The following is a 49239-nucleotide window of genomic DNA, read 5'->3' on the forward strand; positions in this document are numbered from 1 at the left end:
AAGTAAAGCACGGTAGCCGAAAGTGTACAAAAAGAGTGTCTTGGAATACCCGATATTTAAACCTTGTCGAGAAAAACTTGACACATACTACAGCCCGGCACGGATTGACATTTTTTCAATTCTGTATATAATAGAATAGTGATGTTTGTCACGAATTCAATGATATGCCGGTGTGGCGGAATTGGCAGACGCGCACGACTCAAAATCGTGTTCCTTCGGGAGTGTCGGTTCGACCCCGACCACCGGTATCGTGTAAAAATCAGGGTTCTCACATTGTGGGAGCCCTTTTTTATTCGTTCTGCGTGCCGGGTTGAAAAAATGAGGCCCGCGATCCGTGTGCAGTTTTGGGGGAAAAGGAAGAGTGAAAGAAAAGAAGTTACAGCCCATAAAATGAGACCCCCTCCTTCGATCGTGTGAAGGAGGGGACCGGGGTGCCGGAAAAGAATACCATCCCGGTTTACTACCTGCCTGTTTTAACAGAACAGGGTGTTACCGCCTTAAACGAAGCTGGAATTACTGCTGGTACAAAATCGTCTGGGCCACGCCTATAAAGTACTCTGATTCTATAATAATATGGTTCAACACCACTTTAGCTGTCGGGTTGGTGCTGATCGGTTCACTTGCTTCCATAAGCGTGCGGCAAAACCGGATAAATTGTTCACTCTGCTGTAAGCAAAATTGGGTGAGTTGCAAAATATCCTGGTAGAGTGCCTGAGAAACTTGTCCGTTTGAACGATTCACCGTCTCAATATACCTTATTACGCGATGATGTGCCTCTGAAAAAGCTTTTTCCCATCCCTGTAATGCCTCCACATATTTTTGCTCAAGATTTCTGACAAGCTCCCGGATCACAATCGTATGTTCTTCTTCCTGGTGTTTCTAAAACTCAGCCTCATCCAGTACACGAAGAGTCATTTGATTCCCATAATAATACTGCATAGCCGCATCCTCCATCCTATTGGTCACTTCATACATATTCAAAGGATGGGGCAGTAGAACAAGACAAGGGGTTGTGTACTGGTACGAAAACCGTTGGACTATCTTCCTGTTGCTTATTTTAAGAGCCATCGTGTGCAAGGCCGCTTTTTGCCGGAAAGGCAGCCGCGGGCACTTTCTTTGATGATTTGCACCGGGATAACGGCAGAACCCGGAAAAAAACCGGCCTAAAAAGAAGAGCGCGCGATTTTAAAAAGTCCGCTTCCTTTGCTATCCTTTAAGTTACAAACAGAAAAGAAAGGAATAGCGAAATGAAGAAGCATTTAATTTCTGCCATCTCCATTGTTTCCGCCGTGTCAGCACTGTTGTTTCTGGCCGGCCTGTGGATGGTTTTTGAAGACCAGCAGGCGAATACCGGCGTAAAGACGGAAAATACCGGAACTGGCAAAAACACGAAAAAAGCGGGCAATACAAACGAGATCACGATTACAGCAATCGGCGACTCGCTGACAAGGGGGACGGGGGATACAGCCGGAAAGGGGTATGCCGGTTATACTGCGGATGAGGTAAAGAAAAAAACAAAGAAGGCTGTTCTGTTGCAAAACAATGGGATCAAAGGGCTTACATCAAGCGGGCTGCTGGAACAGATCAAACAGCCGCAAATCAAACGTGAACTCCGGAGTGCGGATATCATTTTGCTGACGATCGGCGGTAATGATTTGTTTGCAGGCGGGGAGGCGCTTGGCCATTTGGATAACGCTTATATCGAAAAGTTGGAAAAGCCTTATTTGGTCCATTTAAAACAGATCTATGCAGGGATCCGGGCGGTAAACAAAACGGCAACCGTCTATCACGTCGGGCTGTATAATCCTTTTATTGATCTGTCTCAGGCGAAAACCACCTCTGCGATCGTCCGGAAATGGAATTTTGATTCGGCTTCCGTCGCAGCTGATTTTCCAAAGGTGGTCTATGTGCCGACATTTGACCTTTTTGAACTGAATGTGAACGACTATTTGTACAGTGACAAATTCCATCCGAATATGGCCGGTTATCAACTGATCGGAGAGCGTGTTGCTTCCCTGATCCATTTCCGGGAGGAGAAAGCGAAATGACGGCTATTCCCGCACTTAAGGTGCTCAATGTAAGGAAAAAAATTGGCAGGAAAGAAATCATCAAAGGCATCAGTTTTGAAGTAATGCCGGGAGAGGTGTTCGGGTTTCTCGGTCCGAACGGGGCAGGGAAGACAACAACGATCCGGATGCTGACAGGCCTGATCCGCCCGACTTCGGGAAAAATTTTCATTGGCGGAAAAAACGTCCGGACCGAGTTTACGGAAGCAATGAAAAATCTCGGCTGCATTGTCGAAAATCCGGAGATGTACCCGTTTTTGACCGGCTATGAAAACCTTGCCTATTTTGCGCGGATGGATCCGTCCATTCCGAAAAACAGGCTGGATGAAGTGGCAGCGCTCGTTGGCTTAAGCAGCCGGATCCATGATAAAGTGAAAACATACTCTCTCGGCATGCGGCAAAGGCTTGGCATTGCCCAGGCGCTCCTTGGGAACCCGAAGCTTTTGATTCTTGATGAACCGACAAACGGGCTTGACCCGGCAGGCATCCGGGAAATGCGCGAGTTTATCCGGTCGCTTGCTGAAAAAGAGCATTTAAGCGTCCTCGTTTCTTCGCATTTGTTAAGCGAGGTGCAGCTGATGTGCGACAAGGTGGCCATTATCCATAACGGCCGGGTGGTCCGCACCGGGAATGTACATGAGCTGCTTTCCGAAAAAGCGCGCACCTTTTGGAAAGCAGTCCCGGCAGAAAAAGCGCGCACCTTGCTTCAGGCGGAAACACAGGTGGCAGAGGGGGAAGACGGCCTCCTTATCACCCCATATGATGAAGAAAAAAATGCTTTATGGAACGAGATGCTCGTGCAAAACGGGGTCCGGGTAAAAGAAATAAAAGCCGTGCTGCCGGCGCTGGAAGATTTGTTTTTGGAACTGACAGGGGGCAGGAAAAAATGATCCGACTCATATACAATGAACAGCTGAAGCTTTGGAAGAAAAAGCGGATTCTTGTTATTATCCTGATTATCGCCTGCCTTGTTCCCATTTTTACCTACGCGCAGTACAAAGAATCAAAAGCGCTGCAGGAAAAAATCGGGACAAGCGACTGGCGGGTGCAGCTCCAGAAACAAATTGTCGATACGCAAAACCGGCTTGGATCGGCAAGCCTTTCCGATGATTTCAAAAAATATTTGCGTATGACATTGAGCCAGGAACAATATTATCTCAACCATAACATCAATCCGAACGCGCCGGGCGCCCCGACGTTTATGCGGGTATTTATTGAAAATGCGATCGGGATGCTTTTGCCGCTGTTCGTCATGGTGGCGGCGAGCGATATCGTGTCTGCCGAGGCGGGCAGCGGGACAATCAAATTATTGCTGACGCGCCCCGTGAAAAGATGGCGCATCCTGCTTAGCAAATACATTGCCATGCTGCTGTCCGTTTCGTTTATTTTGCTGTGCACAGCCGTTTTTACCTATGCCATTTCCGGAATAGTATTCGGCTACCGCGGCTGGAACATGCCAATGCTTACCGGTTTTACGATAAAAGGGGACGAGCTCCTTACTGCACATGTGCATGCTGTCCCGCAATGGAAATATTTGCTCATGGCGTTCGGCCTTGCCTGGTTTGTCTGCGTCGTTTCAGGCAGCCTCACGTTTATGCTTTCTGTCCTGTTGCGCAGCACGGCCGCCGTAATGGGGATTATGTTATCCTCATTGATTGCCGGCGCGATTTTGACCAACATGGTATCGGCCTGGCCAAGCGCAAAATATTTGTTTATGGTGAATTTGCAGCTGACGAATTATCTCAACGGCACAAGCCCGCCTGTTGAAGGCATGACGCTCGGATTTTCGGTTGCTGTGCTGCTTGTATGGCTTTTTCTTTCGCTTATGGTGTCTTTTGTTGTGTTTACGCAACGGGATGTTTATTAAGAAAAACGGAATTCCGCCAATTTCCGGTAAAATTTTTTCGCTGCATTAATACAATGATAAAGCAGGATTTTTTACGGGACAGCGCGAATTTCGTATGATAAGCAAAGGGGGAGATGCTGTGTTTCAACGGTTTATCGTTGGGATGGGGATTGCTGTGTTTATGTTTATTGCAGGTGTCACGTATTTTTACTTTAACAAAGGAGAAGCAATTGCAACGGAGGCAGCACCTTCGAAAAAACCGGCTGCAGAGGAAGAGACGGCTGCAAAAGCGGTTATACAGGCAAGTTTCCGCCAGAAGACGCCTGAGCGCAAACTTTCGGCATACAAAAGCATGAACGAAGAAGAATTGGTGCAGGAAGTACATAATATGACGCATCAAAAAGTGGCGGCAAATGAAAAATGGGGAGCTTCCGAAATCACAGAAGAAAAGGTGGACGCCCTGTATTCGGCGATCAGCAATCAAACTTTTGCGGATACAGAACTGCAGGATATGCTGCTCGGTATATTAAAACCGTGGAAAAAAGGCGATTTCAGCAATGCGGTGAAGGCCCATAATGAGATTTGGGCTTACCAGAAAGGCAACATCGGAAAAGCGGAGCGGCGGTTGACGCCTTCTGAAGAAGCGGCATATATTAAGGAAAATTTCAAATGACATCAGGAAGTGGAAACGGTGAAAATTTTAGGTATATCCGGCTCGCTTACCGGTGAGAAGACCTCCATTGGTGTATATGAGGTGCTTATGGCAATTAAAGCGGAAGATTCGGAAGCGGAAACTGAACTGCTCGATTTAAAAGATTATGAAGTGGAGTTTGCAAGAGGGTTTCCACTTTCTTATTACAATGATGATACGATTGCGGCCGTTAATAAAATGCTGGAAGCGGATATCCTTGTTTTTGGCTCGCCGGTATACCAGGTGTCCATTACAGGCGCTTTGAAAAATCTGCTCGACCATTTGCACCGCGATGCTTTTCAGTCCAAAGTATGCGGTATTGTGATGAACGGCGGCTCGGACAAACATTTTCTTGTTGCTGAATACCAGCTGAAACCGGTATTAACCTTTTTAAAGGCCACCTGTGCGGTCCGCAATGTTTTTATTCACAATGATGATTTTAATGAGGACAATGAAATCATCAATACCGATATCCAGGCACGCATCCGAAAGCTTGCGCATGAACTGTTGCAATTGGGAAAAGCTTTCTCCAGAGGCAATCCTGGAAATTTGGGATGATGCACTTTTGCAGCATGGTGCTGCAGCCGTTGCGCGCGGGCGGTAGCGTATCATCAGCGAAGCTTAGCGCAGGCGTGCTTAAAGCGAAGGAAGGCGCCGGATATTTTTGCCGCTATCTTGCCGCATGCATGCAGCACCAGCAGAAGGATGAAAAATTCGGGCAATTTTTTAGGATAGACAGAAGGCGAACACTTTTCCACGCTTTCTGAACGTTGTATCGTTCTTTAGGAAGAATAAAAAAAAGCGCCGGCGGGCAGCCGGCACTTTTTTACTGCAATTCCCTTTTCAAAATCTGTTCTGCATGTGCAACTTGTTCTTTTGTCGGCGGTTCGACACCTTTGAGGGGGTAGTCAATGCCGAGCGCCTCATATTTGTAGACACCTAACTTATGGTACGGAAGGATTTCGATTTTTTCAACGTTTGGCAGGGAATGGATAAAATCAGATGTTTTTTGCAAATCTTCTTCAGAATCGAAGCCGGGAACGAGCACATGGCGGATCCAGACCGGAATATGCTTGTCAGCGAGATACCCGGCGAAATCGAGAATATGCTCATTTGACATGCCGGTGAGCCATTTATGCTTTTCCGGGTCAATATGCTTGATGTCCAGCAATACAAGATTTGTATATTCCATCAATTCATCCAGTTTTTCCATAAACCGCGGGCTGCGCGAGAAACATCCGCCTGCTGTGTCAATGGCAGTATGGACGCCAATTTCTTTGCACGCTTTAAACAATTCGATCAGAAAATCGAGGTGCAAAAGCGGTTCGCCGCCGCTCACTGTAATGCCGCCGTGGGAAGCTTCAATAAAAGGCAGGTAATCGCGCACATCACTCATAATCTCTTCGACGCTCATTTCATTGCCTTCATTGATTTTCCACGTATCCGGGTTATGGCAAAATTTGCAGCGCAGCGGGCAGCCTTGCGTAAATACGACATAGCGGATGCCGGGCCCGTCAACCGTGCCAAATGATTCAGTGGAATGAATGCGCGTTGTCATGTTCATCTCAATCAAATCCTTCTATATAGATTCCCCATAAGTTAAGTGTTAAATAGGGGGGAGGGGGCATGCCGCCCGAATCAGTTTACATCATTTCATGGAACGTCCGGTTAATGACTTCAAGCTGTTGTTCCCTTGTCAATTTGATGAAGTTTACCGCATATCCCGATACACGGATCGTCAATTGCGGATATTTTTCCGGATGATCCATCGCATCCAGCAATGTTTCGCGATGCAGGACGTTGACGTTTAAGTGGTGCGCTTTTTTCGCCATATAGCCATCCAGCATGCCGTCCAGGTTGGAGACCTGTGTTTCTTCTTCGTGTCCGAGCGCTTCCGGGACAATCGAGAAAGTGTTGGAAATGCCGTCAAGCGAATATTTATAAGGCAGTTTCGCAACAGATGTCAACGATGCGACTGCGCCGTGCGAATCGCGGCCGTGCATCGGGTTTGCGCCAGGGGCGAACGGTTCGCCTGCTTTCCGGCCGTCCGGTGTGCTTCCTGTTTTCTTGCCGTATACGACGTTCGATGTAATCGTCAGGATCGAAGAAGTATGGACAGCGTTCCGGTAAGTCGGATATTTTTGCAGTTTTTGCATAAACGATTTGACGAGATTGACGGCAATTTGGTCGACGCGGTCATCATTGTTGCCGTATTTCGGATAATCGCCTTCGACTTCATAGTCAACGGCAAGGCCATCTTCGTCACGGATGACTTTTACTTTCGCATATTTGATGGCGCTTAGAGAGTCGGCCGCAACAGACAAGCCGGCAACGCCGCAAGCCATCGTGCGCAGTACATTGCGGTCATGCAATGCCATTTCAAGCCGTTCGTAGCTGTATTTGTCATGCATATAATGGATGATGTTTAAAGCATTGATATAAACGCCTGCAAGCCAGTCAAGCATCCGGTCGTATTTTTCCATTACTTCATCGTAATTGAGATATTCCGAAGTGATCGGCTGGAACGGAGGTGCGACTTGCATTTTATACCGTTCATCAACGCCGCCGTTAATCGCATATAGCAAAGCTTTTGCCAGGTTGGCGCGGGCGCCGAAGAATTGCATTTGTTTGCCGATCCGCATCGCCGATACACAGCAGGCAATGCCGTAATCATCGCCGTATTCTTCACGCATTAAGTCGTCGTTTTCGTACTGGATGGCGCTCGTCTTGATCGACATTTTCGCGCAATATTGTTTCCATTTATCCGGCAGTTTCGTCGACCAGAGCACGGTCAGGTTCGGTTCCGGCGCAGGGCCGAGGTTGTCGAGCGTGTTCAGGAAGCGGAACGAGTTTTTCGTAACGAGCGTACGGCCGTCCAAAGCCATACCGCCGATCGATTCTGTTACCCATGTCGGGTCGCCGCTGAACAGTTCATTATATTCTTCCGTCCGTGCAAATTTGACGAGGCGGAGTTTCATGACAAAGTGGTCGACGAGTTCTTGTGCTTCCCGTTCAGTCAAGACGCCGTTTTTCAAATCTCTTTCAATATAAATGTCAAGGAAAGAGGATGTGCGCCCAAGGCTCATGGCCGCGCCGTTTTGTTCCTTAATGGCAGCCAGATACGCGAAATACAGCCATTGGAAAGCTTCTCGTGCGTTTGAAGCCGGTTCGGAAATATCGAATCCGTAGCTTTGTGCCATTTGTTTCAATTCCTGCAATGCGCGGATTTGTTCCGAATGTTCTTCGCGTTCGCGGATGACTTCTTCTGTCATCAAGCCGCAGCCGATTAAGTCAAGATCTTTTTTCTTTTGTTCAATTAAATAATCTACCCCGTAAAGTGCAACGCGCCGGTAGTCGCCGATAATGCGGCCGCGACCGTAAGCATCCGGAAGGCCGGTTACAATGCCTGCATGCCGTGCAGCTTTGATTTCCGGCGTGTAGGCATCGAATACACCCTGGTTATGGGTTTTCCGCCATTCTGTAAAAATATGTTTGATTTCCGGATCAATTTCATAGCCGTAAGATTTTAAGGCGCTTTCTGCCATCCGGATTCCGCCAAACGGCATCATCGAACGTTTGAACGGTTTATCGGTTTGGAAACCGACAATTTTTTCAAGTTCTTTGTTTAAATACCCCGGGCCATGCGATGTAATGGTGGATACAATTTTCGTATCCATATCCAGGACGCCACCTTTTTCGCGTTCCTGTTTCGATAGTTCCATGACCTGGTCCCATAATTTTAAAGTGGCTTCAGTCGGACCGGCAAGGAAGCTTTCATCGCCTTCGTAAGGGGTTACATTTTTCAAAATAAAGTCCCTTACGTCGATTTCTTTTTGCCAGTTTCCTCCTTTAAAGCCTTCCCATTGTTTTTTAGAGAGCGGTGCTTTTGTCAGCAATTGTTCAGTCATTTTAAATTGGCCTCCTTTAAGCCTATTAATGAGCTGCCTTCAGAATTGGATGTTTGTTTGTTAAATAGTGAACATTTCTTATTACGCCTTCATTTTAGCACGGGCAATTTTAAAAAGATAGTGATAGCGTTCACATTTTAGGGCCGGAAAATGCAGTTGTCAAAGAATGTTCAAAACATTTGGCCGTAGATATATAATAGAAAAATGCGATGAAAGCGTGTTATAACACAAATTGATCAGTTTTTCACATGATTATTTTTCTTGGAAGGAGTTTGTAATTTGGTAACATGATCAATATTTCACAAAATAGACACAGCCAGATGAAAGCGGTTGCGGTATATTTTTCGTGTAAGCTTGAATTTTTTGCTTACATTTAAAAGCTGGATCATGGTATTCCCCCCTATATGACATCCATTTTTTTAATTTTAAGCGCTGATGCAATTAGAATGGCAACTTCTAAAACGAGTAAAATAAATATACTGTAATGAATATTTAAAATATTTGTAATATAAGCTATTCGCTTTGCCTAAATTTTGTTTGAAACCCATTCCGTAATTACTAAGGGATAAATAATAAATATACTTTGGCAGCCCTTTTTCACTAATTGAAATGCAGGAAAAAACGATATAAATATTGACGATCAGAAACGCAATGCAGGAATTTAAAAACATTTCCAAAAGAGACTGGAGGCTGATGATAACATAGATCATCAAAAAATAACTGAATAGCAATATTCCCATTCCATTATTTACATTCACTTGCCCCCAAAAAACCCTGATCAAATTGATAAGGCACTGGCAGCCAATGAACACCAGTAATGATGGCTGTCAAAAGCCCCTTCCTTTGTAATCGCTTCATAAACGTTCAAAATATATACAAACACAAACAGGGAAAAAGGGGATATGATAGAAAGGCAGTTATTTGTGATATAGTTCACAATTAAATATTTTTTCATGTTGGAGATGGTGTTTATGTACGAGGCCGTTGAATCTGTTGTTCAAATGGCATTAAATAAGAAAAAATATCTGGAAGAATCCTTGCTTCGTTATGTGACAAAAGCAGTGTTGGCAAGTATGTTTATCGGTTTTGCCATTATTATTTGTTACCGTCTTGCCGAGCCATTTTTTGATGCGAAGTCTCCGGTTACTTCCTTTATGGCTTCCATATTTTTCGGTGCAGCGCTCGTGCTTATTATGTTTGGCGGCGGCGAGCTATTTACCGGCAATACGATGATGATGACGATGAGCACGGTAAAAAAAGCGACAACTTGGAAAGATGCGCTCACAAACTGGGTGGCAACGTATGCCGGAAATTTGATGGGGGCGGCGATTTTCGCACTGTTTATCCATTACAGCGGACTCTATGCAGATTCGGATAACAGCCAGTTTTTAATGTCGGTTGTGGGCGGGAAAATCAGCCTGACAACAGCCCAAATGTTTTTCCGTTCGATCCTTTGTAACTGGCTTGTTTGTTTAGGGTTCTGGGTTCCGATAAACGTAAAGGGGGACGGGGCTAAAATCGCTTCGATGATGCTGCTCGTGTTTGGCTTCGTCATTTCGGGCTACGAACACAGCATTGCCAATATGGTGCTGTTCGCGCTCGCACTTGCTGCCCCGCACCCGGATACGATTACACTCGTTGGCATTTTGCACAACCTCGGCGTGGTAACGCTCGGAAATATGATTGGCGGCGGCGTCTTTGTCGGTGCCATGTACGCCTTCTTAACGTCAAAGAAAAAAGAAAAGGTGCCGGTTGCTGTTGTGGACACACACACCGTATCCCCTTTTTCTGTTGAAAAAATCAAGTAATATTAAAAAGAGCTGCCTTTTATTCAGGCAGCTCTTTTTAATATGGGATTAACCGCTCCGGCCCGTCAGCTTTGGATCAGCTGCAGGAATTGCTTGGTCCGTGCGTTTTTTGGATGATGGAACACTTCTTCCGGTTTGCCTTGCTCCAGGATGACGCCGCCATCCATAAATATCACCTTGTCCGCAACTTCGCGGGCAAACCGCATTTCGTGTGTCACAACGGCCATTGTCATGCCTTCTTCAGCAAGCTCTCACATTCAGCACGCCGCTTACAAGTTCCGGATCCAGTGCGGATGTCGGTTCGTCAAACAGCATCACTTCCGGCTCCATTGCAAGCGCCCTCGCAATCCCGGCGCGCTGCTGCTGGCCGCCGGAAAGGCTTGCTGGATACGCCTCTTTTTTATCAAGCAGGCCACCTTTTCCAGCAGCATTTCCGCTTTTTTTGCTGCATCCTGGCGGTTTTCCTTTTTTACAATGACCGGTCCCTCAATCACGTTTTCGAGAACCGTTTTATGCGGGAAAAGATTGTACTGTTGGAAAACCATGCCGGATTTTTGCCGCAAAGCTGCGAGTTCTTTTTTACCGGGATGCTGGGAAAAGTCAACGGATACATCATCGATCTGTATCCTGCCTTGATTTGGAATTTCAAGGGCATTCATACAGCGGAGCAGCGTGGTTTTGCCGGAACCGGACGGGCCGATGATGACGATCACTTTCCCTTTTTCAATGGTTAAGTCAATGCCTTTCAGCACTTCAAGGTTGCCGAATTGTTTATGTAACCCTTCTATTCGAATCATACAGGTCCCTCCTTACTTGCTGATGTATTTATCAAAACGGCCTTCCAATTTTTGCTGGATCATCGAGAGAATCAAACAAATCACCCAGTACAAAAAGGCGGCTTCGACATACAGCAGCATAAATTGATAAGTGGTGGAGGCAATTTCCTGGGCTTTACGGAACAGATCGGCCACCAAAATCAAGGAAGCAAGAGATGTATCTTTTACAAGGCTGATAAACGTATTGGAAAGTGGCGGCACCGATACGCGGACAGCCTGCGGGAACACAATTCTTCTTAAAGCCTGCGCATAGTTCATCCCGATCGAATAGGCTGCTTCCCATTGTCCCTTTGGAATCGACAAAATCGCTGCCCTGATCACTTCTGATGCATACGCGCCGACATTGAGCGAAAAGCCGATAATGGCGGCTGGAAAAGAACCAATGGTAATGTGCACAGACGGCAGCCCGTAAAAAATGATAAATAATTGCACAAGCAACGGGGTTCCGCGGATTGCTGAGACATAGATTCGGGCAATCCATTCCAGTATTTTAATGCCGGAAATACGTGCCAGCGCCGTAGCGAGTGCCAGCACAAGACCGATACAGAAAGTGATGATCGTTAATGGAATCGTATAATGCAAAGCTCCTTTCAGCATCGACAGAAGGGAACTTTGCACCAAATGCAGCTGGTCGCTGCTGATAAACGCAAGGTTATTGGGAAACATCTTCACCAAACCATTTCTTTGAAATTTTTGTTAACGTGCCGTCTTTTTTCATATCTTTCAAAGCATCATTTACTTTGTCTGTCAGTTTCCCTGAATGTTTCCGGAACAAAAAAGCGGATTTGCTTGCCTCGTTTGCTGTAGCGGCAACTTTAATGGCAGCATTCGGTTTTTGCTTTTTGTAGTCCAGATAGGTCAGGGAATCATTGACGGTGGCATCCACACGGTTTGAAGTCAAAAGCTGGACCGCTTGGTTAAATCCTTCCACACTTACAATATTGGCGCCATTTTTCTTGGCAATATCAGCATAGTTACTTGTAAGCGATTGGGCTGATTTTTTGCCTTTTAAATCAGCAAAGGACTTGATGTTCGTATTGTCTTTGCGGACAAGGACAACGGCTTTTGAAATCGTATAGGGTGTTGATAAATCATATTTTTTCTGGCGGTCTGCGCGAATCCCGACTTGGTTTGCGATCATATCAAACCGTTTGGAATTGAGCCCGGCAAACATGGCATCCCACTGTGTTTCTTTAAATTCGGCTTTTAATCCGAGCCGTTTTGCAACTTCTTTCGCAACATCAATATCGTAGCCTGTTAATTTCCCGTTTTTATGGAAAGAAAATGGCGGGTACGTTCCTTCTGTTCCGATCAAAAGGACGCCTTTTGATTTGATCTGGTCGTATAAGTCATTGGATTTTGAAGCGTTCTGGTTGTCCGTATTTTTTCCGCATGCCGTTAAAGCAAACAGCAAGCTGAACACGGCCAGCCATTTGATGTATTTTCTCATGTTGCCAACTCCCTTTCATGATTTTTGCAGTCTATGCCTATGCTTTAAACAGCATTTTGTATTGTAAACAAAGGGGTAAAAATATCCAGAAAAAAGGCTTTGTATCGTAAAATGGGTTAGCGGCAGAAAGGGGGGATAAAGCGGAACCGGCTTGAAAAAAAGCCGGCAGTTTTTCAAGATGTTTGAGCGCACGGTCAGCGGATATTGATGAGCAGATAAAGAAACCAGACGGCGTGATGCTGTTCGTCTTTTGCCGCTTCAAGAAACGCCTGCTTCATGGCAGGGCTATTTGCGGAACGCGCCAATTCTCTGTAAAAATCGACCGTGTTTTGTTCGTCTTTCACGGCAAATTCAAGCCCTCCTTTGTAAGTGGAAGGGCAGGCTTCGCTGATTTGCGGCTGCGGCCTTCTGCCTGTGAGGTTCGTGTAAAACTGCGAAAATGTGTGGAAATGGCGAATTTCATCATCACGGATTTCCATAATGATGTTCCGGGCTTCAGCCGACGGGGCTCTTCTTGCGATTTGCTCGTAGCAGGCGATGGCGCTGTATTCGCCGTTTATTGCCCGGATCAGATGGGCGAGCCATACTGCCTGCTGATTTCCGGCGTCAGGCTGTGTGTTTCTCAAACCGGCATGATTATCAAACGGATGGACAAACATTGGATTCCCTCCTCACTTTCAACCGGTATATCGTATGACGGGCAAAAGCGGATCGTTACGATTTTTTCTCATCCATCCGGCGGACAATGTTTAAAAATTTTCCCGAAATGTTTTATAATAGAAATGTCTATGCCAGATTTCCGTCATATTTTTTAAGAAAAGGAGCAAAGAAATGGAAAAGGTACTTGTTTTCGGCCATAAAAACCCGGATACGGATGCGATTTGTTCAGCGATTGCGTATGCAGAGTTAAAAACAAAATTAGGTGTTGATGCGGAGGCGGTCCGGTTAGGAGAATTGAGCAATGAAACGAAATTCGTATTGGAAACATTCCACAGGGAAGCCCCGCGCCTTGTCCAAACGGTTGCAAACGAAGTGGAAAATGTCATTCTCGTAGACCATAATGAACGCCAGCAAAGCGCGGACGACATTGGCAGCGTGCGTATCCTTGAAGTCATTGACCACCATCGCATCGCCAATTTTGAAACGAGCGACCCGCTCTATTACCGTGCGGAACCGGTCGGCTGCACAGCAACCATTCTAAAGAAACTTTACAAAGAGAACGGTGTGGAAATCAGCAAAGAAACAGCCGGATTAATGCTTTCTGCGATCATCTCCGACTCGCTTTTGTTCAAATCCCCGACTTGCACGGAAGAAGATGTGAAGGCGGCGAAAGAACTGGCTGAAATTGCCGGTGTGGATGCAGATACATACGGCCTTGAAATGCTGAAAGCCGGCGCGGATTTAAGTGACAAAACGGTGGAACAGCTGATTACCCTTGACTCCAAAGAATTTGATATGGCCGGCCATAAAGTGATGATCGCCCAGGTAAATGCCGTTGATACAAATGACGTGCTCGTGAAACAGGCGGAGATTGAACAGGCGATCCAGGCGCAGATTGCAGACAGAGGGCTTGATTTGTTCCTGTTTGTTGTAACAGATATTTTAACAAACGATTCCGCCGCGCTTGCACTCGGCAAATCGGCGGATATTGTGGAAAAAGCCTATCATGTCAAGCTGGAAAACCACACGGCCACTTTAAAAGGCGTTGTATCGCGGAAAAAACAAATTGTTCCGGTCTTAACCAAAGCCTTTCAGGGCTGAAAAAAGCCGATGCCGGCACATGGCACCGGCTTTTTTTAACCCGGAGGAAAGGAACGGGGCTTTCAGATCCCCGTATGTTCCTGGGAATTATGCTGTATTTTTAAATCCTTGCTTGCGGAATACCTGCTGTTTCCGAATATGGTACCGGTTTTTTCAACCTATGGGAAAGGAACTGGATTTTAACGGCTTTCCGAAAGAAGTCTCCCATCCTCAAGGAATGTGAAGGTGCGAATAGCACCAATGAGTAGGTGGGAGATGAATTTCGGTTGGCTTTAGCCAAAGTTATTTTTCCAATCCTTTTCTCAACAATTCTAAGATTGCGGCTGTTCTAGTTGGAATCCCATTTTCTTTTTTTTCGTTGGCTAGTAAAAGCAACGATAAGTCGAGAAGCCCCCACTTCAATCAAACCGTAAGGTTGATAAGTGGTGGGTAGTTCACAATACCCGTTTGTATGGATATTGTGCCGTGTATTTCAAATTTCCATGGACCAGATTTTTTACCACCCGGGACCGGAACAGGGCTTTCGGATATCCGTATGTTCCGCATAAGGAAGCGGACTGTTTTACAGCTTCGGGAACAGGCCGTGGATGCCGCTTGCGATCATTTGAACCGCCATGACGGCTAGAATCAGCCCCATCAGCCTCGTTATAATGTTAAGGCCGCTTTGCCCGAGTTTGGAAATAATCGAAGATGAATAATAAAACAATACAAAGGTTAAAGCAAGCACAATCGTATAGCCGACTAAAACACTTGCCAAATTTGGCAGGGAATGGGAAGACGTTTGCGCCATGACAGTTGCGATCGTCCCGGGCCCGGCCAGGATCGGAAGGGCAAGCGGTGTAACGGAAATGTCATCTCGCGCTTCGACTTCTTTCCGCTCATTCGGATGCGGGCTTTGCGATCTTGCATTTTTAGCGTGCAGCAGGCTGTAGGCAATCCCGAAGATTAATATCCCCCCTGCAACGCGAAACGCATGAATCGTAATCCCGAAGACCTCGAACAATAATTTTCCAATCAAAAGAAAAACCGTTAATATGATAAAAGAAACAATGACCGCTTTGCGGGCGGTTTTCCGTTTATCCTTTAAGGAATATCCGCCAGTTAATGAAATGAAGATCGGAATATTCCCGATCGGATTCATCACTGCAAAAAAACCGAGCGTAAGTTTTATGATTTCGCCGAACAATTTCCACCCCCCTTTCCGTTTACTTTCTATAGCATTACCCTGTTGGCGGAAAATGTAACAAGGGCCAACGGTTTTTAGATCGGATCCCGCGTTTGAACGGGCGCCTTTACAGAAGCGGATGTCTTTAATATAATGTTCATATCGTTTTGATGTATGCAAGAAAGAGCGCAGTGTTTCACCCGGAAAGCGGGGGAGGATACCTGCGTTTTTGTTGTGGCCATCATTTTTACATTTGCATGATGGCGCTTTTTACAATGGGCAACAAGCAGCAATACTTATTTGTTTTTTATATAGATTGTTTGTTTTTTGGGAGGTGAATTATGGATACGGCCGAATTGAAAAAAGAAATCATTGCCTTCAGCAAAAAGATCGGGATCGATAAAATCGGTTTTGCCTCTCCGGATCCGTTTACAGAGCTGAAGCAGCGCCTTATCCGCCAGCAGGAACTCGGCTACCAGTCCGGTTTTGAGGAAAAAGATATTGAAAAAAGGGTGAATCCTTCTTTGATTTTTGATTCGCCCCAGTCGATTATTGCCGTTGCGCTCGCCTATCCGTCAAAAATCAAAGATCCGCCGAAAGGGAAAAAAGGCGCACGCCGTGGGATCTTTTGCCGGGCTTCATGGGGGGAGGACTATCACACCATTTTAAGGGACAAGCTTTCGAAACTGGAAGATTTTCTTAAAGAAAAAGTGGAAGGGGCCCGCTGCAAATCAATGGTCGATACAGGGGAACTCTCCGACCGGGCGGTAGCTGAGAGGGCCGGCATAGGCTGGAGCGGAAAAAATTGTTCGATCATCACACCGGAATTTGGTTCCTATGTGTACTTAGGCGAAATGATTACCAATATTCCGTTTGAACCGGATACGCCTGTCGAGGACCAGTGCGGGGACTGCCGGAAATGCCTGGACGTCTGCCCGACCGGCGCGCTTGTTTCTGCCGGGCAGCTCAATGCGAAACGGTGCATCAGCTTTTTAACGCAGACAAAAGATTACCTGCCGGATGAGTTTAAAGGGAAGATCGGCAACCGCGTGTACGGTTGTGATTCGTGCCAGACCATCTGTCCGAAAAACAAAGGGATGGATTTTCATTTTCATGAGGAAATGGAGCCGGAACCGGAAACGGCCAAACCTCTTCTGGAACCGATTCTCCGCCTCAGCAACCGCGCGTTTAAAGAACGGTTCGGCCATATGGCAGGATCGTGGCGCGGGAAAAAGCCGATCCAGCGAAATGCGATGATCGCGCTCGCCCATTTTAAGGAAGAAAGCGCGGTACCGGAACTGATCCGGATTTTGCAGGAAGATCCGCGCCCGGTTATTCGCGGGACGGCTGGCTGGGCGCTTGGGAAAATCGGCGGGGAAGAAGCAAAAGCGGCACTTCTTTCCGCACGCGAACAGGAAGAAGATCCGGATGCCCGCAATGAAATCGAAAAAGGCCTTGCCTTTTTCGAATAGCCCATGCCGCGGTGAACGCGGCACCAGCAGGAGAATGAAAACCAGCCGGCGCATATTTTTAGGATAGACAGGGATGCTGTTTCTTTTGGTGGATGCGGGTGAAAATCCGTTGCTGCGTTAAGAAAGCCCGGGGACCGTTCCTTCGGCTGCCGCTTTTTATGTGCCAAAAGCAGAGCCAACGCAAATTTTCAGCAAAACAAAAGAGCCATTGCGCTTTCACACTGATTTCCCCCGTTTTTTCATCATATAGTGATGAAGAGAGGGGGGTTTCTGATTGAAAGAACAAATCCAGGCACATCTTGAAAACAGGCTTGCCCACTTTACCGGGCGTGGAACAGAGCGGGAATTTGAAGACATTGAACGAAAAAAGACGGGGCTTTCAAATCGGGATGCCCGGATTGTAAAGGTGAAAGCGGAAGCAAAAGTAACCCGGGCTGACCAGGAGGGAAGCCACAACTTTCTTTATTATACGGTGCACATGCAATATATGATCAAACAAAAAGCGGCTTTTTACATCGAAGAAGCAGTGGAGGAAAGAAAAGCATCTTTTTATGATGGAAGGCTTTATGAAGATGAAGAACTTGTGCCGGATATTCCGGAATGGCGCGGCCCTCAGCCGGATGATAAAGAGCAGAAAGCTGTTTCATCCGGCGGCGAACGGATCGCATATGTGTATGACCGCATGAAAGCTGTCCAGTATGCGGAAAAGTGGTGGAACCGTTTTAATCCGGCTTACAAATCGTTCACGGATGACTGCACGAACTTTATCTCGCAATGCCTTCACGCCGGCGGGGCACCGATGCGCGGATACCCGGACAGGGCAAAGGGCTGGTGGATGATGCACAATAATTGGAGTTACAGCTGGACGGTTGCGCACTCGTTTAAGACATACCTGCAGTATTCTAAAACCGGTTTGCGCGCAAAGGAAGTTTCGTCCCCGCAGGAGCTGAAGTACGGCGACGTTATTTGTATCGATTTCCAGGGGGACGGCCGGTTTGACCATACGCTCATTGTCACGGGCTATGATTATTACGGCATGCCGCTTGTGAATGCCCATACGACCAATAGCCGCAAACGGTACTGGACATATGAAGACTCTTCCGCCTATACGCCGAATATCCGGTACAAGTTTTTTACCATTGAAGATGACAGTTGAGAAACGTGTTATAATAAGTCCCGAGGTGACAAATGTTGAGCTTGCATGTTGTATTGTACCAGCCGGAAATTCCCGCCAACACAGGTAATATTGCACGCACTTGCGCGGGGACCGGGACAACGCTCCATCTGATCCGCCCGCTCGGCTTTTCAACGGATGATAAAATGCTGAAAAGAGCCGGGCTGGATTATTGGAAGCATGTGAATATTGTCTATTATGATTCACTGGAAGAATTTTTTGAAAAAAATGCGGACGGCGAGATTTACTACATTGAGACGTTTGGCGAAAAGCCGTTTACGGATTTTGACTTCAGCGATCCGGACAAAAATTTATATTTCATGTTCGGCCGGGAAACCTCGGGGCTGCCGAATGACTTGATTGAAAAAAATAAGGACCGCTGCCTGCGTATCCCGATGACAGACAAAGTGCGGTCGCTTAACCTTTCCAATACTGCCGCCATCCTTGTGTATGAAGCATTGCGGCAGCAGCATTATCCGGGATTAAAATGACAAAGGGCCGGGCTGGTTTATCTCCCGGCCTTTCGTTTGCGGAAAAGCTCCAATGCCGAAAATGGTTCGGGAACATCCTCCCTTTTGCCCATGGAAGATGCCCGATACAAAAAAATCTTTCGAACGTTAAGCTTGCACTTAATACTCCGGTTCTTGCTCGCGAAAGTTTTCCCCTTTTTCTTCGTATCCGGCCGTAAAAATGGCAGACAGGAATGAAATCGCTACCAATATAATAAGGAACGTTTTCAATTGGACATTCCCCCTGTTTTTCCTTCTTTGAACCCATTATAGCCCATTTCACTGAAAGATGCACCTATTTTCAATTTTTGAACGTATCGGCTTCATCAGGATCCACCGGCTCTAAACCAAGTTTTCCCATCTCTGTCTTTCGCCGCCATCCGATGTCCTCCCGCTCCGAATGAGGTTGTCTCTTTTTATCATGTTCCCTCGCTTGGGGGCATAGATTATATAAACGTCTCTTCAAAAAGACTAAGGGGAGGTACGAAATGGATATTCTGAGGAAACTCACAAACTACCGTGAAGAAGAGGAAAAACTGAGATGGGAAGGAACGTTCAGGGATTATCTTGACTTGCTGAAAGAAAAGCCATGGGTTGCACAATCCGCTCATTCCCGAGTTTACAATATGATTAAGGATGCCGGTGTGGAGGAAGTAGACGGAGTAAAAAAATACCGTTTTTTCAGCCATCAATTATTCGGTTTGGAAGAGGCGCTTGAAAAATTGGTGGAAGAATATTTCCACCCGGCTGCGAAAAGGCTGGATGTCAGAAAACGGATTTTATTATTGATGGGACCTGTAAGCGGCGGGAAATCCACGCTTGTGACGATGTTAAAACGGGGCCTTGAAGCGTATTCGCGGACTGAACAGGGTGCTGTTTTTGCCATCAAAGGCTGCCCGATGCATGAAGATCCGCTCCACTTGATTCCGCAACATTTGCGGGCGGATTTTTACGGGGAATACGGCATCCGGATTGAAGGTAATTTGTCCCCTTTGAATATGCTGCGGCTAGAGGAAGAGTATGGCGGAAGGATTGAAGACGTGCTCGTTGAAAGGGTCTTTTTTTCCGAAGACAAGCGCACGGGGATCGGCACATTCAGCCCGTCGGATCCGAAATCGCAGGATATCGCGGATCTGACCGGCAGCATTGATTTTTCGACCATTGCTGAGTACGGTTCCGAATCGGATCCGCGCGCTTACCGCTTCGACGGCGAACTGAACAAGGCCAACCGCGGCATTATGGAATTTCAGGAAATGCTCAAATGCGATGAGAAATTTCTCTGGCACTTGTTGTCGCTGACGCAGGAAGGAAATTTCAAAGCAGGCCGGTTTGCGCTGATTTCTGCCGATGAATTGATCATCGCGCACACGAATGAGACTGAATACCGCTCTTTTATTGCCAATAAGAAAAACGAAGCTCTGCACTCGCGGATTATTGTCATGCCGGTTCCGTATAACTTGCGGGTAACCGAGGAAGAGAAAATTTATGAAAAAATGATCCGGGAAAGCGACGTGGCGGATATTCATATTGCTCCGCATACGCTGAAAGTTGCGGCCATGTTCACTATTTTAACAAGGCTGCGCGAACCGAAGCGGGCGGATATCGATTTGCTCAAGAAAATGCGCTTGTATGACGGGATGGCAGTAGAGGGGTACAATTCACAGGATGTAAAGGAACTGAAAAATGAATATCAGGATGAAGGCATGTTCGGGATTGATCCGCGCTATGTCATCAACCGTATTTCCTCTACGATCATCAAAAAAGAAATGAAATCCATCAATGCCCTCGATGTGCTTCTGTCTTTGAAGGAAGGGCTTGACCAGCATCCGTCGATTACCCCGGAATTGAAAGAGAAGTATTTAAATTTCATTTCTTTAGCGCGGAAAGAATACGATGAAATTGCCAAAAAAGAAGTGCAGAAAGCATTTGTATATTCGTATGAAGAGTCGGCGAAAACGCTGATGGACAATTATCTCGACAATGTAGAAGCATTCTGCAACAAAGTGAAGCTGCATGATCCTTTGACAGGAGAAGAAATTAACCCGGATGAAAAACTGATGCGGTCGATCGAAGAACAGATCGGCATTTCGGAAAATGCAAAGAAAGCGTTCCGGGAGGAAATTCTCATCCGCATTTCGGCTTATGCGAGGAAAGGGAAACGGTTTGATTATAATTCACACGACCGTCTCCGTGAAGCGATCCAGAAAAAATTGTTTGCGGATTTAAAAGACGTTGTCAAGATTACAACATCTACAAAAACGCCGGATGAACAACAGTTGAAGAAAATCAATGAAGTGGTGGCACGTTTAATTGATGATTACGGCTATAACTCCACATCGGCCAATGAACTGCTGCGCTATGTCGGGAGCTTGCTGAACCGGTAATCCGGCAGCCGGGCGATATCAGCCCGGTTTTTTCTTACCCGGTAGTGGTCTGTTTTTCAAAGAAAAATGTCAAATATTCTGCTTTATTGCATAAGATAATGTAATCTTAAATGTTATAATCCAATCTGGTTTTTAAACGCCAAAATAGCATATGAATTGATTTCCGGTATGGTGACGGCGCAAGCATTTTCAAAAAAGGGAGGATGAGCATGGATAAACAGGATCAGAAGCATTTTGTTCTTTCACAGGAAGACTGGTCGCTCCACCGCAAAGGGCATGATGACCAGGTCCGCCATCAGGAAAAGGTCCAGGAAGCCATCCGCAACAATCTGCCCGACTTAATTACAGAAGAAAGCATTATCATGTCAGACGGCCGGGATGTTGTCAAAATACCGATCCGGTCATTGGACGAATATAAAATCCGCTATAATTATGATAAAAATAAACATGTCGGCCAGGGGCAGGGCGATTCCAAAGTCGGGGATATCATTGCACGCGACGGTTCCCCGCAGGAAGGCCCGGGCAAAGGCCAGGGAGCAGGAGACCAGCCGGGAGAAGACTATTATGAAGCGGAAGTAACTCTGATGGAGATCGAGGAAGCATTGTTCAGCCAATTGGAACTGCCGAATCTCCAAAGGAAAGAGCAGGATGAGAACACAGTTGAAGCGATTGAATTTAACGATATCCGAAAGACGGGGCTGATGGGCAATATCGATAAAAAACGGACGATGATGTCGGCGTTTAAAAGAAATGCGATGAATGGCAAACCGGCCTTTCACCCGATCGTGCCGGAAGATCTCAAATTCCGCACATGGAATGAAGTGGAAAAACCGGAATCAAAAGCGGTTGTCCTTGCGATGATGGATACAAGTGGAAGTATGGGGATATGGGAAAAGTATATGGCGCGCAGCTTTTTCTTCTGGATGACGCGTTTTTTGCGGACGAAATACGAGACCGTGGAAATTGAATTTATCGCCCACCATACAGAGGCAAAAGTCGTATCGGAGGAAGATTTCTTTTCAAAAGGGGAGTCCGGCGGCACCATCTGTTCATCGGCTTACCGGAAAGCACTCAGCCTGATCAATGAAAAATATGACCCGTACCGCTTTAATATTTATCCTTTCCATTTCTCGGACGGCGACAACCTGACATCAGACAATGCGCGCTGCGTGAAACTTGTCCAGCAAATCATGAAAGTCTCGAATATGTTCTACTACGGGGAAGTGAACCAGTACAACCGCCACAGCACGCTCATGTCGGCCTATAAAAATATTAAAGATGAAAAATTTAAATATTACGTGCTGAAGCAAAAAGCGGATGTATTCCATGCGATGAAAAGCTTTTTTTCAAAGAAAGCGGACAAAGCTTTGGCATAAGAAAAAAGGGGCTGCACAACGGCTGGTGCGGGCCCCTTTTTTTGCGGGTGCTGAAACATGGATGATTCGCCTGAGTCGGTATGCGCCGCGCGCTGTGAGCTCATAAGTTTTCTACCCATATCTTATATTTAAGGATGCCATCTTCCCGAAATTCTTCTGTATGAACAAGGTATGTTACATCTGGTAATCCACATAAAGCATAGGTAAGAACACTAGCAACTTTCAAATCAGGAGTAATAAATCCCCTTCCTTCTCCCATGTCACTAACGCTGGAGAACCCCACTTCTTCAGCCTCCCGAAATGTATCATAAATTCGATCATCTATCGTCCATTCCATGGGGATATCTCCTTTCCTTTATTCTATGGACGCTAAAAATGTTCCTCTCTTAAAATGGAATAGATTTTGATATCCCAATGTTTTCCTTTTGCATAAACGGCTTTGCGCAAAGTGCCTTCATAGGTCATGCCGGATTTTTCCATGACGCGGGCGGAAGCAATATTTTCTGCAAAACAGCGGGCCTGGATGCGGATCAGATACATGCGTTCAAAACCGAAGGCGATTAGCTTTTTAGCGGCTTCTGTCATGATGCCTTTTCCCCAGTACTCAGGAGAAAGGGCATAGCCAATCTCGGCTGTTCCTTCTTCCGGCTTCCACCATACAAAATCGACCGTCCCGATCAGCTTCCGTGTCTTTTTGTCTTCAATTCCCCAGGGGGCAATCCTGTGTTCGCGGTACTGGCCGAGCACAAAATTAATGAAATTTTTCGAATCGCGGACAGACCGGTGTGCATCCCATGTCACGTATTTTGATACTTCACTTCTTGATGCATAGGAAAATAAATCGAGCACGTCATCCCGCTTCAGCTTTCTTAAAACAAGCCGGTCCGTTTCAAGCAGCGGCAAGTTCCGGTATATGTCTTCGATTCTCACGTCTATCCCCCGCAGTTCTGATTGGTTTATTAAAAATGTATCATAAAATGGAAATTCTTCAATTGTTTATGTAAATTTCTTTCGTATAAAAAAAGAGCACGCTGAACGCTGCTCTTTTTTTAACCCCGTTTTACCAAAAAAGGCTTACAATATGATAAATCGCACCGGACAAAACGGCTGAAATTGGAAGGGTAATGACCCAAGTGATCACCATTCTTTTTGCAGTATCCCACTTGACCCCTTTAATCCGGTGGGCCGAACCAACCCCGAGAATGGAGGAAGAAATGACATGGGTGGTGCTGACCGGCAAGTGGATAAATGTCGCGCCAAAAATGATGAAAGCTGAACTCAGGTCGGCTGCAACCCCGTTAATCGGCCGGATCTTCATAATATTGCCGCCAACCGTTTTAATGATCCGCCAGCCGCCCATCGCAGTGCCAAGCCCCATTGCCGCCGCACAACCGACCTGGACCCAGAACGGAATATGGTTATCAGCGATATAATGGTTGGCAATCAAAGCCATTGTGATAATCCCCATCGATTTCTGGGCATCGTTTGTCCCATGGGAGAAAGACTGGAGGGCGGCGGTGAAAATTTGAATCAGCCGGAAGTGCCGGTTTGTTTTTGCAAGATTAAAATTCTGGAATGCAACTTTAAAAATGCTGTAAACCGTAAAACCGATCGTAAAAGCGAGGATCGGGGATAAAAGTAAGGCTTCGATAATGCTGATAAAACCACGGTATTCGATCACATGAAATCCTGACGAGGCGATCGCCGCGCCGGCAATGGATCCGATAATCGCATGGGAAGAACTGCTTGGAATGCCGAAATACCATGTAATCAAATTCCAAATAATCGCTGAAATCAATGAGGACAAAATGACAATCTGCCCGTTTGCAAGGGTGAACGGGTTCACAATACTTTCTGTAATCGTCTCCGCAACACCTGTAAATGAAATGGCGCCGAGAAAATTCATAAGCGCGGCCATTATAATCGCATGCCGGGGTTTTAATGCTTTTGTCGAAACGGCCGTTGCAATCGCGTTCGCCGTGTCATGGAATCCATTGATGAAATCGAATCCAAATGCAAAAATCACAATTAAGACAGTTAATACTAAAATGCTATCCATTCAGCAGACTCCTCACGCATTTTTCATGATAATCGTCTCTAAAATGTTTGCCACCGTCTGGCAGTAGTCGGCCACATCTTCCATCTTTTCATACAAATCCTTATATTTGATCAGGCGGATCGGATCTTTTTCGTTTTGAAAGAGGTGGATTAATGATTTTCTTAAAATTTCGTCACAATGGAATTCAAATTCTTTAATTTTAATGGCATGCGGGCGAATCTTGTCGAGTTTTTTCGAAAAAAGGATGTCGATTGCTTTTTCAATTTCTTCGGTACAGCGGCGGATCATTTCAACGAATTCGACCATAAAATCGTCTGCCTGGTAAATATTGTACAGTTCAAACAATCCGGAAACTTCTTCAATGCCGTCCAACACGTCATCGAGGCTGTTCGTCAGTGACAAAAGGTCTTCCCGTTCAATCGGGGTGATAAAGGCATCGTTCAGTTCCAGAATCATGTCATGGACGTAAGTATCCCCTGTCGTTTCATACTCTTTCATTTTTTCAGTAAAAATTTTTAAATCGTCTTTATTATGGATTTTATAGTCGGCAAAGTAATTGGTGGCTTCCCGGAGATTGGTCGAAATATGGCCAAACAGCACTGTAAACTTGTCTTTCTTGTTTTTAAATACCATGTAAGAGCCCCCTCATATCCTTTTCATTATCAAACGTCTTTATTTTATCTGATTTCATGCGAAGATAAAAGAAGAATGTCGAAAATAAAATTTTGTATCCGGTTTCAATTTTCGACTTTCATCAAAAATCCGGAACAGGGTGCTTTTATTGGAGGAAAGTCCGGCCATGAGGCTTCAGCTTTTCCGGAAAAAATCCCACCCTTTTGGGGTGCAGGCCCATGGTCACATTTACCATACTTTTTTCCTGTTTTCCTATGCTATGCTGTACTTAAATATTGCGCCGGCGATTTGGCTTACATATGGATTTTTTCAAAAAGGGTGGGACTGCTGTGAAGATCGTTTATGCTGCTACGGAAGAACAGATGGATAAGATCGCGGAACTGGTCCGCCATATGTTTACGGAAGTATTTCCTGATTACTTTACGGATGAGGAGATCATCGCATTCCAGCGCGACAGGGTGCTTGCCCTGTCGGATGACCTAACAGAACAAATCGGCACTTTAAAAGCAGGGTATCAGATGATTGCCAGCCTGCAGACAATCATTTCTATTTTGGAAACGGAAGAGCATAAGCGGGACGAGCATTACGCCGGCCTGTTTGAATTTAATAAATTTACGCTTGAACAGTTTGGCTTGCACTTTCCTTTTTCGTTTTCCCATTTTCAGAAGAAGCATACGGATACGTTTAGCATGTTTAAAAAAGCAGCCAATCGCCTGCTTGTGTAAGAAATAATGCCCGGAAAACCGGGCATTATTTTTTTGGGGATTTTTACTTCGCAAGCACGCAGCCTTATTTTTTGACATGCGCTTTAAACCATTGGCGGAACTCCTGTTTTGAATGCTCTCCGACAATGCGTGCGGCTTCTTTGCCGTTTTTGTAATGGACGATCGTCGGTGTCGCTTTGATTTTGTAGTCATCCCAGCCGCTTTCAAATTCAGTCAGGTTAAATTCCTTCAAATCGATGCCCATATCTTTCGCGAGCGGTGATACAACAGGCGTAGTCCGTTTGCAATGCGGGCAGGTCGGCATGAAATAATAAACGGTGAACGTTTTGCCGGATTTTAAATCATGATTCAATTCTTTTGGCAAAATAATATTCTGGTAAAGGGGGTCATCCAGCTGGTCGCGCGTTTCCGCCGATAATTTGCCCACACTTTTTGCAGGTGCATACGGGTTGTTTTTCGCCTGCCTGGATTGCTTGTACTTTGTGATTCCGGCAATCCCGCCAAAAACAATGAGAACAATGGCCAAAAAAAGGATGATTTTTTTCATTATAATCCTCCAGTTGTGTTTAATGAGAAGCGCGAGCCTGCTTCCAAACGATGAGACTTGAAATAAAAATCAGCACAAACGCTGTGAGAGCCAAAAAGGGGATGGTGATAAAGCCGAACCAGTTGATGTATTCCGACGTACAGGGGATGCGGCCGCATGCAGGAAGCCTGTCCGAAAAAAAGGCAAGTTTTTGCAGACAGTAATGGTAAAGTGACACACACATGCCGATTCCGGACAAAACAGCGGTATAAAGCGACATGCGGTAATCTTTCCTGGCAACGGCAATCCCGATCAAGACCGTCATCGGATACATGAGAATGCGCTGGTACCAGCACAGTTCACACGGTTCATACCCTTTAATTTCTGAAAAATAAAGACTGCCGAGCGTGGCAACCACCGAAACCGCCCAGGCAAAAAACCAAACCTCTTCCCTCCGTCCTCTACTCAACCCCTTACCTCCTTTTCATCAATCCCTTCCTTGTAAATTATAGTATCCAACCCAAAAAATGAAAAGCGGAGGCGACTGTTTAGCCCCGGCCGGCGAAGTTTCGGCCGGAATGAAGCCCCTACTTCATGACGGACGGATTATTCGACCCTAGGGGCTAGGAGCCACAGCTGGACAAAGAAAAGCGGAGGGCGTTTGCCCGTGGACGGTGCAATCACTTGTCGAATCAGCCCGGCAAGTTTACAATAAATGATGTCTATCGTTCTGACTTTTTGCATGATTATGCATTCAAGGGAGGGTCTCAAATGAAAATTGTTTGTTTCGGGGATAGTATTACAAGAGGTGTAACTTGTATAAAAGGAAGGCTCCGGATTTTAAAAGACAATTATCCCGCAGTGCTTCAGCGGTATTTTGGCGACAGCAGCACAGAGATTGTCAATAAAGGGGTGTTCAATGATAATTCCGACCTGCTTGTCCAGCGTCTCGGCAAAGATGTAATCGGCGAGCATCCCGATGTCGTGCTGATCTGTATTGGCGGTAATGATTGCAATTTCAAATGGAACGAAGTAGCAGAGAGACCAGATGATACGCATGTCCCGGTTGTGCCCCTTGAGCGTTATGCGGACAATATCAGGCATTTAGTCAAAAATGTAAAAGAACAGGGCATTACGCCCGTTTTGCTAACGCTGCCGCCGCTTGACCCGAAACGCTACTACCAGTCCATCAGCGCCCGCTTTGGGAAAAGCATCGGCCACTGGATTGGATTGTCGGGCGGCATTGAACACTGGCACGGCCAATATAACAGGTGCCTGAAAAAATTCATCAAACAGTTGAACGTCCCGGCCATTGATGTTCGGACAGCGATCAAAAAAGCCGGTGACCTGAAGGGCCTCATCAGTGATGATGGCATCCATTTAACAGCAGAAGGTTATAAAGTAATGGCGAAAAAAATTTATACGGACTTAACTGCACAATTTGCCGGGCAAAAAGCCGGGAGCGGAATTTAAGAAATACAAGCAGGCAGGAGGGGTTCCTGGCCGGCCGTTCCAGAGCGTCACAGATGCTGCCCACCCCTTGCACAAAACAAACCAACCATATTTGCGATCAAGAAGGCCGGTACCGGCCTTTTTGCAATGCTGTTAAAAATCATCTTGGTTTAAATGAATTTTTACCGTTTTGTAATATAAAGTTTGTATAATAGGAACCGCAGGGTTTCCTGCATGAATATTGATTCATTTTGCCGTGCAGGGGGTATAGAAAACGAAAGGCGTCGACATCGCAATACTTGCTGTACAACAGGAACGGAGGATGGCAGATGTCAGCAGCAAAAAGAAATTCGTATTTTGACAATGCAAAATTTATTCTGATTTATCTTGTCGTTCTCGGGCACCTGATCAGCCCGTTTAAAACCGAAGACAATTTCCTCTTTACGCTGTATACCGTCATTTTCCTGTTTCATATGCCGGCATTTATTCTTATTTCAGGCTATTTTTCAAAAGCATACCGAAAAAAAGGCCATATTTCAAAATCTTTTAAAAAGATTTTGGTTCCGTATTTCATTTTTCAATGTATTTATTCCGTTTATTATTATTATACAGGCGAAGAATCGCACCTGACGGTAAACTTTCTGGAACCGCACTGGACATTATGGTTTTTGCTGAGTTTGTTTTTTTGGAACCTTATGCTCCATTTGTTTGCCCGTTTCCACTTTTTCGGTCTTGCGGCTGCGGCAGCGCTCGGCATTGGGATTGGCTACTGGGATGAGGCCGGAAGTTTTCTGAGCCTCTCCCGCACATTCGTATTTTTTCCGTATTTTTTGCTCGGCTTTTTGCTGGAAGGAAGGCATTTGCAAAAAATCCGCAATATTCCTTACGCGCCGGTGGCTGGCATTTTGATCCTGTGTGCCATCACGCTTGCAACCGGCCAGTTTTTCCCGAAAGATGCCGTGCCGTGGCTCCTTGGCAATACTTCTTACGCAGGCATGGGGATGGAATACTGGTTTAGCGGGCTGATCCGGCTGGCCCAATATGCTGTCACGCTGCTTGTTATTCTCGGGTTCTTCCTGTTAATCCCGAGCAAAGGGTACAAGTGGACAAAAATCGGCGAGCGCACGCTTTATGTGTATTTGCTGCACGGTTTTATCATAAAGACAATAGAGGCAGCCGCTTCCCCCAATGTGCTTGACTGGCTGGCGGACAATTACCTGCTGCTGATTGTCTTTTCACTTGGCATCTGTTTATTTCTTGGCAGTTATTATATCCGGAAATTTACAAGGCCAATTATTGAACTCCGGTTGTAAAAAATAAAACATCTGAAAAGTGGCGGAAAATCAAATGATTTTTCGCCGCTTTTTTGGTATGCCACCCCCCAGGCATAAAAGCCGTTTTTGCATGGAGCGGGGGGCTCGTGCTTTTTTACATGTATTTCCGTTGCACGCTTCTTCCGTCATAAGAGAAGACAATCGGCTTTTCTTCCACAACCGTTTCGAGGTGGACATTTCTGCCCCATAACTGGTAAAGGTAGGGCAGCACTTTTTCCAGGTATTTTAAATCAAGTTCAATGCCTTCATACCAGTGTTTAATATACAACTCCCCGTTTTTCCGGTAGTCTCCGTCCGTGACGGTTAAATAAGGAAAACCGCCGTTTACGCGCATATTGACAAGCTGGTCACGTACATGCTCCCACTCTTTGTCCACCACTTTATAGTCCCGCCCCTGTTTTTGGAACAAGTACATATCTTCCCTTGTAGCCAGTTCTTTCGTCAAGTAATTGCGCAGAAATGAAATATCACTTTCAATTTCGCGCACTTCGAATATTTTTTCGCGCCCGGTCCCTGGCCGTACACCCCGTTTTTTCATTTCTTCCGTCGGGTTGTTCCAGCGTTCTTCAATATCTTCAAAAATTTTGATCCCCAAATAATAGGGATTGATGCCAGTTTTGGATGGCTGGACAACGCTCGCATTCAGTTTCGCATATTCAATTGCTTCATCCGTCGTCAAATCAAGTTCGCGCATGATCCGCTGATGCCAGAAAGAGGCCCAGCCTTCATTCATGATTTTTGTCTCGAGCTGCGGCCAGAAATAGAGCATTTCTTCGCGGATCATGGTCATAATGTCGCGCTGCCATTCCGTCAATTCCCGGCTGTATTGTTCAATAAAAAGGACAATATCTTTTTCTGGCTGCGGCGGAAACTTTCTGGTTTTTTTCGCCGCTTTCTGTCCCGGCTTTTTCTCATCAAGCGACCACAATTCATCATACGGCCCTTCTTTGCGTTTCGGTTCTTCATCCCATTCTTCCGCATCTTCCATGGTCCAGTTCAATTTCGGCCGCATGAGCGACGGATCGATATGTTCTTCAATTGCCAGCACGGAATCAATAAATTGTTCCACTTCCTTTTTGCCGTATTTCAGCTCATATGCCCGGATTCTTTCCGCCGTTGCAGACATGCTCTCCACCATATCCCGTTTCGTATTTTGAAAGCGGACATTGTTTTTGAAAAAATCGCAATGCGCCAAAACATGCGCCACAATCAGCTTATTTTGGACAAGCGTGTTGGAATCCAGCAAAAAGGCGTAGCACGGATCAGAATTAATGACAAGCTCATAAATTTTACTCAGCCCGAGGTCATACTGTAACTTCATTTTGAAAAACTGCTTGCCGAAACTCCAGTGCGAAAATCTGGTCGGCATGCCGTAAGCGCCAAAAGTATAAATAATATCCGCCGGGCAGATTTCGTAGCGCATCGGGTAAAAATCAAGCCCGAAACCGGACGCGATTTCCGTTATCTCATCAATCGCATATTGCAGGCTTTCATGATCATGCATGAAATGTTCCTCCCCTTTAAAAGTCACCCTTTTTTCCAATGTATGAACGGAAGGGAAAAAACATGAGGACACGAAGAAGGATTTTTCGCATGATCCGCGAAATGAAAACATCCTGCGCACGAGCAGGCACCGCCATTTCCGGGACTGTGAGATCCAAATGATTCGTCCGGCTGCATGGAAGCTTGCCGCGGGCTGAAAACCGGAAAAATACGTTCCAAATGATAACAGCCTTTCGTTTCCCGCAAGGCAAGTTTTTCAACGCGCAAAATCAATAAAAACACATACAATAATGCTGACTCCTTTTATTAGGGTTTGCTTTTTAATAAAGCAAATGCACAAGAAAGGGGGAGCCGGGATGAATCCCATTGATTATGACCGCGCTTTATATTACACACACCGCTCGCAATGGGATAATTTGCTGATTTTGATGGTGCGGACGAAAGATGATTTTCTTTCCAAAAAAATTGAGCATGTTTTACATGCTTATCATTATTCGCATGATTATAACGTCATTGAAAGATGCCTGTTTGCATTGCACCGCTATATTGATCATGCCAACGAAATGGCGGACCGGAGCGGGGCGGCGGAACCGGGTTTTCTGTACCAAAGCGGGGGCCATGCCTGAAGAAGGCGCCTCCGCTTTTTTGCTTCCCCATTGTCCTGGTGCCCGGCTTCATTCCGGGCGGATGCGGGGTATTCAGCTGCCCTCATTTCAGCCAGCCTTTTTTGTAAAACCAGTAAGTCATGCCGACGCCGATCAGAAACATCACAATAAGAGTGACGAAATAGCCGTATTTCCATTCCAGTTCGGGCATATATTTGAAATTCATGCCGTACACCCCTGCAATAAAAGTCAAAGGCATAAAAATCGTGGTGAAAATGGTGAGAATCTTCATTACCCGGTTCGTTTGGTGCGAGTTTAAAGACAAATAACTGTCACGGATATCGGTCGTAAACTCACGATTAGACTCCACCATCCCGGATAGTTTTAGCAAATGGTCATGGATGTCATGGAAGTACGCGAGCTTTTTCTGAATGCCGGGAACCGAATGGGAATTCAGCATCCGGTAGACAAGATCCGTCATCGGCATAATTGTGTTCCTCAACACAAGCAAATCATGCCTTGTTGCATACAGGCTTGCAAGCAGTTCCTCCATCGATTCATTTTTTGAATTGTCTTCAATTTCATTCAGACGGTCTTCTATCTTATACAAATAAGGAAAATAATGATCAACAATCTTGTCCAGCACTTCATAAAGAATAATCGCAGGCCCCCATCTGCCCGGTTCATCCGTTTTTTTCAGTTTATCCCGCACTTCGCTGATTTCTTTTGACGGGAGATGGTGAAAGGTCACGGCAAAATGCTCCCCGAGAAACATGTTCAATTCTTCTTTCTGCAGCCTGTTGGGATTAAGGCTTTGGAACACAAAAAAGACATGGTCTTCGTAATAATTCAGTTTCGGCCGTTGCAGCTTATGCATACAGTCTTCGATGGCCAGCGGATGGAAACCGAGCGGATTGCGCAGTTTTAAAATTTCTTCTTCCGAAGGCTGGTCGAAATCAATCCAATACCATTTCCAGCCGCTCCCTTCCAATTCTTCAATGGAAGCCGGGGCTTTCAGTACATTTTCTTTTGTCATCGCCATAATATGTATCATAAACAGGCACATCCTTTTCACATGGGGTTTGCCAATCTTCCGTTTAGCATTATTTTACTATGTCGCAGACGGCCTTGCATTAAATCAAAATGAAAGGCGGTTCGCCCGTCCTTTTGCCGGGATTACGGGCGCAAAAAAGATGGGCATCCGCTGCGCCGAAAGCGGCAAGAACATAAACGTCACGGCCATTTATGCCGGGTCCGGCAGAAAAGCCAGCCGCAAAGACAGGCGCCCGTGCTGTTAAAACAAGAAAAAGCGAAAGGATGATGAAAAATGAAACCGGTGATCGGTATTACATGCAGCGCCAATCAAACTTCCCAGTATTTGGCCGATGACTACATCAAGGCTGTCCGCATGGCGGGCGGCGTCCCGGTATTGCTTCCGGCCGGCGGGGAAGAAGACATCCCTTTATTATTGTCCAAAACGGACGGAATCCTGCTTTCCGGGGGAGGGGATGTAGATCCATCCTGGTTCGGGGAAGAGCCGGTTCCAGGGCTCGGTGAAATTGAGCCCGGCCGCGACGCATTTGAGATTGCGCTATGCCGGTTTGTGGTCCAGGCGGATATGCCGCTTTTTGCTATTTGCAGGGGCATCCAGATTCTCGCTGTTGCATCCGGCGGGGATATGTTCCAGGATATTTATAGCCAGGGAAAACCCCCGCTATTACAGCACAAACAGCGGGCTGCCCGTTCACATCTTTCCCACACGGTCCATGTTTTGCCGGGAAGTTTACTGGAAAAGTGGGCAAAAAGCGCAACAATTAAAGTGAACTCCTTCCATCACCAGGCAGTCCGGACCGTGAAAGCGCCGCTTGCGGTTTCCGGCCGTGCGCCTGACGGGATCATTGAAGCGGTGGAAAATCGCAACGCCCGTTTTATGCTTGGTGTCCAGTGGCACCCTGAAGCTTTGGCCACCATACAGGATCCTGTTTCCTTGAACCTTTTTTCCGCTTTTATCGCTTCCTGTAAAAACATTTAGTCCGCTTTATTGTAATCGCGCTTTCCTTATCGCTTTTTGCAAACCGGAAAAATTTGCAGGCTCTTGCTTAACTCCTGACTTCTGCCGGTGGCGGACAAGAAAAAAATAAAAGCGATTTCCATATTCCGAAAATATTACTATTGTAGAATTAAAATAAATATTGAATGCTATTGAATTTTTCGCCTATTTAGTATATAAATAAAAATATAAACACAACAGTATGCCCATTTTAAACATGAGAAGGTGTCTGCATATGGCAAAGTATGTACTCAAAAGGCTCGCCGCCATGGTTGTCACACTGTGGGTGATCACCACCTTGACTTTTATCATGATGCAGGCTATTCCGGGATCGCCTTTTAACCAGGAACGCAACACATCGGAAGCCGTGCAAAGAAATATGGAAACGCAATACCATCTGGATAAGCCGGTTTATATACAGTATTTGTATTATGTGAAATCCATTGTTTTATTTGATTACGGCCCGTCCATCAAACAGCCGTCCCAGACGGTAAACGATATGCTGGGAAGGGGGTTTCCGGTTTCATTTGAACTTGGCATGACAGCACTTCTGGTTGCGGTTTTATCCGGCATCGTGCTTGGCGTTTTTGCCGCTTTGAACCATAACGGCATCATCGACTATCTGGCGATGACCATTGCCGTGCTTGGCATCTCGATTCCGAACTTCATCCTGGCAACGATGTTAATCCAGGAGTTTGCGGTCAATCTGAAAATCCTGCCGGCTGCAACCTGGACATCCCCGGCGCATATGATCCTGCCAACTGCCGCCCTGGCCGTCAGCCCGATGGCCATTATCGCCCGCCTGACAAGGTCAAGCCTATTGGAAGTGCTGACGCAGGATTACATCAAAACCGCCCGTGCAAAAGGGCTTTCTCCAATAAAAATTATCATCAAACATGCCCTCAGAAATGCGCTGATGCCGGTGATTACCATTTTAGGGACATTGACGGCGAGCATTTTGACGGGAAGCTTTGTCATTGAAAAAATATTCTCCATTCCGGGCATGGGAAAGTATTTTGTCGAAAGCATCAATAATCGGGATTATCCTGTCATCATGGGGACAACCGTATTTTACAGCATTTTTTTGATTATCATGCTGTTTCTCGTTGATATTGCGTACGGCATTCTCGATCCGCGGATCAAGTTACATAAAAAGGAACAATGAGCACTGGTTCCGAAAAGAAGCAGCCCGGCTCTGCATAGAGATAGGGCATCAGGCCCCGGCTTTTCGTAACATCCGGCGCCAATGGCCTGCAAAATCATATTTAAAAAGAGCCATCGTCCCGATTCCGCAAAATCTGGTGCATAAAAATAGAGCAGTAAGGGGTGGACATCTTGCAAATAGCCAATCAGGATAAAGTGGATACCGTTTCAGAGATTCCGGATGAATGGTTTGTCCCGAAAAAGAAAGAAGCCGGAATGCAGGAAGCCGTTGTCAGGCCGGGCATATCGTACTGGCATGATGTATGGAACCGGCTTGCCAAAAATAAGCTGGCGATGCTCGGCCTTGTGGTGCTGATTCTTTTGATCATTATGGCCATCATCGGCCCGCTGATTGCGCCTGAGAGCGTGACGAAGCTGTCACTGACGAACCAGAATCTGCCGCCTTCCAAGGAGCATTGGTTCGGGACCGACCAGCTCGGGCGCGATATGTTTTCAAGAACATGGTATGGCGCGCGTATTTCACTGTTTGTCGGGTTTATGGCGGCCATCATTGAATTTTTCATTGGGGTGATATACGGCGGCATTGCGGGTTACAAAGGCGGCCGCATCGACCAGATGATGATGCGGATTATTGAAGTGCTGTACGGCCTTCCTTATCTGCTTGTTGTGATCCTGTTGATGGTTGTGATGGGGCCGGGGCTCGGCACGATTATTGTTGCGCTTACCGTAACGGGCTGGGTCGGTATGGCCAGAATTGTCCGCGGCCAGGTATTGCAGATTAAAAACTATGAATTTGTAATGGCCTCTAAAACGTTCGGCACCAAAACGTCACGGATTATCCGCAAACATCTGCTCCCTAATACAATGGGCCCAATTATTGTCCAGATGACGCTAACCGTGCCAAGTGCCATTTTCAGTGAAGCTTTCCTCAGTTTTTTAGGATTGGGGGTTCAGGCGCCGCATGCGAGCTGGGGCGTGATGGCGGATGACGGGTTGTCAGCGATTTTAACGGGCGAGTGGTGGCGCTTATTTTTCCCGGCGTTCTTTATTTCGCTGACGATGTTTGCGTTTAATGTGCTTGGCGACGGGCTGCAGGATGCGCTCGATCCGAAGCTGAGGAGGTGACGGAATTGAACAAGATTCTCGAAGTGGAAGACCTGCACGTTTCTTTTTCGACATACGGCGGAACGGTGCAGGCCGTGCGCGGGGTGAACTTTTATTTAAACAAAGGCGAGACGCTTGCCATTGTCGGTGAATCCGGATGCGGCAAAAGCGTGACATCGCAAGCGATCCTCAAGCTTCTTCCCAATACCAATGTGAAGAAGTTAAGCGGCTCGATCCGCTTTAAAGGCACGGATATTTTAAAATACAGCGAAAAGCAAATGCGGAAAATGCGCGGGGCGGAAATCTCCATGATCTTCCAGGATCCGATGACAGGGCTGAACCCGACCTTGTCCATCGGGAACCAGTTGCTCGAAGCGGTACAGGAGCATCAAAATCTTTCCCGCGAGGCAGCGAAAAAAACGGTCATTGAAATGTTGCACATGGTCGGCATTCCGGACCCGCACGAACGGTTAAAACAATATCCGCACCAGTTCAGCGGCGGAATGCGCCAGCGGATCATGATTGCGATGGCTTTGATTTGCAATCCGGAGATCATTATCGCGGACGAACCGACTACTGCTTTGGACGTCACCATTCAGGCACAGATTTTTGAACTGTTTAAGAAAATCCAGCGGGAGACGGGCGTATCCATCATTTTGATCACGCACGACCTCGGTGTTGTGGCCCAGGTTGCCGACCGGATTGCGGTGATGTATGCCGGTAAGATTGCCGAAACCGGCACAAGAGAAGAAATTTTTTATCATCCGGAACACCCTTATACAAAAGGGTTGCTAAACTCGGTTCCAAGGCTCGATATGGAAGAGGAAGAACTTATTCCGATTCCCGGCACGCCGCCGGATTTGTTTGCGCCGCCTCCCGGTTGCCCGTTTACGGCGAGATGCCCGATGGCAATGGAAGTATGCAGCCGTGTGGAGCCTTTTCGCGCGAAAAAATCAGCTTCCCATCAGGTTTACTGCTGGCTGCAGGACGAACGGGCCAAATTTGCGGTTTCAACTACGGGTGTACGCCTGTAGATGAAATAGAAAGCAGGCATTGACGGCGCCCGGATACTGCAAGGGGGACAAACGGGTCAGGGCTGCCCGCAATGCGGAAAAGAAAAGGGGGAAATGTATGAAGAAATTTTGGAGTATGGTTATCAGTTTTGCGCTTATTGCTTCGCTTGCTGCCTGTACGAGCCAGTCAAGCTCAAAAGACAGCCCGGGCGGAAGCAGCAAAGAAAAGGTATTAAATTTAAACAACGGGTCTGAGCCCACCTCATTTGACCCGCCAATCGGGTTCGATTCCGTTTCATGGAATGCACTGAACAATTTAATGGAAGGGCTTGTGCGCCTTGGCAAAGACAATAAGCCGCACCCTGCGATTGCAAAAAGCTGGGATGTCACAAATGGAGGCAAGACGTATACATTCCACCTCCGGGACAATGCAAAATGGTCAAACGGGGATCCGGTGACAGCGGGTGATTTTGAATATGCGTGGAAAAGAATGCTCGACCCGAAAACTGCTTCGCCTGCCGCATTTTTAGGATACTTTATTGCAGGCGGGGAGGCGTATAACACCGGAAAAGGATCAAAAGACGGCGTCAAAGTGAAAGCGGCCGATGACAAAACACTGGAAGTCACGTTAACCGGGCCGCAGTCCTATTTTCTGAACGTCATCGCAAATCCTGCTTTCTTCCCGATTAACGAGAAAGTGGCCGAAAAAAATCCGAAATGGTTTGCAGAAGCGAAAACGTATGTTTCAGACGGGCCATTTAAACTCACAGAATGGAAACACGATGACCATTTCATCATGGAAAAAAATGAAAACTATTGGGATGCCAAAAATGTAAAACTTGATAAAGTGAAATGGGCAGAGGTTGACGATCCGAACACTGAATATCAAATGTACCAAAACGGGGAACTGGATGTTTCAGATGTCCCGGCAGATATGGCAGCCCGGCTGTTTAAGGAAGGAAAAGTGAAAGTAGAGGATCAGGCCGGCACCTATTTTTACCGGTTTAATGTCAATAAAGAACCGTTCCAGAATAAAAATATCCGGAAAGCATTCGCAATGGCCATTGACCAGAAGCAAATTGTCAAATATGTCACGAAAAATGATGAAAAACCGGCTTACGGGTTTGTTTCTTACGGGTTTACCGAACCGGACGGCAGCGACTTCCGGAAAAAAGGCGGCAATTTGTATACTTCAAATGCAAAAGAAGCGAAAACCCTCCTGAAAAAAGGAATGCAGGAAGAGGGGTATACAAAACTGCCTGAGGTCACCCTCACTTACAGCACGGACCCGGTCCATAAAAAAATTGCGGAAACAATCCAACAGATGCTAAAAGAAAACCTGGGCATCCATGTGAAGCTTGCCAATATGGAATGGAATGTCTTCCAGGCTGAGCAGAAAAAATTGAAATTCCAATTGTCCCGCAGTTCATTCCTGGCTGATTACGGGGATCCGATTAACTTCCTCGAAAGCTTCACAACCGGGCAAGCGATGAACAGAACAGGATGGAGCAATAAGCAATATGACCAATTGATCCAGCAAGCAAAAAATGAAACCAATGAAACGAAACGTTATGAGTTGATGCACGAGGCAGAAAAAATTCTCATTGACGACATGCCGATCTTCCCGCTCTATTTTTACAACCAGGTATTTTTGCAAAAAGATCATGTAACAGGCATCGTCCGCCATCCTGTCGGCTATCTTGAGCTGAAATGGGCCAATGTAAAATAATGCTCTGTTTTTGGCAGGGGGCTGTTTGCCCGGGAAAGCATTTGGCGGGCATTGTCCGCGGCCCGGCTGCCCGGACGAATGGAAAAGAATAGGCACTATCAGCGGGGAAACTCCCCGCCTGATACTGCCAAAAATAGAAATCTGAGGGAAAGGGGGCGGAACATGGGAAAGCAGGTTTATTTGGTGGATACCCCTGTCGCCACCGTTTGGACTTCCGCACAATCGCCGGGTGCCGGAGACGAAGAAGCCCTCCGGAACCCGGCGAATATGAAGCAATGGCTCACCGGCCTTTCATTGGAACAGCGGCACGAACTTTGGCGAAAAAATAAAATCCAGACACAGGTGCTCTACGGCCGAAAAGTCATTGTCCATAAAACAGAGGGGAAGTGGGCGTATATTTCCGTTCCGGAACAGCCTTCCAGCAAACATCCGGACGGCTATCCCGGCTGGGTCCCCCGCTGCCAGCTGAGGCAGGGAGAAGAATGGCCGCAAGATACTGCTGTTTGTGCCATTAAAAAGCCATTTGCAATGCTCTATGATGAAAATCAACTCCCTTTATTTGAAGTGAGCTTTCAAACACGCTTTTCTGTAGTGGGTGAAACAAAGGACCGGTTCGTTGTAAAAACGGTACGGGGGAAAACGGCATCGCTTAAAAAACAGGATGTGCAGTTGAAGGGGAGCAGTCCCGGCAGCCAGGGCAGGCATATGCTTGACGCCGGAAAAATGTTTCTCGGCCTCCCGTATTTATGGGGCGGCATGAGCGGATATGGATATGACTGCTCTGGATTTTCCTATACAATGGTGCTTGCTGCAACAGGCAGGGCCATTGCCCGTGATGCCCATGAACAGGCAAAAGGAGGAACGACCGTCCCGCTCGGAAGCATCGTACCTGGCGATCTTTTATTTTTTGCCCATGAGGAAGGAAAAGGCGTCATCCACCATGTCGGAATTTATGCGGGGGAGGGGAAGCTGCTCCACTCGCCGAAAACAGGCCGGCCTGTTGAACTGCTGGATATGGAAGGAACGATTTACGAAAAAGAACTATGCGGTGCGCGGCGTTACTGGATGTAAAGTCGCGCATAAGATGGGAATCCGCAACGCAACGGGTTGCGAAAGGAATGCAGCGCGGCGTTGGTGGCCGGGAGTATGCGGCAAACCGGCTGCAAAAGCAATACGGGTTGCGGCAGCCGGGTGAAGGGAGTGCGCCATGATGGAAAAACTGTTGGAAGTCAAGCATGTCAAAAAATACTTTGAGATTGGAAAGAAACAATTTTTAAAAGCAGTGGACGATCTTACTTTTGATATTTATAAAGGGGAAACGTTCGGGCTTGTCGGGGAATCGGGATGCGGAAAGTCGACGGCAGGGCGGCTGATGATGGGGATCTACACCCCAACCGAAGGGCAAATCCTTTATGGCGGAAAAGATATCCATGTACTGAATGAGCGGGAGCGTTTTCTGATGAAAAGAAATGTCCAAATGATTTTTCAGGATCCGTATGCTTCCCTGAATCCCCGTTCCACTGTCCGCGAGATCCTTGCTGAACCGCTTGAAGTCCATGGCATTTTTAAAAATAAACGGGAAGAGCTTGAAAGAATATATGAATTGCTCGAAGAAGTCGGGCTAAACAGAGAGCATGCAGGCCGGTACCCGCATGAATTCAGCGGGGGGCAGCGGCAGCGGATCGGGATTGCAAGGGCGCTCGCGCTTGACCCGGAGTTTGTGATTTGCGATGAGCCGATTTCCGCACTGGATGTTTCTGTCCAGGCCCAGGTTGTCAATGTATTGAAAAAACTGCAAAGGGAAAAAAATCTCACCTATTTGTTTATTGCCCATGATTTATCGATGGTAAAGCATATCAGCAACCGGATCGGCGTCATGTATCTCGGCCATCTTGTTGAATTGACGGGGAGCAAGAGCCTGTACCGCAAACCGCTGCATCCTTACACGGAAGCGTTGCTGTCGGCCATTCCGATTCCGGATCCGAAAATTGAAGATAAACGGGAAAGAATTATTTTAAAAGGGGAAATCCCAAGCCCGGTCACGCCGCCGAGCGGGTGCGTATTCCGGACAAGATGCCCGAAAGCAATGGACATATGTGCTCGTGTAAAACCGGAATGGCTGGAGATTGAAGACCGCCATTATGTCGCATGCCATCTTTACGATGGGAAGGGCAGTCCGGCAGCAACCGTTTCTTCCGGCGCAAATCAGGTTGGAAAAGTTTGATTGCTTGAAAAGGCATGCAGCTGCGGCAAGCCGGTGGAACAGCGGGCGGGCAATGGTATGTAGAAGCCGTACGAATGGTTTTCTTGTAAGCGTTTGGAAAAAAGAAGCCGGGCCCGTGCCCAATAAGGCCGGGCCCCGGTTCTTAGAACAGGTAAGCGGCACCGACAATAATCAACAGAATAAACAGCACAACAATCAGCGCAAAGCTGTTGCCGTATCCGCCGCCATAGCCACCGCCATAGCCGCCGTATCCGCCGTATCCGCAGCCCCAAAAGCCCATATTTTTCACCTCCGTCTTTCCGTCGTGCAATGTTAATGTATGCAAGATGGAAGGCAGAAGTTTGGACGTTTATCAAGGAATAGAAAAAAAAGCATTCTGATCCGGGCGGCCCTGGCACTGCTTTCCTGCACGTCCGCCCCGGTTTTCCGCCAGAATGCGGCCATGTTTGCCAGTCCGGGATTGTTCGCCGGCAAACAAGTTTTTTGTCTATTTGAATTGCTTTTCCTACAGTTTTTCCCATGAGCGGTGCCGGTGGCTTATTTTACGACAAGCACATCCACATCCGCATTTTTTACAAGGCTTTTGCTTACACTTCCAATGAACAAACTTTTTACAGCATTTTTTCCGCTGCTTCCGGTAATGATGCAGTCTACATTCTCGTTACGGGCGAAATCAATGATGCTGTCGGCCACCTTGCCTTCTAAAATATGGGTATCGGCTTTGACCCCTTTTGCATCCAATAATTCGCGGGCATGATTCATGACTTCCTCCGCATCGTTCAGGATGAATTGCTGTGTGGAAGGTTCATCAACAGGCGGCGGGTCAACCGGGTAAACCCGCCCGTCCAGCCCCGGAACGGAAATGGTTGGCGGCACGCCGATGTTTTCATCCGGTACCGGTGCTGCCACTTCACTTTCCTGGTTCACGTGGACAACGGATAATTTTATATCTCTTAAGGCAAGGGCAAATGAACAGGCCCTGTCCAGCGCTTTCCGGCTCCCCTCCGAGTCATCGTATGCAATAGCAATATGCTGATACATGTACCATCATCCTCTCATGTATGGCTTTGAACACCCTCTTTTCTTTACCCGGAACGAGAAGAAAAAAACGGTTTCAGCATATTTTTTTGGTTTTAAAGAACTGCATTTTCTACAGGGGTCATTGATTTTTCCGGCCATTCATAATATCCTTTTGCTTAAGGGCCAATCAGCCGGGTGTTTGAGATAGCAGTTTCACAGATTGGGGAAAGATGAGGACATCGACAGATATGAACAAATTCAAACCTTATATAGATAAATTCAGACCTTATTTCTGGGGATTTTGGAACGGTTTCAAAAAAGTTTGGAAAAGGGCCCATATGACTCAAATTATCATTCTGGCAGCCTCTCTTTCATTGCTTGGCTTTTTAGCTTTTTTTGCTTATTACGCAAAAAGCGCGAATGTCGGGCAGTTAAAAAAAGGGCTGGAACAGACGACCGTTATTTATGACAAAGACGGGGACACAGCAAGCAGAATTTCTGCAAACCGCTCGGAAGGCGTATCGATTAAAAAAATGCCGGAAGACCTGCAAAATGCGGTGGTAGCAATCGAAGACCACCGTTTCTACAAACACCATGGGTTTGATATCATCGGTACCTTGAGCGCTCTTTTAAAAGATATCCGGATCGGCGGGGCGGCTGCCGGGGGAAGCACCATTACCCAGCAATTAACGAAAAATGCGCTACTTTCCCCGGAACGGACATTAAAAAGGAAAATTCAGGAGCTTTTTTTGGCGATTGAAATTGAGAAGCATTACACAAAAAAAGAAATTTTGGAAATGTATTTAAACCAGGTCTATTTCGGGGAAGGCGCTTGGGGTGTTGAAAAAGCGGCCAATAAATATTTTGGAAAAGACGTGGAAGATCTGGACTTATCCGAATCGGCAACTTTGGCGGGCCTTGTTAATTCACCGAATGCACTCGACCCGTACCGCCATTATAACCGTGCCATTCACCGCCGCAATGTCGTGCTTTTCGCAATGAAAGAGTACGGGATGATCACGAAATCCCAGTATGAACAGGCAAAAAGCGAAAAGCTTGCGCTAAAAGATAAAAAAACAGATGCGCTGACGGGCAAATACCCATATTACGTCGATGCGGTGCTGGACGAGGCAATCGATCAATATGGCCTGACACAGGAAGAGATCTTAACAAGAGGGTATAAAATTTATACGGCAATGGATCAAAATATTCAAACGGCATTGGAAAATGTTTACCGGCAATCATCACTCTTTCCGTCCGGCACATCCGGCCAGATCATCCAAAGCGGGGCAATCCTTGTAGATCCGTCAACCGGCGGCGTCCGCGGTCTTGTCGGGGGAAGGGGAGAAAAAGTATTCCGCGGCTTCAACAGGGCAACGCAGCTGAAACGGCAGCCTGGATCGATCATGAAGCCGATTACCGTCTATACGCCGGCGCTTGAAGAAGGGTACAACCCCGAATCGATGCTGCAAGATAGAGTAATGACGTTTAAAGGCGGTTATGCGCCGAAAAACTATAACAACCAATATCTCGGTAAAGTGCCGATGTACATGGCTGTCGAAAAATCGCTCAATCTTCCTGCCGTCTGGCTGTTGAATAAAATCGGGGTGGAAAAAGGGTACGAATCGGCGAAAAAATTCGGCATCCCGGTCACCAAGAAGGACAAGCAGCTCGGCATTGCGCTCGGGAATATTCAAAACGGCGTTTCCCCCGAAGACATTGCCGAAGCCTACACCACGTTTCCAAACAATGGGAAACGGTCGGAAGTGCATATCATTACAAAAATCGTGAGCCCGACCGGAAAAGTTTTGGTAGCATATAAAGACAAGCAGGAAAGGGTCATATCGAAAAAAGTTTCCCAGGAAATGACATCCATGCTGCTGAATGTTGTGGAATCCGGAACCGGCAAAGGGGTAGCGGTCCCCGGTTATAAAATTGCCGGAAAAACAGGCTCCACCCAATTGCCGTTCAGCGGGGTTGACGGTACAATGGACCAATGGTTTGCGGGCTATACGCCTAATCTTGTCGGGGTGGTCTGGATGGGATATGACCATACAGACCGGAACCATTATTTATACGGCCTGAGCGAACAGGGCATTGTGCCGGTTTTCAACAGCGTGATGAATGCCACGCTAAAATATACAAAGCCGGGTGACCTCGGGGTGGAATCTATCAATGACCAGAAGGAAAACGGCAACCCGTTAAAAGAAAAACTGCAAAACATCGATGAAACGATAAAAGAACAAGCTGATAAATTGCAGAAAAAAATCGAGGATAACCAGGGATTCTGGAAAGGTGCAGCAGATAAGTTGAAAGAGCAGCTGAAAGGAATTCTTGGCCAGTAAACATACTCATTTATAAAGCCGGAATGTCTTTCAATCAGGGGGAGGCGTTTCGGCTTTAATTGTTGATTGCCTTTCAAAAAGGTTGCGGGGGACTGCATGCTTTCCCCCGTATGCTGCTTCATTCCGCAACCTGGGAGAGTGAAAAGCACTTGAAGAACGGACATTTGTCCTATAAAATAAAACTGAAAAATAAGAAAATAATTGGATGCTGGCCCGGTTGGAACTTGACCCGGCAAAAATGAGGCTGTTGTATGGTTTCTTTGATTTTTATTTAAAACTGAACGAAGAAGAGGAGGCGGAAGTAATGAAAACATTAAAATGCTGGACACGGACGAAGCAGAACAAGTACTGAAGCTGCCAAATTCCTACTTTGACCGCGGGTATAGGAAGGGAAAAGAGGAAGGAAAGAAGAGAGAAAAACGATTGTTGCCAGGATGCTCAAGAATGGCCTGGAACTACAATTGATTGTTAAAATGACCGACCTGAGCCGGACAGAAGTGGAAAAAATAAAACAGCAACTGGAGCATTCCTAAGGCGCAACACAATGCAGCGGGAATCTGAAAAATTCCCGCTTTTTAACAGGAGCTGTCCATGAAATTTATCGCAAGGCAAGATAGGAAATCAAGTTTAAAACAAACGGGGCCATCACGATGCCCAAAGCGATGGCAACGATTGCTATAGGCAAATATTGTTTTTTCATAAACCCGTTCATAAATTCCCCACCCTTAGCTGTTTAATCCTCTCTTACAGGTAGCATCCACAGCCGGTTTTTGCAAGCCTCCATCCATGTTTTTTCATTTTTTCGAACCCGCTTTGCCGGATGCAGGGAGCGGGACAAGTCAAGGCAAAGAATAGATGTCCGCGCGCGGCGGCCCCTCCAGTTTGGATTTCTTCAGTTTTCCTTGCTCAACCAATTCCCTGATGGCCTTCTCTATTTCACGAGGGTCCGTGTCAAATAAATCGGCCAGCTTGACAGCAGACAGTGCAGTATATTTCGGTTCTTTTGTGGATGATATGATCATGTTTTTGATTCGTTCATACAATTTCGCTTGTTCCATGGTTTAATCCCCTTTTTTAAAAATCTGCTTTTATTATGCACAAAACGGCAAAGAAACAATCCCAAAGCAGTTATAGAAGAAAGCCAATTGGCAATCCTAATAAAAAAGGCATGAAATGGGGGCCGATGATGGAAGAAACAACCTTTTCGATTCGAATAAACGGGCAAGAACTGGCGGCTCGTAAAGGGCAAACGATTTTGGAAGTGGCCAATGCCCACGATATATACATCCCCGCCATCTGTTACCACCCGAATCTCGGATCAATTCAAACTTGTGATACCTGTTTTGTGAACGTGGACGGGAATTTGGTACGGGCATGTGCAACCAAGGCAAAGCCGGGAATGGACGTGGAGTCCGTTTCCAAACCTGTAAAAGATGCCCAATATGAAGCAATGTCACGGATTCTGAAAAACCACGAGCTTTATTGCACTGTGTGTGACAACAATAATGGCAATTGCGTTGTCCATAACACGGCCGAGCATCTTGAAATCGAGCATCAGAAATACCAGTTTGAAGCCAAACCCTACCCGCCGGACCAATCCCATCCTTTTTACCGCTATGAACCGGACCAGTGCATTCTTTGCGGAAGGTGTGTGGAGGCCTGCCAGGATCTGCAAGTCAATGAAACATTGACGATTGACTGGGACCGGGAAGTGCCAAGAGTGATCTGGGATCAGGATGTTCCCATTGATGAGTCCTCATGTGTATCTTGCGGCCATTGCGTCACGGTCTGCCCGTGCAATGCGCTTATGGAAAAGTCCATGCTCGGGGAAGCAGGGTATTTAACCGGCATCCCGCCAAAAGTGCTGGAGCCGATGATTGATCTCACAAAAGAAGTCGAACCGGGGTATAAAGAAATTTTCGCCATATCCGAAATGGAGTCGGCGATGCGGAAATCGAGAATCAAAAGAACGAAAACAGTTTGTACCTATTGCGGGGTCGGCTGCAGTTTTGAAATTTGGACAAAAGGGCGCCATATTTTAAAAGTTGAGCCGCAGGAACATGCGCCGGTAAACGGCATCTCGACATGTATCAAAGGAAAGTTCGGGTGGGACTTCGTCAACAGCGAAGAGCGTTTGACAAAGCCGCTTATCCGCAAAGGGGAAGAATTTGTTGAAGCAAGCTGGGATGAAGCCCTGAATCTGATCGCAAGCAAATTGCAGGAAATAAAAGAACAGCACGGGCCGGACGCGCTTGGCTTTATCGCTTCATCCAAATGTTCGAACGAAGAAAACTATCTCTTTCAAAAATTCGCCCGCGCGATCATCGGTACCAATAATTTGGATAATTGCTCGCGTTACTGCCAGTCGCCGGCAACGTCAGGGCTCTTGCGGACCGTAGGCATCGGCGGGGACTCCGGCACCATCCGGGATATCCAGCAGGCGGATTTGGTGGTTACGGTGGGCGCGAATCCGGCCGAATCCCATCCTGTCCTTGCGACACGCATAAAACGGGCGCACAAATTGCACGGGCAAAAACTTATGGTCGTCGATTTAAGGGAAAACGAACTGGCCAGCCGCGCCAATTTATTTATCCATTCGAAGCCAAGCACGGATTTGATTTGGATTAACGCTGTGACAAAATACATTCTCGATCAGGGCTGGGAAGACAAAGCATTTCTTGAAGCCAGGGTCAAAGGGTTAGACCGGTTCAGAGCTTCACTGGAAAAATACACGCTGGCATTTGCCGAAGAAAAAACCGGCATTTCCAAAGAGAACTTAATCAAAATGGCAACGATGATCCATGAAGCCAAATCCGTTTGCATTCTTTGGGCGATGGGCATCACCCAGCACATATGCGGGACTGATACAAGCACGGCCATTTCCAACTTGTTGCTGGTTACCGGCAATTACGGCCGCCCTGGGACGGGGGCATATCCGCTCAGAGGGCACAATAATGTGCAAGGCGCCTGTGATTTTGGAACGATGCCCGCCTGGTTCCCGGGCTACGAACCGGTAGAAGATAAAGAAGTAAGGGAACGATACGAAAAAGCTTGGGGGGTTAAACTTCCGGAAAACCCGGGGCTTGACAATCATCAAATGATCGGCGGGGTAGAAAGCGGAAAGCTCCGGGGGCTCTATCTGTTCGGTGAAGAAATGGCGATCGTTGATTCCAATATTAATTTTGTGGAAGAACATCTGGAAAAGCTCGACTTTTTTGTTGTGCAAGATATGTTTTTCAGCAAAACGGCCCAATTTGCCGATGTGATCCTGCCGGCTGCGCCGAGCCTTGAGAAAGAAGGAACGTTTACCAATACGGAACGGCGCATCCAGCGCTTTTACCAGGTATTTGAACCGATGGGCGAATCGAAGCCGGATTGGGTCATCTTCCAGGAGCTCGCGAACAAAATGGGTGCCCAGTGGCATTACCAGCATCCCGGCGAAATCATGGCGGAAGCGGCAAGCCTGGCAAAGTACTTTGCCGGCATCAGCTACGAGAGACTGGAAGGCTTTAACAGCCAAATTTGGCCGGTTAAAAAAGACGGTACGAGCACGCCGCTTCTGTATCAAGACCGTTTTGCCTTTCCGGACGGCAAAGCCCGGCTTGTGCCGGTTGACTGGGAACCGCCTTTTTCAGCCGGAGAGGGATTCGATTACCATCTTAACAATGGCCGCCTGCTAGAACAGTTCCATGAAGGAAATTTGACGGACCGTTCCCCGGGCATTCATCACAAAGTGCCGGAGCCGTGGCTTGAAATTTCACCGGATGCGGCGGAAGAACGGGGGATAAAAGACGGGGCGCTTGTACGGCTGACATCGCCTTACGGAAAGGTGAAAGTGCGGGCTGTTGTGACCGGGCGGGTTCAAGGAAAAGAATTGTACTTAACGATGAACGCCCGGAAAGAGAATGAAATGGTGAACCGGCTGACGAGCAGCTATCATGACCGGGTGACCCATACCCCGAACTACAAAGAAATAGGCGTAAAAATGGAGATTTTGGAAGAAAAAGGAAAAACGCCGCTGCCAAAGGTGAACCACCGTTACGGCAACCGGATTCCGCAAATCAGTGTAAGAGTGGAAGAAAAATGGAAGCGGGATGACTTTATCCCGATCACGGCACTATTTTCACCGGGAGGAAAAGCAGATGGCGAAGGTGACCAGGCAAACGGGACGGGCCGGTAATCGGAAAGAATACCGCGGGCGGGAAGGCTCTGTCCCGGCCGTGAAATTAATAAAGCCGGGAGGGAAAGCGTATGGCGAAGGCGATCAGGCAAATTAAACAAGTGGATCCGACCCCAGAAGAATGGCAGGCAGCGTCTATGTCGGCGGTTGTAAAGGCAGCCGCTGAAAACGGGGAATCACTGATTAAATTGTTGGAGATCATCAAACAGCTGGATGGCATGGGCGTGCTCAACGCGATGGAAGGCCTGCTCCAAAACCGCGTTGATGTTGCCGAAATTGCTTTAGGGCAACTGAACCAGCCCGCCATGTACCATGCCATCAAAAACGGGATGAACGTATTTAAATTTTTAGGTTCCATCGATCCGGAACAACTGCAAACGATCCTGGCAGGCATCACGAGCGGATTTGAAAAAGCAGCTCAATCCGGGGGGGCAGGAGAGCCTGTGGAAGTTGGGAAAAAGCATGCGCTCCCCGGAAGTGAAACGGTCGCTTGCTATGATGGCTGGCGTTTTGGCGGGGATGGGGGAAGCCATGGAGCAAAACCATTCGCTTCCTAAAGGAGGAACCGACATTGGCTAAAGGGATGTTGAAAGTAAGTGATATGGTAAATGAAGAAGATGCCGCCAAAGTCCGACGCGCCCTGAATGAAGTCTGGGGCGTCCGCGAAATTGAAATAAGCTTGGCAAGAAAAGAAGCGACGTTTACCTATAATGACCAATCGGCATCCTGCCACGACATGGTGCAAGCCGTGACGGAGCAGGGATACCGTGCCGAAATGATGGAACCATAAAAGGAGGAAGGCACTTGAAAGTATGCGAAATCTGCGGTTCCCAAACACCGGAAGAAAACGAAGCGGAATCAAGAAGAGTGCTTTATGTCTGTGAAAACTGCCGGACCGACCGGAAATTCGATTTTGAAGATGAAAATTAAGCAAATGGCGTTGCGGCATCGCAACGCCATTTATATGCGCATATTTTCCGAAAAAATAGCGCCTTTATTGCCGGCTGCCCATATCCCCGAAAGCATGGGACTTCTTGCGTATGTGTAAAATTTTACTCGAAGGGCAGATGAGTGGAAAAAAATGGGAAGACGCTCTATCATTTAAATGTACGCTTGTGGGCGAATAC

At 46.8% G+C, this 49239-nt stretch carries 47 protein-coding genes, 1 tRNA gene and 4 pseudogenes; 31 read left to right on the forward strand and 21 right to left on the reverse strand.

Annotation, left to right across the window (positions count from 1 at the left end; all coding sequences use genetic code 11):
• Window positions 1-166: 166 nt before the first annotated feature.
• Window positions 167-248, forward strand: a tRNA-Leu gene (locus IC21_RS04685).
• 265 nt (window positions 249-513) lie between these two features.
• On the opposite strand, the pseudogene IC21_RS04690 reads toward IC21_RS04685, so the two are convergent.
• Window positions 514-939: pseudogene (locus tag IC21_RS04690) on the reverse strand (DUF2935 domain-containing protein).
• Window positions 940-1247: 308 nt separating this feature from the next.
• Here IC21_RS04690 and IC21_RS04695 point away from each other — a divergent pair.
• The 5 genes from IC21_RS04695 to IC21_RS04715 all read left to right on the forward strand — a co-directional run bounded on the left by IC21_RS04695 (window position 1248) and on the right by IC21_RS04715 (window position 5161).
• Window positions 1248-2048, forward strand: coding sequence for a GDSL-type esterase/lipase family protein (locus tag IC21_RS04695; RefSeq protein WP_029142799.1), 801 nt, complete (start codon window positions 1248-1250; stop codon window positions 2046-2048).
• The gene (locus IC21_RS04700; protein WP_013860237.1) at window positions 2045-2956 is read left to right on the forward strand and encodes an ABC transporter ATP-binding protein; all 912 of its coding nucleotides are present in this window, start codon (window positions 2045-2047) and stop codon (window positions 2954-2956) included. Before IC21_RS04695 ends, IC21_RS04700 begins: the two co-directional genes overlap by 4 nt.
• The gene (locus IC21_RS04705; protein ID WP_029142798.1) at window positions 2953-3933 is read left to right on the forward strand and encodes a DUF2705 family protein; all 981 of its coding nucleotides are present in this window, start codon (window positions 2953-2955) and stop codon (window positions 3931-3933) included. Before IC21_RS04700 ends, IC21_RS04705 begins: the two co-directional genes overlap by 4 nt.
• Before the next feature lie 118 nt (window positions 3934-4051).
• Window positions 4052-4585, forward strand: a complete 534-nt coding sequence (locus IC21_RS04710; protein ID WP_029142797.1) for a DUF6241 domain-containing protein — start codon at window positions 4052-4054, stop codon at window positions 4583-4585.
• Between the two features lie 18 nt (window positions 4586-4603).
• Complete coding sequence (locus IC21_RS04715; RefSeq protein WP_029142796.1) at window positions 4604-5161, forward strand: NADPH-dependent FMN reductase; 558 nt, start codon at window positions 4604-4606, stop codon at window positions 5159-5161.
• Window positions 5162-5429: 268 nt separating this feature from the next.
• Here the strand turns inward: IC21_RS04715 and pflA are convergent, their stop codons facing one another.
• From pflA to IC21_RS17675, 3 genes are all read right to left on the reverse strand, one after another.
• The gene (gene pflA / locus IC21_RS04725; protein ID WP_029142795.1) at window positions 5430-6167 is read right to left on the reverse strand and encodes a pyruvate formate-lyase-activating protein; all 738 of its coding nucleotides are present in this window, start codon (window positions 6165-6167) and stop codon (window positions 5430-5432) included.
• Window positions 6168-6246: 79 nt separating this feature from the next.
• Complete coding sequence (pflB, locus tag IC21_RS04730) at window positions 6247-8511, reverse strand: formate C-acetyltransferase (RefSeq protein WP_013860232.1); 2265 nt, start codon at window positions 8509-8511, stop codon at window positions 6247-6249.
• A gap of 425 nt (window positions 8512-8936) precedes the next feature.
• A complete protein-coding gene (locus IC21_RS17675; RefSeq protein ID WP_367593424.1) occupies window positions 8937-9323 on the reverse strand; it encodes a DUF2705 family protein in 387 nt (128 codons plus the stop codon).
• A gap of 159 nt (window positions 9324-9482) precedes the next feature.
• Between IC21_RS17675 and IC21_RS04735 the strand changes: the two genes are divergently transcribed.
• Window positions 9483-10319, forward strand: coding sequence for a formate/nitrite transporter family protein (locus tag IC21_RS04735; protein WP_029142794.1), 837 nt, complete (start codon window positions 9483-9485; stop codon window positions 10317-10319).
• A gap of 65 nt (window positions 10320-10384) precedes the next feature.
• Here IC21_RS04735 and IC21_RS17680 read toward each other — a convergent pair whose 3' ends face one another.
• From IC21_RS17680 to IC21_RS04755, 5 genes and pseudogenes are all read right to left on the reverse strand, one after another.
• Window positions 10385-10546 carry an ATP-binding cassette domain-containing protein gene (locus IC21_RS17680; RefSeq protein WP_328005523.1) on the reverse strand — a complete coding sequence of 54 codons (162 nt, stop codon included), beginning with the start codon at window positions 10544-10546 and terminating at the stop codon, window positions 10385-10387.
• Between the two features lie 124 nt (window positions 10547-10670).
• Window positions 10671-11116 (reverse strand): annotated as a pseudogene (locus IC21_RS17685) (ATP-binding cassette domain-containing protein); the annotation flags it as partial.
• Window positions 11117-11128: 12 nt separating this feature from the next.
• A complete protein-coding gene (locus tag IC21_RS04745) occupies window positions 11129-11821 on the reverse strand; it encodes an amino acid ABC transporter permease (protein WP_029142793.1) in 693 nt (230 codons plus the stop codon).
• Window positions 11808-12605 (reverse strand): amino acid ABC transporter substrate-binding protein, encoded by a 798-nt coding sequence (locus tag IC21_RS04750; protein ID WP_029142792.1) that lies wholly within the window; start codon window positions 12603-12605, stop codon window positions 11808-11810. The genes IC21_RS04745 and IC21_RS04750 overlap by 14 nt, the downstream gene beginning before the upstream one ends.
• 194 nt (window positions 12606-12799) lie before the next feature.
• Window positions 12800-13264: a ferritin-like domain-containing protein gene (locus IC21_RS04755; protein WP_017554409.1), complete on the reverse strand. Its 465-nt coding sequence runs from the start codon at window positions 13262-13264 to the stop codon at window positions 12800-12802.
• Window positions 13265-13436: 172 nt separating this feature from the next.
• Between IC21_RS04755 and IC21_RS04760 the strand changes: the two genes are divergently transcribed.
• The gene (locus tag IC21_RS04760) at window positions 13437-14366 is read left to right on the forward strand and encodes a manganese-dependent inorganic pyrophosphatase (protein WP_013860225.1); all 930 of its coding nucleotides are present in this window, start codon (window positions 13437-13439) and stop codon (window positions 14364-14366) included.
• Between the two features lie 562 nt (window positions 14367-14928).
• On the opposite strand, the gene IC21_RS04765 is transcribed toward IC21_RS04760, so the two are convergent.
• Window positions 14929-15552: a MarC family protein gene (locus IC21_RS04765; RefSeq protein WP_017554411.1), complete on the reverse strand. Its 624-nt coding sequence runs from the start codon at window positions 15550-15552 to the stop codon at window positions 14929-14931.
• A gap of 320 nt (window positions 15553-15872) precedes the next feature.
• Between IC21_RS04765 and queG the strand changes: the two genes are divergently transcribed.
• The 5 genes from queG (at window position 15873) to yhbH (ending at window position 22446) form a co-directional block, all read left to right on the forward strand.
• Window positions 15873-17003 carry a tRNA epoxyqueuosine(34) reductase QueG gene (gene queG, locus IC21_RS04770; protein WP_029142214.1) on the forward strand — a complete coding sequence of 377 codons (1131 nt, stop codon included), beginning with the start codon at window positions 15873-15875 and terminating at the stop codon, window positions 17001-17003.
• Between the two features lie 274 nt (window positions 17004-17277).
• Window positions 17278-18159, forward strand: coding sequence for an amidase domain-containing protein (locus IC21_RS04775; protein ID WP_017554412.1), 882 nt, complete (start codon window positions 17278-17280; stop codon window positions 18157-18159).
• A gap of 35 nt (window positions 18160-18194) precedes the next feature.
• Window positions 18195-18668, forward strand: coding sequence for a tRNA (uridine(34)/cytosine(34)/5-carboxymethylaminomethyluridine(34)-2'-O)-methyltransferase TrmL (gene trmL, locus IC21_RS04780; protein WP_026104866.1), 474 nt, complete (start codon window positions 18195-18197; stop codon window positions 18666-18668).
• Window positions 18669-19174: 506 nt separating this feature from the next.
• The gene (locus IC21_RS04785) at window positions 19175-21070 is read left to right on the forward strand and encodes a PrkA family serine protein kinase (RefSeq protein ID WP_017554414.1); all 1896 of its coding nucleotides are present in this window, start codon (window positions 19175-19177) and stop codon (window positions 21068-21070) included.
• A gap of 209 nt (window positions 21071-21279) precedes the next feature.
• Window positions 21280-22446 (forward strand): sporulation protein YhbH, encoded by a 1167-nt coding sequence (yhbH, locus tag IC21_RS04790; RefSeq protein WP_029142215.1) that lies wholly within the window; start codon window positions 21280-21282, stop codon window positions 22444-22446.
• A gap of 100 nt (window positions 22447-22546) precedes the next feature.
• On the opposite strand, the gene IC21_RS04795 is transcribed toward yhbH, so the two are convergent.
• The 4 genes from IC21_RS04795 to IC21_RS04810 form a co-directional block, all read right to left on the reverse strand.
• Window positions 22547-22783 carry a hypothetical protein gene (locus IC21_RS04795; RefSeq protein ID WP_019721273.1) on the reverse strand — a complete coding sequence of 79 codons (237 nt, stop codon included), beginning with the start codon at window positions 22781-22783 and terminating at the stop codon, window positions 22547-22549.
• Window positions 22784-22815: 32 nt separating this feature from the next.
• Window positions 22816-23376 carry a GNAT family N-acetyltransferase gene (locus tag IC21_RS04800; RefSeq protein ID WP_019721272.1) on the reverse strand — a complete coding sequence of 187 codons (561 nt, stop codon included), beginning with the start codon at window positions 23374-23376 and terminating at the stop codon, window positions 22816-22818.
• A 130-nt stretch (window positions 23377-23506) separates the two neighbouring features.
• Window positions 23507-24505 carry an inorganic phosphate transporter gene (locus IC21_RS04805; RefSeq protein ID WP_019721271.1) on the reverse strand — a complete coding sequence of 333 codons (999 nt, stop codon included), beginning with the start codon at window positions 24503-24505 and terminating at the stop codon, window positions 23507-23509.
• Window positions 24506-24517: 12 nt separating this feature from the next.
• Window positions 24518-25138: a DUF47 domain-containing protein gene (locus IC21_RS04810; protein WP_013860216.1), complete on the reverse strand. Its 621-nt coding sequence runs from the start codon at window positions 25136-25138 to the stop codon at window positions 24518-24520.
• 329 nt (window positions 25139-25467) lie between these two features.
• Here IC21_RS04810 and IC21_RS04820 point away from each other — a divergent pair, with 329 nt between their 5' ends.
• Entirely contained in the window at window positions 25468-25863 is a 396-nt protein-coding gene (locus tag IC21_RS04820; RefSeq protein ID WP_029142217.1) for a YhcU family protein, read from the forward strand.
• 64 nt (window positions 25864-25927) lie between these two features.
• On the opposite strand, the gene IC21_RS04825 is transcribed toward IC21_RS04820, so the two are convergent.
• Together IC21_RS04825 and IC21_RS04830 are read right to left on the reverse strand one after the other, a co-directional pair.
• Window positions 25928-26410: a thioredoxin family protein gene (locus tag IC21_RS04825; RefSeq protein ID WP_013860214.1), complete on the reverse strand. Its 483-nt coding sequence runs from the start codon at window positions 26408-26410 to the stop codon at window positions 25928-25930.
• Between the two features lie 19 nt (window positions 26411-26429).
• Window positions 26430-26858: a disulfide oxidoreductase gene (locus IC21_RS04830; protein WP_017553125.1), complete on the reverse strand. Its 429-nt coding sequence runs from the start codon at window positions 26856-26858 to the stop codon at window positions 26430-26432.
• A gap of 302 nt (window positions 26859-27160) precedes the next feature.
• On the opposite strand from IC21_RS04830, the gene IC21_RS04835 reads away from it, so the two are divergent.
• Window positions 27161-27862, forward strand: a complete 702-nt coding sequence (locus tag IC21_RS04835; RefSeq protein WP_029142218.1) for an SGNH/GDSL hydrolase family protein — start codon at window positions 27161-27163, stop codon at window positions 27860-27862.
• A gap of 308 nt (window positions 27863-28170) precedes the next feature.
• A complete protein-coding gene (locus IC21_RS04840; protein WP_029142219.1) occupies window positions 28171-29154 on the forward strand; it encodes an acyltransferase family protein in 984 nt (327 codons plus the stop codon).
• Window positions 29155-29269: 115 nt separating this feature from the next.
• Here IC21_RS04840 and IC21_RS04845 read toward each other — a convergent pair whose 3' ends face one another.
• Window positions 29270-30679, reverse strand: a complete 1410-nt coding sequence (locus IC21_RS04845) for a SpoVR family protein (RefSeq protein WP_029142220.1) — start codon at window positions 30677-30679, stop codon at window positions 29270-29272.
• A 355-nt stretch (window positions 30680-31034) separates the two neighbouring features.
• Between IC21_RS04845 and IC21_RS04855 the strand changes: the two genes are divergently transcribed.
• Window positions 31035-31304 (forward strand): YhdB family protein, encoded by a 270-nt coding sequence (locus IC21_RS04855; RefSeq protein ID WP_013860210.1) that lies wholly within the window; start codon window positions 31035-31037, stop codon window positions 31302-31304.
• A gap of 82 nt (window positions 31305-31386) precedes the next feature.
• On the opposite strand, the gene corA is transcribed toward IC21_RS04855, so the two are convergent.
• Window positions 31387-32337, reverse strand: coding sequence for a magnesium/cobalt transporter CorA (corA, locus tag IC21_RS04860; protein ID WP_019721260.1), 951 nt, complete (start codon window positions 32335-32337; stop codon window positions 31387-31389).
• Between the two features lie 273 nt (window positions 32338-32610).
• Here corA and IC21_RS04870 point away from each other — a divergent pair, with 273 nt between their 5' ends.
• The 7 genes from IC21_RS04870 to IC21_RS04900 all read left to right on the forward strand — a co-directional run bounded on the left by IC21_RS04870 (window position 32611) and on the right by IC21_RS04900 (window position 40567).
• Window positions 32611-33315, forward strand: coding sequence for a gamma-glutamyl-gamma-aminobutyrate hydrolase family protein (locus IC21_RS04870; protein WP_019721259.1), 705 nt, complete (start codon window positions 32611-32613; stop codon window positions 33313-33315).
• 253 nt (window positions 33316-33568) lie between these two features.
• A complete protein-coding gene (locus tag IC21_RS04875) occupies window positions 33569-34498 on the forward strand; it encodes an ABC transporter permease (RefSeq protein WP_029142223.1) in 930 nt (309 codons plus the stop codon).
• Window positions 34499-34668: 170 nt separating this feature from the next.
• The gene (locus tag IC21_RS04880; protein ID WP_013860206.1) at window positions 34669-35622 is read left to right on the forward strand and encodes an ABC transporter permease; all 954 of its coding nucleotides are present in this window, start codon (window positions 34669-34671) and stop codon (window positions 35620-35622) included.
• Window positions 35623-35627: 5 nt separating this feature from the next.
• Window positions 35628-36635 carry an ABC transporter ATP-binding protein gene (locus IC21_RS04885; protein ID WP_017553692.1) on the forward strand — a complete coding sequence of 336 codons (1008 nt, stop codon included), beginning with the start codon at window positions 35628-35630 and terminating at the stop codon, window positions 36633-36635.
• 97 nt (window positions 36636-36732) lie between these two features.
• Window positions 36733-38343: a peptide ABC transporter substrate-binding protein gene (locus tag IC21_RS04890; RefSeq protein WP_013860204.1), complete on the forward strand. Its 1611-nt coding sequence runs from the start codon at window positions 36733-36735 to the stop codon at window positions 38341-38343.
• A 162-nt stretch (window positions 38344-38505) separates the two neighbouring features.
• Window positions 38506-39414, forward strand: a complete 909-nt coding sequence (locus IC21_RS04895; protein WP_029142225.1) for a C40 family peptidase — start codon at window positions 38506-38508, stop codon at window positions 39412-39414.
• 136 nt (window positions 39415-39550) lie between these two features.
• Complete coding sequence (locus IC21_RS04900) at window positions 39551-40567, forward strand: ABC transporter ATP-binding protein (RefSeq protein ID WP_029142226.1); 1017 nt, start codon at window positions 39551-39553, stop codon at window positions 40565-40567.
• A 142-nt stretch (window positions 40568-40709) separates the two neighbouring features.
• Here the strand turns inward: IC21_RS04900 and IC21_RS17590 are convergent.
• Both IC21_RS17590 and IC21_RS04905 read right to left on the reverse strand, forming a co-directional pair.
• Window positions 40710-40790 (reverse strand): annotated as a pseudogene (locus tag IC21_RS17590) (YjcZ family sporulation protein); the annotation flags it as partial.
• A 314-nt stretch (window positions 40791-41104) separates the two neighbouring features.
• Window positions 41105-41608 carry a universal stress protein gene (locus tag IC21_RS04905; RefSeq protein WP_029142227.1) on the reverse strand — a complete coding sequence of 168 codons (504 nt, stop codon included), beginning with the start codon at window positions 41606-41608 and terminating at the stop codon, window positions 41105-41107.
• 227 nt (window positions 41609-41835) lie between these two features.
• Between IC21_RS04905 and IC21_RS04910 the strand changes: the two genes are divergently transcribed.
• From IC21_RS04910 to IC21_RS17215, 3 genes and pseudogenes are all read left to right on the forward strand, one after another.
• A complete protein-coding gene (locus tag IC21_RS04910; RefSeq protein WP_029142228.1) occupies window positions 41836-43932 on the forward strand; it encodes a transglycosylase domain-containing protein in 2097 nt (698 codons plus the stop codon).
• Between the two features lie 217 nt (window positions 43933-44149).
• The gene (locus IC21_RS17690; RefSeq protein WP_327076418.1) at window positions 44150-44284 is read left to right on the forward strand and encodes a hypothetical protein; all 135 of its coding nucleotides are present in this window, start codon (window positions 44150-44152) and stop codon (window positions 44282-44284) included.
• Window positions 44251-44465, forward strand: a pseudogene (locus IC21_RS17215) (Rpn/YhgA-type helix-turn-helix domain-containing protein). The gene IC21_RS17690 and the pseudogene IC21_RS17215 overlap by 34 nt, the downstream one beginning before the upstream one ends.
• A 306-nt stretch (window positions 44466-44771) precedes the next feature.
• Here the strand turns inward: IC21_RS17215 and IC21_RS04920 are convergent.
• Window positions 44772-44990, reverse strand: a complete 219-nt coding sequence (locus tag IC21_RS04920) for a PCI domain-containing protein (protein ID WP_013860197.1) — start codon at window positions 44988-44990, stop codon at window positions 44772-44774.
• A 128-nt stretch (window positions 44991-45118) separates the two neighbouring features.
• On the opposite strand from IC21_RS04920, the gene fdhF reads away from it, so the two are divergent.
• The 4 genes from fdhF (at window position 45119) to IC21_RS17535 (ending at window position 49042) form a co-directional block, all read left to right on the forward strand.
• Window positions 45119-48112 (forward strand): formate dehydrogenase subunit alpha, encoded by a 2994-nt coding sequence (gene fdhF, locus IC21_RS04925; protein WP_029142229.1) that lies wholly within the window; start codon window positions 45119-45121, stop codon window positions 48110-48112.
• 462 nt (window positions 48113-48574) lie between these two features.
• Window positions 48575-48691, forward strand: coding sequence for a hypothetical protein (locus tag IC21_RS17220; RefSeq protein ID WP_234969493.1), 117 nt, complete (start codon window positions 48575-48577; stop codon window positions 48689-48691).
• Window positions 48684-48902, forward strand: a complete 219-nt coding sequence (locus tag IC21_RS04935) for a heavy-metal-associated domain-containing protein (protein ID WP_013860194.1) — start codon at window positions 48684-48686, stop codon at window positions 48900-48902. The genes IC21_RS17220 and IC21_RS04935 overlap by 8 nt, the downstream gene beginning before the upstream one ends.
• A 14-nt stretch (window positions 48903-48916) precedes the next feature.
• The gene (locus IC21_RS17535; RefSeq protein ID WP_019721248.1) at window positions 48917-49042 is read left to right on the forward strand and encodes a hypothetical protein; all 126 of its coding nucleotides are present in this window, start codon (window positions 48917-48919) and stop codon (window positions 49040-49042) included.
• Window positions 49043-49239: the final 197 nt, after the last annotated feature.

Source organism: Heyndrickxia coagulans DSM 1 = ATCC 7050 (assembly GCF_000290615.1).
Taxonomy (GTDB): domain Bacteria; phylum Bacillota; class Bacilli; order Bacillales; family Bacillaceae_C; genus Weizmannia; species Weizmannia coagulans.

Coding starts and splice junctions, on each gene's coding strand:
- IC21_RS04810 (WP_013860216.1), bottom strand. CDS start 25,138: ATGGTATTTAAAAACAAGAAAGACAAGTTTACAGTGCTGTTTGGCCAT.
- IC21_RS04760 (WP_013860225.1), top strand. CDS start 13,437: ATGGAAAAGGTACTTGTTTTCGGCCATAAAAACCCGGATACGGATGCG.
- IC21_RS04695 (WP_029142799.1), top strand. CDS start 1,248: ATGAAGAAGCATTTAATTTCTGCCATCTCCATTGTTTCCGCCGTGTCA.
- IC21_RS04705 (WP_029142798.1), top strand. CDS start 2,953: ATGATCCGACTCATATACAATGAACAGCTGAAGCTTTGGAAGAAAAAG.
- IC21_RS04700 (WP_013860237.1), top strand. CDS start 2,045: ATGACGGCTATTCCCGCACTTAAGGTGCTCAATGTAAGGAAAAAAATT.
- IC21_RS04905 (WP_029142227.1), bottom strand. CDS start 41,608: ATGTATCAGCATATTGCTATTGCATACGATGACTCGGAGGGGAGCCGG.
- IC21_RS04795 (WP_019721273.1), bottom strand. CDS start 22,783: ATGGAATGGACGATAGATGATCGAATTTATGATACATTTCGGGAGGCT.
- IC21_RS04835 (WP_029142218.1), top strand. CDS start 27,161: ATGAAAATTGTTTGTTTCGGGGATAGTATTACAAGAGGTGTAACTTGT.
- IC21_RS04910 (WP_029142228.1), top strand. CDS start 41,836: ATGAACAAATTCAAACCTTATATAGATAAATTCAGACCTTATTTCTGG.
- corA (WP_019721260.1), bottom strand. CDS start 32,337: ATGATACATATTATGGCGATGACAAAAGAAAATGTACTGAAAGCCCCG.
- IC21_RS04840 (WP_029142219.1), top strand. CDS start 28,171: ATGTCAGCAGCAAAAAGAAATTCGTATTTTGACAATGCAAAATTTATT.
- IC21_RS04895 (WP_029142225.1), top strand. CDS start 38,506: ATGGGAAAGCAGGTTTATTTGGTGGATACCCCTGTCGCCACCGTTTGG.
- pflB (WP_013860232.1), bottom strand. CDS start 8,511: ATGACTGAACAATTGCTGACAAAAGCACCGCTCTCTAAAAAACAATGG.
- pflA (WP_029142795.1), bottom strand. CDS start 6,167: ATGAACATGACAACGCGCATTCATTCCACTGAATCATTTGGCACGGTT.
- yhbH (WP_029142215.1), top strand. CDS start 21,280: ATGGATAAACAGGATCAGAAGCATTTTGTTCTTTCACAGGAAGACTGG.
- IC21_RS04900 (WP_029142226.1), top strand. CDS start 39,551: ATGATGGAAAAACTGTTGGAAGTCAAGCATGTCAAAAAATACTTTGAG.
- IC21_RS17680 (WP_328005523.1), bottom strand. CDS start 10,546: ATGGCCGTTGTGACACACGAAATGCGGTTTGCCCGCGAAGTTGCGGAC.
- IC21_RS04805 (WP_019721271.1), bottom strand. CDS start 24,505: ATGGATAGCATTTTAGTATTAACTGTCTTAATTGTGATTTTTGCATTT.
- IC21_RS04870 (WP_019721259.1), top strand. CDS start 32,611: ATGAAACCGGTGATCGGTATTACATGCAGCGCCAATCAAACTTCCCAG.
- IC21_RS04785 (WP_017554414.1), top strand. CDS start 19,175: ATGGATATTCTGAGGAAACTCACAAACTACCGTGAAGAAGAGGAAAAA.
- fdhF (WP_029142229.1), top strand. CDS start 45,119: ATGGAAGAAACAACCTTTTCGATTCGAATAAACGGGCAAGAACTGGCG.
- IC21_RS04735 (WP_029142794.1), top strand. CDS start 9,483: ATGTACGAGGCCGTTGAATCTGTTGTTCAAATGGCATTAAATAAGAAA.
- IC21_RS04745 (WP_029142793.1), bottom strand. CDS start 11,821: ATGTTTCCCAATAACCTTGCGTTTATCAGCAGCGACCAGCTGCATTTG.
- IC21_RS04825 (WP_013860214.1), bottom strand. CDS start 26,410: ATGAAAAAAATCATCCTTTTTTTGGCCATTGTTCTCATTGTTTTTGGC.
- IC21_RS04755 (WP_017554409.1), bottom strand. CDS start 13,264: ATGTTTGTCCATCCGTTTGATAATCATGCCGGTTTGAGAAACACACAG.
- IC21_RS04920 (WP_013860197.1), bottom strand. CDS start 44,990: ATGGAACAAGCGAAATTGTATGAACGAATCAAAAACATGATCATATCA.
- IC21_RS04750 (WP_029142792.1), bottom strand. CDS start 12,605: ATGAGAAAATACATCAAATGGCTGGCCGTGTTCAGCTTGCTGTTTGCT.
- IC21_RS04890 (WP_013860204.1), top strand. CDS start 36,733: ATGAAGAAATTTTGGAGTATGGTTATCAGTTTTGCGCTTATTGCTTCG.
- IC21_RS04855 (WP_013860210.1), top strand. CDS start 31,035: ATGAATCCCATTGATTATGACCGCGCTTTATATTACACACACCGCTCG.
- IC21_RS17220 (WP_234969493.1), top strand. CDS start 48,575: ATGCGCTCCCCGGAAGTGAAACGGTCGCTTGCTATGATGGCTGGCGTT.
- IC21_RS04845 (WP_029142220.1), bottom strand. CDS start 30,679: ATGCATGATCATGAAAGCCTGCAATATGCGATTGATGAGATAACGGAA.
- IC21_RS04875 (WP_029142223.1), top strand. CDS start 33,569: ATGGCAAAGTATGTACTCAAAAGGCTCGCCGCCATGGTTGTCACACTG.
- queG (WP_029142214.1), top strand. CDS start 15,873: ATGGATACGGCCGAATTGAAAAAAGAAATCATTGCCTTCAGCAAAAAG.